We start from the raw sequence: 48,955 nt of genomic DNA on the forward strand, positions 1-48,955 counted from the left end.
TGCCCAGCGTTGTAAAAGATGCCCCAGGCAACCGATTCAGCGCACGCGGCGAGGTCTTCGGTATCGGCAAGAACGACCTGCGCGGACTTGCCGCCGAGTTCGAGGGCGACCTGCTTGCCGTTCGATTCGCCGGAGTAGGTGAGAAAGCCGCGCCCGACGGCGGGTGAACCGGTGAAGGTGATCTTGTCCACAAGCGGATGCCGCCCCAGTGCCTGCCCGGCCACAGGTCCGAGCCCGGGAACGACGTTGAAGACACCCGCGGGGATGCCTGCCTCGGCCGCTAGCTCGGCGAGCTTCAGCGCCGACAGGCTCGTCAGTTCGGCCGGTTTCAGTACTACCGAGTTGCCAGCTGCAAGCGCGGGCGCGATCTTCCAGGCTGTGATGATGAGGGGGTAGTTCCACGGAACCACTGCGCCGACAACGCCGAGCGGTTCGCGGGTCACGAGGGCGAGCGCCGACTGGGGCGTGGGTGCCACCTCGTCGTAGATCTTGTCGATGGCTTCTGCGTACCAACGCACTGTGCGGGCGGCCTGCGGCACGTCAACACGGCGGGCGTCCCCGATGGGATGCCCGGAATCGATGGATTCGAGCAGGGCGAGTTCGTCGAGGTTCTCGAGCATGAGGTCGCTGAGGCGGGTGAGCACCCGGGCCCGCTCGCGTCGGTCGGCACGGCTCCAGACGCCGCGCTCGAAGGCGCTGGCCGCTGCGCGAACCGCGTCGTCGACATCCGGAGCGCCTGCAGCGCTGACCGTGCAGAGCAGACGGCCGTCGCGCGGGGAGAAGTTGTCGAAGGTGGCGCCGTCGCGGGCCGGCCGAAAAGCGCCATCGATGAACAGCCGGGTCTCGGGCTTCAGGGCCGCGGCCCGGGAAATCCAGACAGATTCGCCCAAAACGGTGGTCATACGGTGTACCTCTTTACTGCGTCCCAGTCGATCTGCGCGCCGAGCCCGGGCAGGGATGGCACGACCAGTTCGCCGGACGCGTTGATGTCGAGCGGGGTCATGAAGAAGTCGCGGCGTTCGGGCGTCCAGCCGGGCGGGTCGTAGGGAAACTCCAGGTACGGCCCGGCATCCACTCCGGCGGCGACGTGCAGGTTTGCGAGCAGCCCCAGCCCGTTGCTCCAGGTGTGCGGCGTGAACATCCGGTGCCGCAGGTTGGCAGATTCGGCGACCTGCCTCGCCCGGTACATGCCCACCGAGAGGGCGACGTCGGGCTGGTAGATGTCGTAGGCATCCGCTTCAATGAGGGCGCTCATTTCGCCCATGCTGCGCACCATTTCGCCCGCGGCGATCTGAATGCCGGTTTCCGAGCGGATGCGCCGGGCACCGACAACGTCGGCCTGCGGCAGCGGTTCCTCCAGCCAGAGCACCCCGAGCTCCTGCAGCTCGGCGGCGATGCGACGTACCCGGGCCAGCGGCAGGGCGGCCTCGATGTCTCCGCTCATGCGCCACATCTGGTTGAGGTCGACCATGATGTCGAAGTCGGGGCCGACCGCTTCGCGCGTGGCGCGCACGGCGGCGATGCCCTCGGTGATGCTGTCGCGGGCAATGCGAATCTTCATCGCCTTGAAGCCGCGTTCCCGAGCGGCGAGCGCGGACTCGGCCCGCGCGGCCGCCGGTTTCAGCTCACCGCACGAGGCATACGCGGTGAGGCGGTCGCGCGCCCCGCCAAAGAGCACGCTGACCGGCAACCCGGCGACCTGCCCGATGATGTCCCACAGCGCCGCTTCGAGCGGCCAGTAACGGCCGCCGTGAAAGTTGATCGTCTCGATGCGGCGCACCTGGTTGAGGATCTGTAGCGGGTCGGTGCCGATGAAAAGGTCTTCGTAGGCTTCGAAACCGTCCATGGTGTCGCCGGAGCCGACGCCGATCAGACCGGCATCCGTTTCGACCTGCACCAGGGTGGCGGGAAAGTCGCGCCGCGGAACGGGGTCCCAGGCCGCCGAGAAGGGCGGATCGAGTGGCAGATTCAAGCGGATGAGACGGATCGCCGTGATCTTCATGTGGATGCTCCCGAGAGGGTTGGCGCCGGAGCCGCGGTGTTCGCGGGCGTGAAGAACGGGTTGGACGGGCTGTCGCGGGCTTGGATCACGGCGTCGGTGCTTGGCAGTCCGGCCGCACCGTTGACGAGGGCAGTGTGCACGGAGAGGCGGTTGTGGGCGTAGACGGCTTCGGCGTCGTCGGCGCCCGGGTTCACCCAAACGGCGGCAATGATCACGTGACTGTCAGCCTGTTCTCGCGAGATGGTGCCGTCAGCCAGGGCTTCGGCGACCCCGGCTGCGATGCCGGCCTGCGCCGGTCCCCAGATCAGCAGGCCGTGAGCATCCGTTGCCGGAGCGGCCTTGGTCACGAACAGGGTGAGCGGTTTGACCGGCAGGGAGGGGCGCAGCACGGTGACGAAGGGAACGTGACCCGCGCTCGGGGTGGCAAGGGCGGTCGCCCAGGCCACCCCCGCCGGACCTCCGCGGTGACCGAAGACCGTGTTGACGTGGGCGGCGTTCACTCCCTCGCCGATGAAGCTCTCGCCGATCTGGAGGGCTTGCGTCATCAGATCAGTCCCTGTTCGGTCAGCCATTCGTTGGCGATGTCTTCGGGGTCGTCTCCGTCAACATCGGCCAGCGCGTTGAGCTTCTGCATTTCTTCGGTCGTCAGCTTGTCACTCATCAGCGCCATGACCTCGGCGATGCCGGGGTATTCATCGAGTGTGGTCTGCTTGAGCGTGAACGCGCCCTGGTATACCGGGAAGAATTCCTTGTCGTCCTTCATTACCGTGAGGTCGAGGGCGGTGATGCGCCCATCCGTCTGGAAAACCTCACCGAAGTTGCAGTCGTCGCCCTTTTCGGTGGCCGTATAGATAACACCCGTGTCGAGCAAGGCCACATTGGAGTCGGGAACGTCGAGACCATACGCGGCCTTGAGACCCGGCCAACCATCATCGCGGGTCGAGAATTCACTCTCAATGCAGAAGGTCTGGTCGGCCACCGGCAGCTTGGCGATGTCGCTGAGCGAAGTGACGCCCAACTCCTTAGCCTTGTCGGAGCGAATCGCGAACGCATAGGTGTTGTTAAGCGGTGCTGGGTCGAGCCACGCGATACCGTTCGCGGCATCGGCCTCCTTGGTGGCGGCGAACTGCGCTTCCTCACCCTGTACCGGAGCGGTGTTGTTGTTGTAGGTGATCCAGGACGTACCGGTGTATTCCCAGTACCCCATGAAGTCGTCACTTTCGAGTGCGGCGCGAACATTGGCCGAGCCGACAACCTGCGTGTTGGCATCTGTCTTAGCGCCGTGAGCATTGAGGAGACCGCTCGTCAGGTAGGCGAGGATGTACTGCTCGGAGAAATCCTTGGCGCCGATCGTACCCGTGAGGCCGGTGACTTCGTCACCCTTGGACGCGGTCCCAGCCGAACTGCCCGACGAACAGCCGGTCAGGGCCAGGGCGCCGACGGCCGTGAGGGCAAGGATAGAAAGGACAGTGGCTTTTTTCATTGTTACTCCTTGGGTGTGGGGTTGGTTAGAGCTGCTGTGATCGAAGAAAAAATTGAGAGTTCAGGTACCACGGGGGCGGAGCACGTCTTCGGCTGTAGCGGCGATCCAGTCGATGAGAAGGGCGATACAGGCGACGAGTACGGCGCCGGTCACCAGGACTGGGTATCGCTGCAGTTTCAAGCCGTTGACGATCATGTCGCCCAGGCCACCGGCGTTGATGAAGGTGGCGATCGTCGCCACCCCCACGCAGAAGACCAGCGACGTGCGCAGCCCGGCGAGGATCACCGGCACGGCGAGGGGCAGCTCAATACGAAAGAGCACCTGGTTCTGGGTCATACCCATTCCGAAGGCCGATTCGCGCACATTCTCGTCGACCTGTTGCAGACCGATCATGGTGTTACGCAGCACCGGCAGAAACGAGTAAACGACAAGCCCGACGAGTGCCGTAAGGTAGCCGGTTTGCCAGAGGATGGCCAGCAGAATGATGACGCCGACCGCCGGCGTTGCCTGGCCCACGTTGGCGAGGCCCAGCACGATCGCCTTGATCAGGCGCGAGCGCGTGCGGCTGAGCAGGATTCCAGTCGGAATGGCTAAAAGGGCCACGAGTGCAGACGCAACTACTGTGAGCCCGAGGTGCTCGCGCACGCGGGCGATGATGTAGTCCGTGTTGAGGGTGCGGGACTCGATCGAGTCGAGCGTCAGGCTCGACAGCCAGAGAAAGAGCACGACGAGCACGAGTAGCACCGCGGCGGGGGTGAGGAACCGCTTGATCGACCAGATTTCATCGCTACGCCGGGCCGTGCGGCGCAGCACAGTCGGGGTCGCGCTGGTAGCCGTCGGGACGACCATGGTCAGGCCTCCGCAGTAGGGGCGAGAACGGGCACTTCGGCACCGAGCACTGCGGAGATTTGGTCAACGCTAATCGACCCAACCGTCTTGTTTAGCTCATCAACTACGGCCAGTGCCGGGAGTCCTGAAAGAACGAGGGAATCAAGGGCGTCACGCAAAGAATCCGTGGTGCGCACCGTGGTTCCTCCCCCAGTCGCGGCGTTTGCGGGGCCGAGGCGAGCTGCGGTCACAGGAATGAGGACGAGGCGTTTGATTGCAGTGCCCAAACCGATAAATGAAGAGACGTAATCGTTGGCAGGGTTCGAGAGAATATTCGCCGGGGTATCAAATTGTTCAATCTGGCTGCGGTTACTGAGCACGGCGATGCGGTCGCCGAGACGCACGGCCTCGTCGAAGTCGTGAGTGACGAAGATGATGGTCTTGCCGATCGATGCTTGAAGGCGCAGAAACTCGGCCTGTAGTTTCTCTCGGGTGATCGGGTCGGTCGCGCCGAACGGTTCGTCCATGAGCATCACCGGCGGGTCGGCGGCCAAGGCACGAGCAACACCTACGCGCTGTTGCTGTCCGCCGGAGAGTTGCTTGGGGTAGCGGTGCGCGAAGTCGCCGGGTTCGAGGCCCACCGTAGTGAGGAGTTCGTGCACCCGGTCGTTCGTTTTTGCTTTGCTCCAATTTAGGAGCTTGGGGACAACGCCGATGTTCTCGGCGATGGTCATGTGCGGAAACAGCCCGATCTGCTGGATGACATAGCCGATGTGGCGGCGAAGTTCACTAGGGTCGAGCGAGAGTACATCGCGGCCGTCGATCGAGATCGAGCCGCTGGTGGGCTCGATGATGCGATTGATCATCTTCATGGTGGTGGTTTTGCCGCATCCGCTCGGACCGACAAACATGATTAGCTCGCCGGGTTGCGCGGTCATCGAGAAGTTCTGAACCGCGGCGGCGGGCTGGTTGGCGTACTGCTTGGTTACGTTGTTGAGTTCGATGAGCGCACCACTCGTTTTGCCGGCGATCTGCAGCAGGGCGGTGTTTGGTTGCTTAGGCACGGAGTCCCCTTGAGGTGGTTGAACGGGTGATGCCCACGAAGGCGGCATCGACGACGAGTGCGAGAAGCACCACACCGAGCGTTCCGGTGAGGGCGAAGTTGAGGGCGTTCTTAGAACCGAGCGAGCTGAGACCCTGAAAGATGAACTGGCCAAGACCGGGGCCGGCTACATAGGCTGCAATCGCAGCGACGCCGATCGTAAGTTGGGCGGCCACGCGTACCCCAGTGAGAATGATTGGCCACGCCATTGGAAGCTGCACGCGGAGCAGCACCGTGAATGGCGTCATGCCCATACCAAGGGCGGATTCCATAATTGCTGGAGAAACCTCGCGAAGGCCCACGACCGTGTTGCGCACGATTGGCAGCAGCGAGTACATAACGAGGGCGATCACGGTCGGCGTCCAGCCCAGGCCAACTGCGGGAATCAGCAGGGCGAGCAGCGCAAGCGACGGGATGGTGAGGGCCACGCCTGCAGCAGTGATGACGGCGGACCGTGGAAGGGGCTTGTCCCACACCAACATCCCCACTCCGACACCGATCACCATGGCGATCGCCAGGGCGACGGCCACAACGGCGAGATGTTCGCCGAGCAACTCCAGGATGTCGTCCCACCGGCGGGCCCAGAACGTCAACAGTCCGTTCAGGTCTAAGGTCACGGGCGCGTCCTCCTTCACTCAACTCTGCGTGAACCGCGATTCAACTGAATAGCGGTGGAATACAGCGAGACTACGAGATCGTGCCCTTTTGCACAACCATGATTGTGCATATGGCAACATTCAACTATTCTGCAACCATGATGACCATGTTGAGCGGCTCGGATTCCGGAGCGGCCAAAGCAGTACCACGGCGAAACTCCGCTGGATTACGCCGGGATCTCGAGCTTCTAGAAATTCTCGGTTCTCCAGAAGCTGACTCCTCTGGTGGGCTTGGAGTCCTCCGTGTGGCCCAGTTGGCCGGACGCGACAAGGGCCTGGTGTCGCGCACTTTGGCGACTCTTGCCGAGGTCGGTTTGGTCTCCCGCGACGAAGTCACGCAAAACTACCGTCTGGGTTACCAGCTCTACGCCCTCGCAGCGCGCACGCTCGAATCTCGCCTCGTGCGCGCATCCGTGCCGTACCTTCGACGGATGGTCACGGCAACTCATGAGACCACCCACCTGTGTGTCTTGCGCGGGGGGAGCGTGCTGACGTTGGCGAGTGAACTCAGCGAGTATGCCTTTCGCGGGCTCGGCTGGGAGGGTGTTAGTACGGCCGCGTGGCGCACGTCGTCAGGACGAGTGCTCGTGAGCGATTGGGCCGAGGACGATCTTCGGCGCTGGTATGAAGCGCACGGACATGATGAACCGGTGTTGGGTCCAGTCACGCCGCTGCTCATGTATAGCGACACAGCCGAAACGACATCACGCGAATCACAGGGCGTACCCCTCGTCACCGATTTTGAGAGTCTGAAGCGCGAAGTGGCGCACATCCGTCAGCGTGGCTACGCCACCGTCGACGAGGAATTCGAGAAGGGCGTCGTGGGGGTCTCCGCACCGGTCTTCGATTTTCGACGCAACATCATCGCCGCTATCAACGTCAGCGCTCCCAAGACGAGACTGGGAACGCACCTCAACGAGGCTGGGGTACTGGCTGCCCGCGTCGCGGCGGAGCTCTCGGTGCAGCTCGGGGCGCCCGCCAAGATCTAATCGGAAGAACGACGACGGTGAGACGGCGAGCACCTCGTACGTCGTTGCCAAGCCAGAGTTGGTGCGCTCGGCGCGACGACGGGTGACTGCATCATCACGTGGTTTCGAATCTGTCGGCCACCATCTGGTGAGCTAGAGCATTAGACGGGGAACGACAGCTGATCGGGGCGCAAGGTAAGCGTGATTTTCGCCAGCCGCTGCGCGCCCTCGAGTGCGGCACGCGCTCGAGAGGCGTCAAGTTTCTGCGCCGCCTCTCTGGTACTGCACCTAGCGGCTTAGCACACGTAATGCCGTAGCGATCGCGGTACGCCGAGACCGTGCTCGCGTACTTTCGCCACACAGCGGACGCCGATCCTCGCGGCGGTACCCCGAGCGCTCGAGTCCACGACTCCCCTGCGAGCAACGCACGGTCGAGCACTGCGGCCGCTCGCGACTCGATCAGGTCGGCGCGCTCGACCAAGGCCTGATGCATGGCAGAATCCATCGGGCCGAGCGCCCGTGGCATGAGTCCAGGGACGAGACGCGGCGCACGGCGCGAGCGACCCGCTCCGCTATCCCGCGACACGACCGCCGCGACTCGGGCCCGCAGCACCGCCGCGATGTCCTGCGCGTCCTCGAGCCCGCGCGCCGCAACCACGCGCGGCAGCAGGCTCGCAACGTCGACGAAGTGGGCCTCGGCCCGCCGCAGCTCGGCGGTCAATGGTCACGGAAAGGATCAAAACTCAGGCTCGCGGCATCTTGCTGGATTCCGTCTAGAGAAAATACGTACTAGTAGTTCTAGTGAAATAACTCACTAAAAGGAATATGAGGATCACAGTGCCGGCTTCGGCGATTTCTGAGTCTGACGCAGTTGACGTGCTCATCGCGGCCGGTTTCGACGTGTCCGTGCGTTCCGACCAGCGTCGGGGCGTTGGCCTTCTCGTGAGCCGCGACGGCGAAACCGCTGCAGTGCAAGTGAAGGTGCGGCAAAAGACGATCTATGAATGGGACGCCCTGCATTTGCTTGAGAATGCCCAGGAGCGTGTCTTGGTCGTCGTGCCCGTCGCAAGCCGCGGCCTCATCGACGCCGCGAAGCGCGATCGGCGGTTGGGCGTTGTATCGCTCAGGGATCGACTCCTTGTCTGGGACCGCGAGGAGATACACTCGCCAGACGTGATCGTGGCGGCGCATGCGTCAGTGGCTGTGCCTGGCCGACGACGCAACCCGTGGGGTCGCTGGGCAATCATGCGTGCGTATTTCCTCGACGGGGAGCCTCGATCCCAAGTTGAGCTGGCGAAGGAAACCGGCGTGACGCAGTCTGCGGTGTCCAAGTCACACAGCGCGCTCGATGGCCTTATTGTGAGATCAGCTTCTGGTTGGAGGGCGACAGATCGCTTAGCGCTCTGGGAGATGTTGTAACGAGCACAGTGATGGAGAGCGCGTGATGACGTACAGCGTAATTCGAGTTCGCGCGACGCCTAGTGCCTCGCGCTCAGGGCACATGGGTGGCGTGGTCGTGGTTGCTGGTATCGCGGTGGCCGCGTGGATCTCTTTCGGCCGCCACCTCTTCGGGATCGGTGGCGACCTCACCATCATCTACGCGGCGACGCTGGGTGTGATTTTTGCCGCCTTGCTGGTGTTCACGGGGCTCGCGGTACGACGCACGGCACGTCGAGGGTTCGAAACTCGCGCGATAACATACGCGTTTTTCCTTGCATCAGGCGTTAGCGGACTCTTGTTGGGACTCACGCTTCCAGATTCAACACCTCGCGGTTTGCAGACAATCATCAGCGGACCCACACAGCCTGCGTTGGATATCGCTATTGGTATCGCGAACCCCCTGGGCGTTATCGGAATCGCGACCGCGATCATTGCGCTCGTGCTTTCGATTCGCGATTCGCGCGGGCTAATCACGCTTGTTGAGTCTTGGGGCGACGAGGATGACGGCGCCCTTGTCGACCCCGCGTAGCGGCAATTCGTTGCATCGACGCTGCTCTCGAAAGACCCACGTGCAGCACGTCAAGCCGGAAACACCGTCTAAGAGACAGCCCCCACCTAGGCTGAGCAGTATGACGGTCGAACAGGTTGAGCAAGGGCCGCGCCAAGTCGCGCGCACTGTTGAGGTGCCGGCTTCGGCCGAAGACGTCTTCGCGTTGGTGGCTGATCCGCACCGTCACGGTGAGCTGGACGGCTCGGGCACCGTCGGCGGTACGGTGTCGGGGCCGCGGCGACTCACCCAGGGCGCAAAATTCTCGGTAGCGATGAAGCAGTTCGGCGTCCCGTATCGCATCACCAGCACGGTGACGCGCATCGAAGACGGTCGGCTTGTAGAGTGGCGTCACCCCGCGGGACACCGGTGGCGCTGGGAACTCACGCCGCTCACGCCCACGTCTACGCGCGTTACTGAGACGTTTGACTACAGCACCGTCCCAGCCGTTCAGGGAAAGGTCTACGAGCTGCTCGGCTTTCCTCGGCAGAACGCCGCCGGCATCGAAGCCACCCTTCGCCAACTCACGTCGCTCTCCCCCCGCGCTTGACGTGTGGCCACCGAGCCGGAGTCGGTTACGCTGCCGTGATTACCAGCGCCACCGACTCGTCGGTCGTCCGGCTCAGGCGCCGGACCGCATGGTGGCGAAGTGCTCAGTGACTAGATCCCGCTTAGCGCATCCGCATCCGCATCCGCATCCGCATCCGCCGCAACATTCTTCTGCACGGCGAACTGGGTCCGGTGCAATTCCTCGTACCGCCCACCCACAGCCAGCAGTTCCTCGTGCGTACCGCGCTCCACGATCGAGCCGTCCTCAACCACGAGGATCAGGTCCGCGCTGCGGATGGTGGAGAGGCGGTGTGCGATCACCATCGCTGTCCGTCCCTCGAGCGCCTCGCTGAGCGCCGCCTGCACGGCGGCCTCAGACGTCGAGTCCAGCGCCGCCGTCGCCTCGTCGAGGATGACGACGCGCGGCTGGGCGAGCAGGAGCCTCGCGATGGTCATCCGCTGGCGCTCACCCCCGGACAATCGGTAGCCACGCTCGCCCACCATGGTGTTCAGCTGGTCGGGCAGGGACCGGATGAGCGGCTCGAGCCGCGCACGGCGGACGGCGTCCCACACCTCATCGTCGGACGCTTCCGGCCTCGCGAGGCGCAGATTGGAGAGGATGGTCTCGTGGAACAGGTGGCCGTCTTGCGTCACCATGCCCAGGGTATGGCGCATGGAGGCGAACGTGACATCGCGGACATCCGTCCCCGCGAGGCGCACGGCGCCGCTGTCGACGTCGTACAGGCGCGAGAGGAGCTGCGCAATCGTGGATTTGCCGGCACCGGACGAACCAACGAGGGCAACCGTCTGACCCGGCTCGATCCTGAAGGACACGCCGTGCAGCACCTCCTCGCCGCCGCGCGTGTCCAATGTGGAAACCTCCTCGAGAGAGGCGAGAGACACCTTGTCCGCGGACGGGTAGGCGAAGCGCACGTTGTCGAACTCGACGGACACCGGGCCTTCGGGCACGGCGATGGCGTCGGGCTTCTCCTTGATGAGCGGGTCGAGGTCGAGCACCTCGAAGACGCGCTCGAAGCTGACCACCGCGCTCATGATCTCCACCCGTGCGTTTGCGAGGCCGGTGAGCGGCGCGTAGAGGCGGGTGAGGAGAAGCGCCAGGGTGACCACGTCGCCGGTGTTCAGCTGGCCGGCTAGTGCGAGGGCGCCGCCGAGCCCGTACACGAGCGCGAGGGCGAGAGCGGAGACGAGCATCAGGGCGGTGTAGAACACGAACTGCAGCATTGCGGCGCGCACACCGATGTCGCGGACACGGGCGGCGCGGACGCGGAACTCCTCGGCCTCCTCGTCGGGCCGGCCGAACAGCTTGACGAGGGTGGCGCCGGGCGCTGAGAAGCGCTCGGTCATCTGCGTGCTCATGGCGGAATTGTGGTCGGCGGCCTCGCGGCGGAGCGCTGCGAGGCGGCTTCCCATGCGGCGGGCGGGTACCAGGAAGATGGGGAGCATGATCACGGCGAGAACCGTCACGAGCCAGGACGTGCTGAGCATGACGATCAGGGTGAGGATCAGTGCCACGACGTTCGTGACCACGCCGGAAAGCGTGCCGCTGAAGGCCTGCTGAGCGCCGATCACATCGTTGTTGAGGCGGCTCACGAGGGCGCCCGTTCGTGTGCGGGTGAAGAACGCGATCGGCATCTTCTGCACGTGGTTGAAGACCGCGGTGCGGAGGTCGAGGATCACGCCTTCACCGATCCGCGCCGAGTACCACCGCGTCACGAGTGACACGGCGGCGTCAGCCACTGCCACGAGGGCGATGACGACGGCGAGCCACACAATCGTGGTGACCGCGCCCTGGGCGACGATGACGTCGACCACCTGGCCGGCGAGTACCGGCGTCGCGACAGCGAGGAAAGCTCCCACGGTGGAAAGGGTGATGAAGATCAGCAGCTTGGACCGGTAGGGCACCGCGAACGTCATGATCCGTCGCACGGACTCACGGGAGAAGCCGTGTTTGCCGTCCCTGGCGCTCGAGATCTTGTGCAGCGAGCTCCAGGCCGCGCCTTCCATGCTCATGATGGTTCCTTCCGTTGGTACCCGGCCAAGTTTAGATGGCGAGTTGCCCGAGCTCGGGGTTCTCCCCAGCGGCGGCGAGCCGGGGCCTTTTTCATGAAACGGCACGGCCGGCAACGAACGTGTGGGCGGTGTTTGCAGCGCGGCTGCCGAGGTGACGCGTGGTGCGCCGGTCAGCGTCATGGACCGCGTCAGGGCCGCGGTCGTTCCACGACTGTGCGCCCGCCAAAAGCGGTTCACAAGGTCATCATTTACCCATCACATTCATCACTAAATGACCCAAAACGATGACGTACGATTGGCGGCAGCGAACCGCCCGGTTCCCTGCAAACACAAGGAAATCCGCGGGTTTTCGGGAACTTTCGGCAAGGACAGAATTTAGGCTAGAACCTGCAAGGGGTCGCAGGTTCGAATCCTGTCAGCCCACCAAAGGGCCGTTCGCGAAACTGTTCACGAAACGGCCCGGTCGAAACAAAAAGAAATCGCTCCTGAGGATTTTCAGGAGCGATTTCTGGTTTAAGCGGCGTCCCAGCGCACCGACTAACTGCGCTCATCAGGTCACTCGTCGCGACGCCTATCCCAGGGGTCTAGTAGCGGCACGCTGTGGCTACCTCTGGTGAAATAATCGAACGGCACTGAGATTCCGGTTCGATGGCCCTCATCCGGTGATGCCGGCGCACCCGGGACACATTGTTTTGGTGGCGATCGCAGACATAGACACAGTCGTCGTGCAGTGCCGGAGAACTCCCCGACGAGCACGACGCCGACATATCCATCATCAGACTACCGCTATCGACAACCCCACCTAAACTAGGACAACTCACCGTCAGGTTTTCAGGAAGCGCCACCATTCAATGGGACGTGATCCAGGAAAGGAACCATTCCATGATTTTCATCGTTGCCAAGTTCACAGTGAAACCAGATTGGAGTGATCGCTGGCTGGACCTCACACGAGGTTTCACAGAGGCCACTCGCCAGGAACCAGGCAACCTGTGGTTCGACTGGTCGCGCAGTGTTGACGATCCTCACGAGTTCGTCCTCGTCGAGGCATTCCACGATGACGCCGCGGGAGCTCACGTGAACAGCACTCACTTCTCGGCGGCTATGAAGGCTATGCCTCAAGCGCTCGTGAAGATTCCAGAGGTCATCAGCGAGCGTATCGATGCTGAAGGTTGGGGCCCATTGGGAGAAATGACGATGCCCGAGTAGCAAAAAAAATGGGTGATTGCTGAATTGATCGACGTGACCCCCGCTATCCATCTGATCACCCGAGCCGCCAAGAGGCGCACCCAGTGGTCCATGAACTCGAGGCACCGCGACGAACAGAGGTTATTTACCGCTAGCCCCGCGACGCCACCGAGCGAGACCAGCAACCGGTTATAGGAACAGGACTATGCACGATCTCAATGCTCTTACGGTTCGCAGCATCTCAGTGTCTGAGATGAGCAATAACGTGTACGTACTCACTTCGAAATCCAACGGCGCCCAGGTCCTGATCGACGCCGCGGACGATGCACCCGCCATCTTCACCCTGCTCGAAGATGCACAGAAAGACACCAGTGCCATCGCCAGGCTGGCCCTCATAATCACCACACACTCGCACTGGGATCATGTGCGGGCACTTGGCGAGGTCAGGGAACTAACGAAGGCACCAGCTTCGGCGGGGCTCGACGATATTGCGGACATTGCCGTTCCTACGGACATACCCTTGCACCACGGAGAAGTTAGGTCCATCGAAGGCATTGAACTCGAAGTAATCCACCTGCGCGGACACACCCCCGGGTCGGTTGCCGTGCTCTACCGCGACCCATCTGGTCCCGCCCATCTGTTCACTGGTGATTCGCTCTTCCCAGGCGGAGTTGGAAACACCGACGGTGATGCCACGCGTTTCGCATCGTTGTACAACGACATCGTCACCCGAATCTTCGACTACCTTCCGGACGACACACTGGTACACCCAGGCCATGGAGCAGGTACAACGATTGGAGCCGAGCGGAGCAAGCTCTCCGAGTGGAAACAACGCGGCTGGTGATCACGAAACCCGCCTTGTCGACGAGCACCTGAAGTGGGCGGATATTCCGCTGCACAATTGGCGATCACTTCGAATAGCGAATGGTCGAAGGCGCAGCTGACTGACGACCAGGACGGATGCTGAGGATTTGATCAGCTTTATTGAGTCTTTTCGTGTGCGAATGCGGCTTGTAGGGCTCGGGAGTAGTCGCGGAGGGCGGTCTCGACATACGGCAAGGGGGACGCTTGGCCCGAGTGGAGCCAGTTGCGAAAACCGACGAACATGGCGTGCCAGTAGCCATGGCCGAGAACTTCCGGCAGCGTGTCTTTGGGGTCGAGTCCCTCTCGATCAGCGATGAAGTGGGTGATGGCATCCCTCCAGGGTTGACCCTGCATATATGCGTAACTCTGTAACGCCGGAACCGCCTGGATGAGAGTGACTTCGGCGCGCATGATGGGCAGGGCAGCGGGATAGGTGTGTAGGCCGGACAGTACCGCTGCCACGACCGCGTCGGTGCTGACGATGTCGGCGGGAGCCCTCTCCAGAGCGTTGGTGAGGTCTTTGAGCTGCCGGTTGAATCGGTTCCAGACGATGTCGGCTTTGTTCGGAAAGTAGTTGAACAGCGTCTTGCGCCCGATGCTTGCGGCAGTGGCGATGTCGGTCATCGTTGTCTGGTCGAAGCCGTTTTTCAAAAACAGGCCGAGGCCGATCTCGGCGACGGCATCCACGGACACTGTCGGGGGACGTCCTCGCCCTCGACTCTCTCCGGTATCAGGGGTGGAAGCCATTGACTCGACCATACTCTCTGGCAATACTTGAATTAAGACACTCGGTGTAATAAATCGAGTGTCGTCGACGCATAAATCGGTGCGTCCGTTGATCATCCACAAGGAAGAGGAAGTTCAGCATGATTTTTGACTACATTATTGTCGGTGCCGGAGCGGCGGGATGTGTCCTGGCCAATCGGTTGAGTGAGGACCCCGCAAATCAAGTTTTGCTGCTTGAGGCCGGAGGCTCCGATCGTAGTCCGGTGATTCTCGTACCGAAGGGGTTCTATTTCACGATGACGGACCCGAAGTACACGAAGAAGTTCGCCACCGAACCGTTTGGAACCGGTTCCGTAGAACAGTGGTCCCGCGGTCGTATGATCGGCGGTTCCACCGGGGTGAACGGCATGGTCTGGAATCGCGGCTGGAAACCCGATTACGACTCGATCGAAGCGGCGGGAAATCCTGGTTGGGGATGGGACACCTTTGTGGGTGCCTACAAGAGCATTGAAGACCACGCACTTGGCGCGTCGAATACTCGAGGCGTCGGCGGTCCCGTTGGGATTTCCGTGGCTTCGCCGCCCGAGGAAGTCAGTGAGGCCTTCATGGACGCCGCAGGGAAGCTCGGTATGAACCGGGAAGACGACCTGAACGGGAGCGACAATGAGCGCGTCGGATACGTATCGTCGAACATCGCGAACGGCTTGCGTGTCAGCGCTGCGGAAGCCTATCTGCATCCGGTTCGGCAGCGCCCCAACTTGACGGTGCTAAGCCATTCGGAGGTTGGATATGTCCTCTTCGATGGGAAGCGTGCCACCGGCGTGCGCGTTGAGCGCAAGGGCGTGACGGTCGACTACTCCGCCCGTAAAGAAGTGCTCCTGGCCGGCGGTTCGCTCGACACTCCGCTTCTCCTCGAACGCTCCGGCATCGGAGATTTAGATCAGCTACGTTCCGCCGGGGTGAAAGTAGTCGTGGACAGCCCCAACGTCGGAGAACGGTTGCACGAGCATCACGGCACCAGCTTTCAATTCTCGATGCAGGGCGCCGACGGGTACAACAAGCAGCTCTCCAACGTCTCCCGGCAGATGCTCACCGGCACGAAGTATCTGATGCAACGTGACGGCGTCATGTCGTTCGGTGGTTACAACGTGCTGATGTACTACAAGTCGGATCCGAAATCCGAGCGGCCGGATACGCAGGGATTTTTCACACCCATCTCCACGGCGGCGGCATCGTTAACGTCGGGCAAAGTGAAGGTCGACAAGAACCCGGGAATGATGTTCCTGACGTATCCGCTGCGCCCGACGAGTACCGGATCCATCCACATCACCGGCAACTTGCCGTCGAACAAGCCGACGGTTACCGCGAATTTCCTCGAAACCGAGCACGACCGCCGCCTGGTCGTTCTCGGGGCAAGAAAGGGACGCGAAATCATGGCCCAGAGTCCGATCAGTCGACTGGTGCGCGAGGAGACCCTCCCTGGCACCGGCTACACCACGGATGAGCAGATACTCGAAAACGCGCTCAACCGCGGCGGAACCGGGTACCACACCCTGGGCACGTGCGCCATGGGACCCAATGACGACGACGTTGTCGACGCACGGCTTCGTGTTCGCGGGGTGGAGGGACTGCGAGTCGTTGACGCGTCCGTCTTCCCACACATGCCATCGGGGAACAACAATGCCCCGACTCAGGCTCTCGCCTGGCACGCGGCACAGCTCATCCTCGAAGACAACTCGTGAGCAACTCCCCGAGACGCTTCACCACACCGTGGTAACGGCCTAGTTCGATCAGGTTTTGCGGGTGACCCCGGCAGGTCTGCGGCTACCGGCTCACAGTCGTGTCGGCCAGTTATTGGAGACCCTCTCCGGTAACTGGCCGACTGTGCTACTAAGGGTCTTGCATGGCGGGCCCGTGTCAACGGCGCTGGTTTTCAGGCGCCGGCGATGCCGCTCTGTAGCGGCTCAGTGGCCGTGCGCCTCGGAGCCCTCGGTGAGCTGGCACGAGTAGGGAGGCGAGTGCATAGCTCAGACAAGCAACAAGGAGACACCACGATGACTGATTTTCAGGGAAAAGTGGCACTCGTCACGGGCGGCGGTTCCGGCATCGGGGCGGCCATCTCACGAAAGCTGGCCGCGGCAGGCGCATCGGTCGTGGTCAGTGACCTCAGGCTCGACGCCGCGCTGAAGGTAGCCGAAGACATCACGGCCGCCGGGCACTCCGCCGCAGCAGTCGAGCAGAACACGACCGTTCCGGCGCAAGCGGATGCTGCCGTACAGCTCGCGATCGACACCTACGGCGCACTTCACCTCGCGGTGAACAACGCGGGAATCGCCCCGGCCCCGGCCCCCGTCGGCGAACTCGACCTTTCCGATTGGGACAAGGTCATCAACGTCAATCTGAACGGCGTCCTCTACAGCCTTCGCTACGAAATCCCCGCCATCGAGAAATCGGGCGGTGGCTCCATCGTGAACGTGTCGTCCGTCCTCGGCACCAACGGTGAACTCAACGCCTCATCGTACGTCGCAGCAAAACATGCCGTAGTCGGACTGACGAAGGCGGCCGCCCTCGAGTACGCGACCAAGGGCATCCGCATCAACGCCGTTGGCCCCGGTTATATCGACACTCCACTGCTCAGCACCCTGCCCAAAGAAACGTACGACGGGCTGGTTGGCCTGCACCCAATCGGCCGACTGGGAACGGCGGATGAGGTCGCAGACCTGGTCATATTCCTGCTGTCAGAAAACGCTAGCTTCATCACCGGCAGCTACCATCTCGTCGATGGCGGGTACTCGGCGCGCTGACCACGCGGCCCCACCAGTGGGCGGGACGCGCCAACGCACGGTTGCGTCCCCTGAGTGGTGTAATTTCCGGGGTTTAATTCGTTGGATTATCAACGTAGTGCACTCATTGAAATTGCGCGGCCTGGACGGTGTTAAGCTCGTCATCTCCGACGCCCACAGCGGCCTAAAGAAGGCCATCAGCACCGTATTTGGGGTGCCTGTACTGAGTGGCCCAGGTGCGCACATTTCGAACAGACCTCGTCAGCGGTTTGCACTCAACATCGGCCCACTCATGACCTGACCCGCAACGGTCTCAAACGCCACGATTAAGAATCTACGGATACCTTAATAGAGAAAGTATCGGCGAAAATTGTAACCCGCGTAATTCCTTCACAATCCTGAGCGGACGTTTTCGTTTCATTATTGCGCAGACCCAAGCCGCGCCCGCAACGCGTCGGGGTCAGAATGGCCAGAGCCTTCGGATTCTGGCGCGCAGTTTCTGTCGTGCCATTTCAGATTTGCACGGCCCGTTAAAGATCGCGAAGTCGTCGAAGCGATGCGCGCCGGGACGGGTGGCCACCGTGCGGGTGGCAGTGACCACCGCTCGTAGCTGGTCGACGGTCATCGGGAGCGGCGCTTCGTGGGGATGGTAGGCGACGGTGCGTGCATAGTCGCGGCCCCGGCGGTTCGACATTTCGATGTGGGCTCCCATGACTCGACTCACTGGGTGGCGCTTTGAGAAGGCAAGGAGCCGGTCGACGCTGTCCTGGAATGCGGCGATGTCGTGCACGTAGAGCCGGCCGGGGTAGACCGTGTCACCCGTGAAGAGGAGCTCGGTGGTGGGGTCCCAGATCGCGATCGACGAGGCTTCGTGACCGGGGATGGCAAGGACCGCCAGCTGCCTCTCGCCGAGTTCGAAATGCACCTCCCCAGCGGGCCAGCCGACGAGCCCGAAGAACTCGGCGACGTCGCTCGGCGCGTGCCCAACTAGGACGGTACGTGGTCGATCTGCGAACTGCCCATCGGCGGCGATGTGGTCGCCATGGGAGTGACTGTGTGCAACCACTAGTTCGTAGTCATCGTGTGGATGCTGGGCAAGCCATTCATTGCACAGCCGGTCGACCAGCTCTCGGAGGGGGAACGACGCAGGGTCGGACGTCGCTCCTGTGTCGAGCAGTAGCGCGCGGGCCTCGCCGAACATCAGATAGAGGAAGGGGGCTTCGTAGTTGATGGCCAGGCTCTGCCTGAGGACGATGGTGTTCGCGTCAATCCAGTGGGTCTGGATGAGCGGGTCCGTGGAGCGCCGGAACGGCGGCGCCCCGTGGTTCCACCTGACGTCGAGATCCATCGGATTCGCTGGCACGGGTCAGAATGGCTGGTCTGTTGCGCACGATAGCTCCTGCGGCAGCCGCGACAGCAACGTGATCAGCTCATGTGTGACATCGAAAGGGTAAGCAATGCCGACCAGCGGATCGAAAACCCGTTGTAGATCCGGACCCAAACCGCATCGACGTCCGCTCGGGCCACGCGGTGTGTACATAGCCATGACAGGATCCGAATCTCGTCTGTGCCCACGTAAACGCCAAACCATACGCTTCGAAGGAGGAAGAACAGCGCCGGCGCAATGTACAACCAGGTGTCGAGCAATACCAAGGTACCGCACCCGCGCACGGTGAGTATTCCGACCACCCATCCACCCCAGGGAACACACGCGACCGCCCGGGCTACGGATCCGGACCCTTCGATCCGACTCCACCGGCGCCGACTAAAGCAGCGCGCTGGGAGTGTCGTGCGAACGATCGTTACCGAACATCACACGCTACAGACCTTGGCGTCGGACGAATTCACAAGCCACCTCGGCCGCACAACTTGAAATGTGCCGAGGTATCGGTTGGAGGAATCAGTTGCGGCTTGCGCGGCGGCGGGCGCGTCGCGTCGCGGCTCCGCTGCGCCCGTAGACGAGGTACATCGCCAGGCCCATGATGATCATCAGGAGCACGGTGTACACGAAAGTGATCGACATCGAATCCAGGTTGTTTTCGCCCTCGGTGCTGGCCTTGATGGCGATTCCCAATGGTTGGTATAGCGGGTGGTATAAGAACACGGCGGCATCGTAGTCGTCGAGCAGGCTGTTGAAGTTGAGCGCCGTGATCGCGGCTGCGGTCGGGATTACGAGGGGAAAGAGTACCTTGCGCAGGGTGAACATTGATCCCGCTCCGAGAATGCGCGCGGCGTCTTCCAGCGACTCTGGCACCGACGCGAATGCCGCTTTCAGCAGCCGTAGGGTGAAGGGGATCTTCACAATGATGTAGGCCAGCAAGAGGAGGCTGGTGGTGCCGGTGAGTACCTGGCCGCCGACGAGCGCTTGGGGCCGGTCAAACGTCATGACCAGCGCGAGCGCGATCAGGATCGTGGGCAAGATCCACGGGATATGGAGGAGGTATTCGAGCAACCCGGTGACTGGGTTGCGATATTTCTGTAGCACCCTTGCGACGAACAACATGCCCAGTACCACGATCGCCGAAGCCAGTGCGCTGTAGACGACGCTCACTATGAATGGGCGCAGTACCGACGGGGTGCCGAAAACGGTTGCGTAATTGTCGAAGGTCAATGCATCCCAGGTGATCATCCCGCGCAGGATGGCGGTCGAGTCGAGAAATGAGAACAGCACGATGAGCAGTACCGGCGTCGCGTAGACCACGAACAAGGCATAGGCAAGCACGTGCACGACGCCGTTGGTGACCCGATTGGGAATCTTCTGCTTTTGGAGCGGCGTGGCCACCTTGGCGACAGAAAAATACACCCCGGACTTCTCGGCCCGGTTCATCATGGCCAGCAGCACGATCGTGGCCAGGCCCAGGATGATGGCGAGCAGTGCGGCCAGATCCTGTGAGCTGCTGCTCTTCGAGAACGTCAGAATCATCGGGGCAACCGTCTGAAAGTCGGTACCGCCCAGCACGATCGGAGCGGTCAGCGCACCAAGTCCAGTGAGGAACGTGAGCACCGTCACGGCGAAGATCATCGGGCGCAGGGCCGGCAGCACGATCCGCCACAGAATGCGCAGGGTTCCCGCCCCCATATTCCGGGCCGCCTCGATCGTCTGGTAATCGATCTTGGCGAGTGACGAACCAAGAAAAAGCATGTGGTTGGTGGTCGTGGCGAGAGTCATCACGACCACGACGGCGAAATATCCGGAAAACCAGTCACGGTCGATGTCGGGAAACCAGTTGCCCACCGCGTTCGTGACGAAGCCGTAACGACCGTAGATGAAGTTGTACCCGGCGGCGAGCACGATGCCGCCGTAAATGAGGGTTGTCGCGTAGCCGAGCCACAGTATCCGGGCACCCCGAATGGCGAAATAATCGGTGACGAGCACGATGAAAATACCCACCACGTTCACCGTCACGGCGAGCGTGCCGGCCAGCAGAAAGCTGTGCCACAGGCTGTTCATGGCCCGCTCTGAGCTGACCAGTTTCTCGAACGCGCGAAAGCTGAGCTGGCCGTCGGGGAAGAACGTGCCGATCAGGAGGGTGGCGTTGGGAAAGATCAGGAACGTGGCGATGAACCACACCGTCACCAGGGCCACGATCAGCACGAGGGGCGACCGCAGCATGGAACGCCAAGAGGAGGTGCGCATGCTAATACTGCAGGATCGACGCGGGGTCAATGTGTAGCTCGGCTCGCGAACCGGGCGCAAGCGGCGCCGCGCCGCCCTCGGGTACGAGCGCGCGAATCATGCTGCCGGAACAGTCGATCGTGTAGGTGCTGTGCGCGCCGTGGTATGCGCGTTCAGCGACGATTCCCTCAAGACGGATGCTGCCGGCCACGTTTGCAGGAGGCTGCAGCGACACCTTCTCGAGCCTCAGGTATGACGCCTTGTTTGGGTGCAGAGCGGTACCGCCACCACGCTGCAGCCGCTGCACCAACTCGCCCGACAACTTATTCATGGCACCCACGAACGTGCACACAAACTCTGTGCTCGAGCGGTTGTAGATCTCCTCCGGAGTTCCCACCTGTTCCACCACGCCATGATTGAACACGGCGATGCGATCGCTCATCGTCAGGGCTTCCTCCTGGTCGTGGGTCACGTAGACCGTCGTGATGCCGAGCTCGCGCTGCAGGTTTTTGAGCTGTTCGCGCAGCTGCACCCGCAACTTGGCATCGAGGTTGGAGAGGGGTTCGTCGAGCAGCAGGATGCGCGGCTTGAGCACGAGCGCGCGCGCGATGGCCACGCGCTGCTGCTGGCCGCCGGAGAGTTCGGAGACGTTCTTGCTGAGCTGCTCCGATGTGAGCTCCACCTGCCCGGCTATTTCCGCGACGAGGGCACCCGTCTGCATCTTCTTTGTCTTGCGCACCTTCAGGCCGAAGGCGATGTTTTCCCACACGCTCATACTCGGGAACAGGGCGTAGTTCTGAAACACCATTCCCACGCTGCGCTTCTCGCTCGGAAGCTTCGTCGCGGCCTGGCCATCGATATAGATCTCGCCTTTCGTCGGTTCGATGAAGCCGGCGAGTGTGCGTAGCGCGGTGGTTTTCCCGCATCCGGACGGCCCGAGCAGGGTGAAGAACTCACCCTGCTTCACCTCCAAATTGAGATCGGGAATGGCGGTGTGTTCGCCGAAACGCACTTCGATGTGGTCAAATCTAATCATATGAACTCCCACCGGGTGCGGCTGTTGACGAAGCCGCACCCGGCGACTTGTGGCGGGTGATGGAGGTCGGCGCTCGTCGGCGCGGATGACCGTTAGGGAAGGTACTCGAGCTCGGTCTTCTCGACCCACTCGCCGATGTGCTCCCGGGTCAGTGCCCAGTCAATGTCTTGCTTGGGCAGTGATTCGATCAGCTCGACGACCGCGGGGAGCGCCTGAGCGCGGGCCTCGGTGTTCACGGGGTAAGCGGCGAATTTGGCCGCAAACTGGCCCTGCACGTCGGAGCTACCGAACCAGTCAATGAACTCTTCGGCCTGCTCCTGGCGCGGAGTGCCGTTAATTACGGCGATCTGCTCTGTGACGTACGGAACACCGTCTTCGGGGCTGATGACTCCGGTGACCGTGCCGTACTCGGTATCACGACTCGTGATACCGCTGCTCGGAATCACGCCGAAATCGACCTCACCGCGGATCAACCGGGCATACAGGTCGGTGCCCTCGACGGCAGGGGAACCGTGCCCGAAGTATGCCTGCACCTGGTCCCAGCCATCGTCGGATATACCCAGGTCGCCGTCCTCGTCCGCGTAGGGAGCGAGAAGGCCCGCGAGCACCAGCTGTGGTGTCGCCTGGCCGAGGGCAGTGTTCACTTCGTAGTTACCGGTGTACTGGTCGCCGTCCCAGAGGTCGGCGATCTCGGTGGGCGCATCGGCTGCGCTGACCGTGTTGGTGTCGTAGGCCATAACGATGGCCTGTTCAACCAACGGCCAGAATACGCCGTCCTCCGCGTCGCCGGCGGTGCTGTCGACTTCGCCGGACCAGGCCGGTGTGTACGCGGAGACAGCCTCCTCGGCCTTGAGCGTTTCGAAGAACATGTTGTTCAACCCGAAGACCACGTCACCCACGGGATTATTCTTCTCGGCCACGATCCGGTTGGCGAGGTCGGCGCCGCCGAGGCCTACGATCTCGATGTCCAGGCCGGCAGCGGCGGCCTGCTCCGTGATCCATTCGCCACGCCCATCAGAGTTGGAGTTCGTGTACACGATGAGCGTTCCAGTGGCGTCGCCGGAAGCGGCAGTATCGGTCGCGGCACTGCACGAGGTCAATACCACGATGCTCAACAGGGCGAGCGTGAAGGAGCTCGCGGTGATGGTGCGCTTATTCAATTGGTTGTCCTTTTCTGAGCCCGGTACAACCAAAAAAGTCGCCCCCGAGCCAAACCTGTGATTTCGACATTGACATCACCACGCTACGGCGGGGACTTACTCGACCCTATCGTTATGACACAAATTTGGCCTATTGTTCACTCGATGTGCACACACCGCAGCACGGTATGCAGCTATCGCCGTGCACCGCGCCGCAAGGCGGGCTGAACGCGCCGCCCAAGCAGCCCTGAATGGCTTTCCCGCTCGCGATGACTCCCGGCACCGTCCCTACGTGAGTGCCACGACCGACGACGTCTGGATCAACCTCGACCCGGTCGTCTCGATCGAGGAAACGCCTTCGCTGACGCTGTGCGAGAGGGAATCGCGCCGGGAGAGAACTATCCCTGTGTGGAGCTCACCACCTCGAACGGGAGCACACACCTAATCTCGCTCGGCGTGTACCCGAACCAGGCCGGCGGCTCTGCAAGGGGTTCAGATGCCAGCTTTGAGAAGTGAGGTTGCGCAGGCGGCATGTTTGTCGTGTTGAAACCGGTCAGAATCGTGGGCAAACTGTTCGCGCTTCCTGTTCACCATCGCACCTGCCGGCCATGAGGTTTCTGCCCATTGTGGGTATGGTTTCATCATGGACCGCATCAGAACTGTCAGCGCATTCGTCGGGCGTTGGTTCGCCGTTATTGTTTTGGCTGCGGGAGCGTTGGCGCTTGCTGTCCCCGACGCATTTTCCGGCCTGACCGTGGCGATCCCATGGCTACTTGCCGTGATCATGCTGGGAATGGGTATGACGCTGCGCCCGGTTGACTTCGCGATTATTGCCAGGCGGCCGTGGGCGCTTCTGCTGGGCGTTGCGGCCCAGTTCTTCGTGATGCCGTTGCTCGGCTTCGGGATTGCCGTCGCGCTGGGGCTTTCGCCCATGCTGACGGCCGGCATGATTTTGGTCGGTTCTGTGCCCGGAGGTACAGCGTCCAACGTGATGGTCTACCTCTCTAAGGGCGATACCGCGTTGTCTGTGGCGATGACGTCCGTTTCGACTTTGCTGGCCCCCGTGCTGACGCCGCTGCTCGTGCTGGTGCTCGTGGGAGAGTCCCTGCCCGTCAATGCTGGCGCTTTGTTCGTGTCGATTGTGCAGATCGTGCTGGTTCCGGTAGTGCTCGGGCTCGTGCTGCGCATGATCGTGCCGCGCCTGGTGGACCGTTTTCTCGATGTTTTGCCGCTGCTGTCGGTAGCCGGCATCACCGTCGTGGTTGCGGCCGTCATCGCCGCCAGTGCCTCCACGCTGTTGTCGATTGGCGTGCTCGTGGTCGTCGCCGTGATCCTGCACAACTCCCTCGGACTGACGCTTGGGTACTACATTGGGCGTCTGTTCGGGCTTCCGGTCGCCAGTCGCCGAGCTCTCAGCTTCGAGGTGGGCATGCAGAACTCCGGCCTGGCTGCCGCCCTAGCCGTGGCGCATTTCAACCCGGTAGCCGCGCTGCCAGCGGCAATTTTCTCGGTCTGGCATAACGTATCGGGTTCGGTGCTCGCCAGCTACTGGGCGCGCAAGGATCTACCGTCCGATGAGATTTCCGAATCCTTGCCGGTTACCGCCCGCGCCTAACCGGGGTCTGGCCAGTAATGGAACGGTGGTCGCAGCTTCACGCATTTGGCCAGATGTAAACCGAATCTACCGATAGGTACACAAGCTGGCGACGACGACAGCAATTGCGGTCGCAATGGCCGTTATCCAGGTCGGCACAAGATCATAAGGAACGCTGTCTCAGCGGAGATCCACGTGCTCACACGATAACCGGAGCGCACCGTGCTGGTGCGCCATCGATATTCAATTCCATGTGTCGAGGAGTGTATCCTGGCCCGCCGGGAGGCTGCTCGTCGCCACGTCACCCGCCCACCCGCCCGCCCGCGCGTCAGGATCCACGGTCAACCTCGCAGACTTCCGGCCGTCGCCGCCCCGGTCTCAGCATTAGCAAGTCGGTCACTCCCCCGGGGCTTTAGTACCTGCCGGACGAGGACCTACGCCGCGAACGGGGCCGGGCAGCTCCCAATTGCTCGATGGGCGACTGCGGCCGCCGCCAGGCGGCGCCGTGGTGGCCGCAACCCATAAGGAACGCATTGAAGTGGAGCTGGTGTGGGGCTGACCTGGCCGGCGCTGCCCTAGTTCATTACCAGGCCGCCGTCGACGACCAGGTTCTGCCCGGTGACCGACCGCGCCCAGGGGGAGGCAAAAAAGAGTACCGCATCCGCAAATTCGGCCGGGGTTGTCACTCTGCGTAGCGGGGTGGAGGCGGCGATGAAGTCGAACACGTCCTCGGGGGTAGCCGCGCTGGCATCCGTGGTGCGCAGCAGCCCGCCGGAGACCATGTTTACGGCGATGTTGTGCGGGCCGAGGTCTGAGGCGAGGGTGCGGGTTAGGGAGAGCAGGGCGGCCTTGGCGGCCGTGTAGTCGTGGTAGGGCACCACCGGGTTCTGAAACAGGTTGGTACCGATGTTGATGATGCGGCCAAACCCGACCTCGCGCATGCCTGCCAGCGCCTGCTGGGTTGTGTTCAGGGCACCGCGGACGCTGCCCGAGAATTGCGCCTGGAATTCGTCCCAGCTGATGTCGGCAGCGCCGGAGCGGGCGTCGCCGTTGAAGCTGAAATCGACCAACGCGTTATTGACCACCGTTGTCACGCTGGAGCCGAAATGTGCCTGCGCCTGCGTGAGCATTGCCGCGACCTGGGCCGGGTCGGTGACGTCGGCCTGTACGGCAAGAGCGTGTTCAGGCCCATAGCCGGAAGCCAAGGTTTCCGCCGCTGCGGCGCTGTTGCGATAGTTGATGACCACCCGGGCGCCCAGAGCCGCGAAAGCGTGCACGATGCTTTTACCCAGGCCGCGTGCGCCGCCAGTGACCAGGACAATCTGTTCTGCTATTTGCATGATTTTCTTCACCTTGGGTAAGGCGAAAGGACGAGATCCGGCACCAAAGCAGTGCACGTAATTCTCCGTGACATCCCTTCGCTAGTTCGAACTAGATCAGGTTCAACGGGTGTCATCTCAGCCGACCGTCATGCAGTCGGCACCCCGTGTCGCTGAAAACGAGTATACGCAACCGCCTGGTACCGGAAAATTCGCGTCCTGACAGTGAACGACGCTTTCTAGTCAGCGCTGATCTGGTGGCGGAAGCGATCGCGACGGCTGTGAAGGTTCCAGAGGTGCTCAGCGAGCACTGACGGGTCCTTCTCGGGATCGCCGGCGATGATGCGGCCGCCGATGATGAGCTGGGAGACCTGGATTCCTTCTTCTCCGAGGGCCTCGTTGAGCAGCTGTGCGTAGGCGGCCTGTCCAGCGAATGCGATTGATGTGCCGGTGACATTGCGGCCCGGGGTCACGGCGGATCCGCCGTTGACGAAGAGGATGGTGCCTCGGTTAGCGCCGAGGAAACGCATGCCGGGGAGGACCTGATGCACGGCGGTGACGGGTCCGTAGATGGAGAACTCGATTGGGCCAACGAGGTCGGCGGGAGTGGTCTCCAGAACCGGGCGCATGAAGTCCTTCTGCGGCAACGGGCTGTATTGCAGTACCTCGATCGGGCCGAGAGTTTCTGCGACCTGTTCGAGAGTGCGGGTGATGGAGGTCGGATCGCGCACGTCGGCGACGAAGCCGTGTGCTGAGATGCCCTCGGCCAGCAGTTCGGCGGCGAGGGCATCTACGCGTCCCTGGTGGCGGGCGATGAGCGCGACGGTGAAGCCTTCGGCCCCGAATCGCCGCGCGACGGCGGCCCCGAGTCCTGAGCCAGCTCCGATGATTGCGATAGTAGTCATAGCTGGTACAAGGGCCATGCTGTCCGAGAAATTCCGATACCCGCGCTGTGAGCTCCCGTGAGTGACGAGCCGTGGATTGGTAAGTCGCTCCGCTGCGTCCGGGCTTGGCCTGGCTGGTGGATACCGGGCCGGGAACGGGGCAGTTGGTGGTCAGCACCCAGCATTGACCGGATGCCGTGGACGCGACATCGAAGAGCGCCTGGTGGGTGAGGCCCAGTTTTTCACCGAGCACGAATGCTTCGCTGACGGCGATCATTGAGATGCCGAGGATCATGTTGTTGCAGATCTTTGCGGCTTGTCCGGCGCTCGGGTCGCCGCAGTGCACGATGCGCGCCCCCATCGTGGCAAGAATTGGTTCGGCGATCGCGAAGTCCGCCGCCGACGCCAGGCCGCGCGTCGAAGCAGTCCTCTCGCCGCTTGCAGCTCGGTCTCCATGTCGGCGAGGGTGAACAGTAGGGACTGTTGTTCGACGAGGAGCTAACCTTCATCGGGCACATAGAGACAGGATCGACAATCAGGTCCATGTAGTGCCAGAACTCGCGATGGTCGGCGTAAAACGATGTCGGGTGGGTAGACCGCGCTTACTGGTGCAGAGGAAGCCTTAACCCGAAAAATTATGTACTAGGTGATTCTCGCTGTGGCGGCCGACGCTCGCGACAACAAGTTATGGCCATCGTTGCGGTTCAGGATCAAGCAAACGCCCATCATGTACCCACCTGAATCGACCCGGAGCGATTTCTCGTTCAACCGGATGCTGTGTGAGCCTCTCCCCACCGTCTGACGCCGATGGGACGATACCACGCAGCGTTCCCGACCGCTCTCGCGAGCCCGGATCAGCCCGGGAACGCTGCGTCGTAGACCGCGCGAAGCTCGGCACTGTCAGCCCCGGTCACGCCGCATCCCGTGATCGTTCCATCGATTGCGCCGACGAGGTAGCTCTGGCCGACCTCGAAGGGCACGCCTGAGAAGTCGGAGGTCATCGTGTCGACCTGCGCCACCTCCACGCGGTCGGCGACGTCGCCGACAAAGCGCTCCGTGACCTCCAGCACAACGGTGTTGCCCTGGATCTGCAGCACCGTCGCGGCGAACGCCTGCTCCTGCGCCGCGACGGTCGCAGGCTCAAGCGGGAGGCAGCTGCCACTCGCCAGGCCTCCGCCCATGGGAGGCTGCAGCGACTCGACGGTGGGTTCCGGGCCACCGAGAACGAGAGGCGCGACGATTGCAGCGGCGATGGCGAGGCCGGCGGCGACGCCGACCACCGGCATCCACCGCCGGAACGCGCGTCGTGGCGTCTCGGGCGTGGCGGTCGTGGTGGGTGAGGATTGGTCGGTCATGATCTGCTCCATTCTGTGGTCGAGCCACGTCGGCGAGGCAGGGGGCAGCGCGCGGGCCGGATCGGCGGCGCGCAGCTGATCGCGCAGCGCACGGTCATCGTCGTGCATCTTCGCTCCCTTCGTCGTAAGTTATATGTCCGGTCGAGTGGCCGGATTTCAGTAGCTCCTGCTTGAGGCGCGCCTTCGCGCGGTGCAGCCGGATCGCCGCTGCGTTCGCGCTGATGCCGAGCACAACGGCAATCTGCGGGCTCGTCAACTCGTCCCACGCCCACAGCCGCAGGATCTCGGCATCGTTTCGACGCAAGCCGGCGAGGGCTGCGGTCACGCGGGCCGCCACGGCGGTGCCTTCATCGACGGTGGATGCTGCGGGGTTCTCGTCCGTAACGGCCGGCGGAGGGTCGATGGCGATGATGCGGCCGATGAGACGCGTGCGGCGACGCTCGGCGCGTTGGGCGTTGCTGAGGCACTGTCGAGCGACGACGATCGCCCAGGGGAGGGCATCGTCGGGAACCTCGTCGAGGCGGCGCCAGCACACGAGCAGGGTGTCGCCGATCACGTCGTCGGCCGTTGCGGCGTCGGTGCGGCGGTGCAGGTAGTGGCGCACAGGGTCGCCGACCAGCACGACCAGGTTGCGCATCCGCTTTTCGCGCTCGGTGTCGGTCACAACTCTCATACTGAGGCATGTCCGGCACGGGCGCGAGGATTTCATGCGAGGACGGACGTGGTCGACTCGCTGGATGGCAGTTTGGTCGCAGCGAACCTCATCTATTTCCGCAGGTGTGTAGTTCGAAAGTGATGCGAATCACTTTCGAACTACAGGTCTCGATTCGCATGAAATCGACCTTGTCCTTCGCTCAGCAAATCCGACCGGCTGCGGGAGGCACAATTCTTTAAGGCGTCACAAGTCGTCTGGGATGCAGACTCCGTCGTAGAGTTTCGCGGGAGTTGCGCCGCTGCGCGCCAGGCGGAACTCGCGCGCACTGGCCCAGATCCTGCGGGGCGCGCTGCGGCCATGCGAACAACCCTCAGGTCACCGGAAGGCGGGTCTTGCCCAGGTACATGAGCTCCCAGAGCGCCTTGGTCTCGGTGTATTCCTCGACCAGAACATCGTCGAGGTACCGGCGCAGAGCCAGGGTTCCGGTAAAACGCAGGTAGGCTGCGTCGAACCGCATCACGCGCGCGAGCAGCTTCGCGGCCGGCGGCACGACGTCGATGAATCGTGTGCGCAGCAGCGTCTCCTCCCGTTCGAAGGTGATGGTGAAGCGGTCGGGGCCGGCGCGGTAGTCGTAGGTGAGGATATCCGCTACCGGCTTACCAGTGGGAGCGTCGATGCCGATACGGTCGGTCGTGACCGCCACTTTGGTGCCGTCGTCGGCCACGACAACACCATCGCGGGCGAGATGCAGGGTGGTGAGCGGCTCGTAGCCGTAGGCCTTTTCGGCAGTGATGTGCGCGGCGATCAGGCTGTACGGCCCCACCTGCGCGCGTCCCCAATACCAGTTGTGCATGAGTTCACGCAGAGGCGCATCGCCCCAGTTGTGATCGTGGTAGCCAACCCCTGTGGTTTTGACGACCTGCCCGTCGACCGAGTACTCGGCGTCGACGCGCCCGTTCGGCACCGCCACAAACCAGGCGAACGTCTTCTCCACGCCGTTGCGCGCGAACATCTCGTAGCCGGTCGCCGGCCGCCAGGCCGGCACCGTGCCGCTGAGCGTCACGTTCACCGTGATGTTCTCGACGGATGCGCTCACCCGGTAGGTCTGTAGATCACCGCTGAAACGATTGTCGCCGATGCGCACATCGCAGCCGTCGGTGGAGGCACTGAACTGCTCGGGATCGGCCGCGAAAGTCCTCTCGAACGACCGTCCATCGGGCAGGTCGAGGTTTATGTTCACGAACGGAGCCAGGCGGGTGCCCGGCGTCGCGGGGTTCTTCGTATAGAAGCCCACGACGAGCTTGGCGCCATCGTCGAGACTCGCGTCGAAATACCACCACTCGTACGACCCACGGCGGTTCGGGTCGGTGCGCAGACCGTCTTCGAATTGCGCCGTGCTGAGCGGGTTGAGGCCGAGCCGAGCGAAATCAGCCGGGTCGGCGGCCAGGCGCACACGCTTCTGGCCAGCACTCGTAGTGGTCATGGCGCTCCTTCTATCGATGACCTAGGTATACATCAGACTCAATATGCGCATGCTGCCGAGCATGCACCAAGGACGGGCCTCACGCTGTGTGCGTGGGGCCCGCCTGGTCCCGTGAGGGAATTCGAGTGGGTTTACCGGTGCTTGTTAGCCTTTTTTGATGACGACGGTGGTGTTGTCGGTGTAGTAGTTGCGTTGGAAGTCGATCTTGGTGGTGGTTTTGGCGATCACGGCGCAGTTGGCGACCTTGGTGTCTTTGCCGAAGGTGTTGTCCTTGATGATGGTGCCTTGGAGGGGGCCATAGGCTTTTTCGGCAATGTTCACGGTGCAGGCCCCGCCATTGGCGAAGTTGTCGGCGAAGGTGAAGTTGGATACCGTTCCGCGGTCCTGAGTGATTTGTACGGCGGCGCTGTGCGAGTCGGTCAGGCGGTTGCCGGCGACCGTGATGTTATTGCCAGACTGAACCTGGATGGAGTCGTCGTGACTGGGCGAACCGCCCTGATTCGGGTCATTGCGGTAATGCATGTGGTCGTGGATCCAGGAGTCCTGCAGGCTCACATTGCTTCCCGTGATGTGAATGCCATCGATGACGTTATTGATGTTCACGCGCGTTGCCGTGAAGTTATAGCCGTAGATTCCGTTGGCATCGGGCGAAGCGGTGCTCGGGGACAGCTCGGTGTCGGTCACGACGAGGTTTCTGAAGCCGCCGAGGTTGTTGATGAGGGCGCCCGGGCCGTTCATGGTGCGACCACGAATGATGGAATTTTTGATGGTGACGTTGGCCGCGCTGATCTTGACCAGACCACGAATGTCGAGGCCGTCGAGAACTGTGCCGGCCGTCGTGACATTGATGTCGCCATGGTGCACGGTCAGTGTGGTTCCGGACGGAACACCCGTGTTGGAGGCACCAGGTATGCCACCCGGTGTCGGAGTCGGCTCGGGTGACGGTGTGGGAGCCGGAGTCGGCTCGGTTGACGGTGTGGGAGCCGGAGTCGGCGCGGGCTCCGGAGTCGGTGCGGGCGTGGGCTCCGTTGCGCCGCGTTCAAAACCGGCCAGTTCGAGGTTCAACCTGACGTCGGCGACGCTACTGGACAGGGTTACGGCGCCGTTTGTCTGCGTCGTCACGGGAACCGTGACCGTCTTGGTTGCACTGGTACCCACGGGTGCCGTGAACGAATACGTTTGCGTGTCCTCTGCGCCGACAGCAATTTTCACCTGACTTCTGGCCGTGACCTCGGACGTGAAGAACTTCACATCGACGGATTTCACGCCGGAGGGCACTGTGCCCAGCTGAGCGGTGATGCTCCGGCCAGCCGGGATATCGATCGAGGTGCTTGTCGAGTCGGCGCTTCCGCTTCCGTTCCCGGCAAAGGCCGGAACAGCGGTGAGGCCGGAAAGGGCGAACGCCGACACCGCGACGGCGGCCAGAATGACCAATCGTGGTTCCCGGCGTGGGCGGACGTCGGTGACAGGCCGAGTGGTTGTGCTTGAGTTGTGTTTAAGGATGGACGTGCGGATATTTCTCAATGTCATTAGTTGGTTACGTATATTCTTTGTCGCGCACAAGTCCGGGAACGTGCGGGTGATCAGCCGTAGAGGGCCACAATGTACTCAATGAGCTTTGCCCACTTAGGGTTCGCATGCAAATCGAGTGACCTCATCTTCGCTGGCGCGACGGGCATTCGGCGCCCAAAAAAGCGGCCGGACCTGCGCTAACAGGACCGGCCGCTTGGATTCCGCGAATTTAGCGTTTACGCTTCTCGCGCACCCGCATGCTGAGGTTGATCGGGCTTCCCTCGAAGCCGTAGATCTCGCGCAGGCGACGCTGGATGTAGCGACGGTAGCCCGGGTCGAGGAACCCAGTGGTGAACACCACGAATGTCGGCGGGCGGCTCGAAGCCTGGGTGCCGAATAGGATGCGCGGCTGTTTGCCACTGCGCACGGGGTGCGGGTGGGCTGCGGCGAGCTCGGCCAGGAAGGCGTTGAACTTGCCGGTGGCGATGCGGGTGTCCCACGACTCGAGCGCGAGCTCGAGGGCCGGAACCAGCTTCTCCATGTGGCGACCGGTCTTGGCCGAGATGTTCACGCGCGGGGCCCAGGCCACGTGGGCCAGGTCCTGCTCGATCTCACGCTCGAGGTAGCGGCGACGGTCGTCGTCGATCTGGTCCCACTTGTTGAACGCGAGCACGAGTGCGCGGCCCGACTCGATCACGAGGTCGATGACGCGAATGTCCTGCTCGCTGATGACCTCGGTCACGTCGAGCAGCACAACGGCGACCTCGGCCTTTTCAAGGGCAGCGCTGGTGCGCAGCGAGGCGTAGAAGTCAGCACCCTGCGAGAGGTGCACACGACGGCGGATGCCGGCGGTATCGACGAAACGCCAGACCTTGCCGCCGAGTTCGACCTGCTCGTCGACCGGGTCGCGGGTCGTGCCGGCGAGTTCGTTGACAACAACGCGCTCCTCGCCCACGACCTTGTTGAGCAGGCTGGACTTGCCGACGTTCGGGCGGCCGAGAATGGCGACGCGGCGCGGGCCGCCGACCTCTTGCTTGGCGACGTTGGAGATTTCGGGCAGCACGAGCAGAATCGCGTCGAGCAGGTCGGCTACACCACGACCGTGCAGGGCGGAGACCGGCCATGGCTGGCCGAGGCCGAGCGACCACAGGCTGGCCGCTTCGGGCTCCTGGCGCACGTCGTCGACCTTGTTGGCGATCAGGAAGACCGGCTTGCCGGACTTCCGCAGCATGCGCACGACGGCCTCGTCGGTCGAGGTTGGGCCCACGTTGGAGTCGACGACGAACATGACCAGGTCGGAGAGGTCGATGGCGATCTCGGCCTGGGCTGCGACGGAGGCGTCGATTCCCTTGGCGTCGGGCTCCCACCCGCCGGTGTCGACGAGGCTGAACTTGCGCTCGTGCCATTCGCCCTTGTAGGCCACGCGGTCCCGCGTGACGCCGGGGGTGTCCTCGACGACGGCCTCACGGCGGCCGAGGATGCGGTTGACCAGCGCCGACTTGCCCACGTTCGGGCGGCCGACGATGGCGATCACCGGCACGGCCGGCAGGTACTGGATCGCGTCGGGGTCGTCGGTGACGGCCTGCAGTACGTCGAGGTCTTCCTCGTCGAGGTCGTAGTTGTCGAGGTCCGTGCGCAGCGCGGCGGAACGCCGCGTGGCGAGTTCCTCATCGAGGTTGGCGAGTCGTTCGGCCAGCTCGGTGTCGAGCGCAGTGCTCGTGTCGTCGTATTCGTTACTCATTCAAAGCCCGCTTCGTGCGTGTGTGGTAGACGTCGATGACCGCGTCAATGGTCTGCTCGAAGTCGAGATGGGTGGAGTCGACGGTTATCACACCGTCTGCAGCGCTCATGAAATCGACAACCTGTGAGTCAGCGCGATCACGTGATCGCAGCTGTTCTGCCACGGTTTGGGCCGATTGGGTCGTTATTTCCGCAGAGCGTCTAGCCATTCTAGCCTCCTCGGATGCCGTGAGTAGAATGCGTACCTCGGCCTTGGGGGCGACGATGGTCGTGATGTCGCGCCCTTCGACCACCACGCCGGGCCGATCGACGTTCGCGGCGAGGCTCCGAAACAGTTCGGTGAGGGCCTCACGCACCGCGGGAACCCGGGCTACAGCGCTGACGGCGGCGCTGACTTCGGGCGAGCGGATGGCGTCGGTCACGTCGGTCTGCCCTACCGTGACGAAGTATTCGTCCGGGTCGGTACCGATCGAATAGTCGAAGTCTTTGAGCAGCGCGGTGACGGCATCCGCTTGGGTCTGATCGGTCTTGCGGTCGAGCGCCAGCCAGGCCAGCGCGCGGTAGGCGGCGCCGGTGTCGAGGTAGGCGAAACCGAGGCGACGTGCGACCGCTCGGCTCACGCTCGACTTGCCGCTTCCGGCCGGCCCATCGATGGCGACGAGGGTGGGGAGGGTGTGACGGGCCATGAAAGTCAACCAGCAATCCGCCAGCCGCGGGCGGCCAGCTCTTCGGTGAGGCAAATGACGGCCTCGGGCAGGACGGAGATTTCGGCGAGACCGATCTGGGCGCCCGGCGAGTGTTCCAAGCGTAAGTCTTCAAGGTTGACGCCGAGCTCACCGATGTCGTTGAGCAGCCGGGCAATCTGGCCGGGCCGGTCGTTGACCATGACGACCATCGATGAGAACCGGCGGTCCTGGCCGTGTTTACCGGGCAGGCGGGCCACCCCGGCATTGCCGCCGGCGAGTTCCTCGGCGACCTTGCGCTGCGAACCTGGTGCGGCAGGGTCTTCGAGGGCATCGATGAACCGGTCGAGGTCGTCGCGGTAAGCCAGCAAGACGTCCCGCACCGGGCCGGCGTTGGCTCCGAGGATCTGTACCCACAGGTCGGGGTCGCTCGCCGCGACGCGGGTCACGTCGCGCAGGCCCTGGCCGGCCAGGTTGAGCGAGGAGTGTGCGGCCCCGGTGAGGCGGCGGGCCATCAGGGTGGAGATGACCTGCGGTACGTGCGAGACCAGGGCGACGCCGAGGTCGTGTTCCTCGGGCGTCATTTCGACCAGGATAGCGCCGAGGTCGAGGATGAGGTCGTCGATCGCGCCGGCCTGCTGGTAGCTGATCGCGTCGTGCGCGGCGACCACCCAGGGTCGGCCGATGAACAGGTCGGCGCGGCCGGACAGCGGGCCGCCCTTCTCCCGACCGGCGAGCGGATGCGACCCGATGTACCGGCTGATGTCCGCGCCGCGCTCGCGCAGCTCGGCGAGAGGGGCCAGCTTGACGCTCGCGACATCCGTCACGATCGCTCCCGGGTACGCCTCGAGTTCGCGGGCGACGATCTCGGCGGTCACGTCGGGCGGCACGCAGACCACGATCAGCTGCGGCAGGTCGCCGTCCTTCGCGGCGCGGCCGGCACCGTAGTCGATCGCGATGGCGAGGTTCGTCGGTGACGCGTCGGCGAGGATCGTCTCGATCTTGCGGCCCCGCAGTCCGAGGCCGATGCTGGTTCCGAGCAGACCGACGCCGACGATGCGCACCGGGCCGACGAGGCGGCTTTCCCCCATATGCGTCAGTCCTTAGTTAGCTTCGGGCCGCGCGCTCGGCGCCTGCCGGGAGACGGTGAGCAGCTGGCCGAGTTCTTCGCGGGTGAGTTCGCGTACGGCACCCTGCTGCAGGGTTCCGAGGTTCAACGGTCCGAATTGGCGACGTACCAGGTCGACCACGGGGTGACCGACGGCGTCGAGCATCCGTCGTACGATGCGGTTTCGACCGGAGTGCAGGGTGAGTTCGACCATGCTGTAGCCGCCGCCGGGAGGGCTCGTGAGAATGCGCGCCTTGTCGGCGTGGATGGGGCCGTCGTCGAGTTCGATGCCGCTCTGCAGCTGCCCGATGGTCTGCGGTGAGACGCGGCCCTCGACCTTGGCGATGTAGGTCTTGGAGACGCCGAAGGAGGGGTGGGCGAGCACGTGGGCGAGGTCACCGTCGTTGGTGAGAATCAGCAGGCCGCTGGTCTGGGCGTCGAGGCGCCCAACGTTGAACAGTCGTTCGTCGAACTGGTCGGTGAATTCGCGCAGGTCGGGACGTCCGCTCTCGTCCTGCATCGAGGAAACAACGCCGACCGGCTTGTTGAGCATGAGGTAGCGGCGGGTGGTGTCGAGCTGCACGGCCACGTTGTCGACGGCGACCTGGTCGGTTTCGGGGTGTACCCGGCGGCCAAGCTCGGTGACGACCTTGCCGTTCACCCGCACACGGCCGGAGGTGATGAGGTCTTCGGAGACGCGGCGGCTGGCGACGCCGGCTGAGGCGAGCACCTTCTGCAGGCGCACGCCGTCGGCTGCGGCCTCCGGGTTGAAGTTGGGGTCGCGCGGGGCTTGGTCCTGGGGGGTGTTGTCGGTCAAAGTAGATCCTCGAATCCGTCGGTGCCGCCGTCGAGCAACGGCGAAAGGTGGGGTAACTCGTCGAGCGAGTTGATTCCGAGCTGGGTGAGCAGCAAGTCTGTGGTGGCGTAGTTGATCGCGCCGGTTTCACTGTCGGTGAAGGCCTCGGTGACGAGGCCGCGACCGAGCAGGGTGCGCACGACGGAGTCGACGTTGACGGCGCGAATGCTGGCGACCTGGCCGCGACTGATCGGCTGCTTGTAGGCGATCACAGCGAGGGTTTCGAGCGCCGCCTGGCTGAGCCGGCTGGGATTCTGGGTCAGCACGAAGTCGGTCACGAGCTCATCGTGCGTTGCACGCACGTAGATGCGCCAGCCACCGGCGACCTCGCGCAGCTCAAAACCGCGGCGCACCGCTTTCCTACCGTCGGGGCTGCTGATGCCGTCGAAATCGGCCACCAGCCGCGCAACGGATGCCGCTACCTCAGCGACCGGCCGCCCCACGGCGGTCGCGAGGTGCACGAGGCCCTGCGGTTCGTCGGCGACCATGAACACGGCTTCGAGCTGGCGGTCGAGGTCGCTGGCCGCTGGCGAAACGGATGCTGCGGCATCCGTTTGCGGGGCGCGCGATCGCGTGTCGGTGGTCGGGTTTCTAATTGTCATAGTCGGCTCCGAGGGATGCCAGGTTTTCATCGGACCAAGAGTCGCTGCTCCAGCGCAGGGTGAGCTCGCCGAGGGGCTCGATCTGATCGAAGGAGAGGGCGCCATGACGGTACAGCTCGAGCACCGCGAGAAAGCGAGCGATGATGACGCCCTTCAGGTCGGCCCCGGCGATGAGCTGCCGAAACGAGACCGGCTCCCCCGGCTGCAGCATGGCGACGATGTAGGCGGCCTGTTCGCGGATGCTGACCAGCGGCGCGTGCAGGTGGTCGAGGCCCACAACGGGCAGCTCGCGCGGTGCGAGGGCCACGGCGGCCAGGGCGGCGAAATCGGCGAGGGAGAGTGTCCAGACCAGCTCGGGAGTCTTCTGACGGTACTTCTCCTCCAGCCGCACCGACCGCACGTGCCGGCGGGTCTCCACGTCGAGCTGACCGGTGAACCAGCCCGCGGCTTCCTTGAAGGCGCGGTATTGCAGCAAGCGGGCGAACAGCAGGTCGCGGGCTTCGAGCAGCGCCACGTCTTCGGCGTCGACAAGTTCACCCTGCGGCAACAGTCCGGCCACCTTGAGGTCGAGCAGTGTGGCGGCGACGACGAGAAACTCGGTGGCCTGGTCGAGTTCTTCGTTGGCATCTAGGCCGCGCAGGTAGGAGATGAACTCGTCGGTGACCTGGCTGAGCGAGATCTCGGTGATGTCGAGTTCGTGCCGCGTGATCAGTTTCAACAGCAGGTCGAACGGGCCTTCGAAGTTGCCGAGGGCGACCGAAAACGCGGGCTTCTCGGCCGCGCTAGGCGACTGCGCCACGGTGGATCAGTTCGCGGGCCACCTGTAGGTAGGCCTTAGCGGCCGCGTGCTCGGGCGCGAAGTCGGTGATGGGAACCCCGGCGACGCTCGCGTCGGGAAATTTCACGGTGCGGCCGATGACGGTTTCGAGCACGCTGTGGCCGAAGGCGTCGACGACGCGCTCGAGTACCTCGCGGGAGTGCAGGGTGCGGGAGTCGTACATGGTGGCGAGGATTCCGTCGAGTTCGATGGCCGGGTTGAGTCGGTCGCGCACCTTGTCGATGGTTTCGATGAGCAGGGCGACGCCGCGCAGGGCGAAGAATTCGCACTCGAGCGGGATCAGCACGCCGTGGCTCGCGGTGAGGGCGTTCACGGTGAGGATGCCGAGCGAGGGCTGGCAGTCGATCAGGATGACGTCGTAGTCGGCCGACACCTTGCGCAGCACGCGGGCCAGGATCTGCTCGCGAGCGACCTCATTGACCAGGTGCACCTCGGCGGCGGAGAGGTCGATGTTGGCCGGGATAACGTCGAGTCCCTCGACCGAGGTCTGCTGGATCGCGTCTTTCGGGTCGACCTTGCCGTTCAGCAGCAGGTCGTAGATGGTGGTGACATCGTGGGTGGGTACGCCGAGGCCGGCCGAGAGGGCGCCTTGCGGGTCGAAGTCGACGGCCAGCACGCGGCGGCCGTAACTGGCCAGGGCGGCACCGAGGTTGATGGTCGTCGTGGTCTTGCCGACGCCACCCTTCTGGTTGCAGAGGGAGATGATGCGGGCCGGACCGTGGCTTTTCAGCGGCTCCGGTTCGGCGAATTCGTGTTTTTCTCGTCCGGTCGGACCGACCGGCATATCGTCGAAACCGGGTAGCGAAATTCGCTCGCTCAACTTACGCGTCACTGGCCCGTCCTTGATTTGTCCTGCACCCATCACTTGGTCGATTGTAGCGAGTGTTCGGCCCGTCGCCGCAAGGATCGCCGCTGTGCCCCCTGATCAACGCGCTCGGGGGTGGGCGAGGGTGTACATGTCGCGGAGGGTGTCCACCGTGACCAGCGTGTAGATCTGGGTGGTCGCGACCGAGGAATGGCCGAGGAGTTCCTGCACCACGCGCACGTCGGCCCCTCCGGCGAGCAGGTGTGTCGCAAAGGAATGTCGCAGGGTGTGCGGCGAGACGGGCACGGTGAGCCCGGCGCGTTCGGCGGCAGCGCGAATGATCAGCCAGGCGTTTTGCCGGCTCACCCGCTGCCCGCGCAGCCCGAGAAACAGGGCCGGCGTCGAGCGTCCGCGAGCCGACAGCATCGGCCGAGCTCGCACCAGGTAATCGGAGACGGCGGCGCGCGCGAAACTGCCGACCGGCACGATGCGCTGTTTGTCGCCCTTGCCGGTCAGGCGCACCGAGTCGAACTCCTCCACGAGCACGTCGTCGACGTTGAGGTTGACTACCTCGCTCACCCGGGCGCCGGTAGCGTAGAGCAGTTCGAGCAGGGCTTTGTCGCGCAGGCGCTGCAGATCGTCGCCGTCGGTGGCCGCGAGCAGCGCGCTGACCTGGTCGATCGAGATCGCCTTGGGCAGGCGCAGGGCCAGTTTGGGCGGTTTGGTGTCGTGCGCAACATCCGTTTCGACGAGGCCCTCACCCTGCAGAAACCGGTGAAACCCGCGCACGGTCGAGAGAACGCGGGCGATGGAAGCCGCCGTCAGCGGCGATTCCGGGCGCAGTCCGAGGTACTGCACGAAGGCCGAGATGTGCGCACGGGTGACGTCGCGCAGGTCGGTGATCGGCCGCGGCGCACCCTCAGCCGAATCTGCCCCAAGCCAGGCCGTGTACAGCCCGAGATCACGGCGGTAGGCGGCGACGGTGTTCGCCGCGAGACCGCGCTCGACCGACACGTGCCGCAGATACCCATCCACCGCCGTGGCGATCGACATGTTCAGGCGGCGGTGTGACTGCTGCGCGAATGAATGCTGAGCGGATGCCGCGGCCACGGCAGGTCGGCCGCCGCCAGCGTGCTCCACCCGCGTGAACGCGCCACCTGCGCGGCCAGAACAGCCACGATCAGGATCGGGTTGGAGATGCGACGGGCCAGCACGGCGTCGACGCACTCGTCCAGCGGAACCCAGCGCAGTTCGATATCGGCTTCTTCGTGGGTACGGGCGAACGCGGCAACCGCCGAGATGCCCCGGGCGAGGTAGACCCGAATCGCTTCGTTGCTGCCGCCGGGCGAGGTATAGAACTCGGTGAGCAGCGCCCACTCGGAAGCGACGACATCCGCTTCTTCGGCCAGCTCGCGCTTCGCGCCGACGACGGCGTTCTCGCCGCTCACGTCGAGCAGTCCGGCCGGCAGTTCCCAACCGCGCAGGCCGGTCGGGTGCCGGTACTGCTTGATCAGCAGCACCCGGTCCTGCTGGTCGAGGGCGAGTACGGCGACCGCGCCGGGGTGGTCGAGGTACTCGCGGGTGATGCTCGCGCCGTTGTAGTCGAAGCTATCGCGACGCACGTTCCAGATGGCGCCGTCATAGACGATGTCGCTCGCGGTCACGTCGACCGGCGCGACGTCATCCTCTAGTTCAGGCACTGAGTTCTTCTTTCACCTCGAACAGGCGGCTGGCCTGCTGGCGGTCGAGCGCGGCCTTGATCAGGCCGCGAAACAGCGGATGCGCGTGGTTCGGTCGTGACCGCAGCTCGGGGTGGGCCTGCGTGCCCACGTAGAACGGGTGTTCCTCGCGCTTGAGCTCGACGTATTCGACCAGGTGGCGGTCGGGGCTGGTTCCGGAGAACCACAGGCCGGCCAGGGCGATCTGGTCGCGGAAGGCGTTGTTGACCTCGTAGCGGTGACGGTGACGTTCGGACGCCGAGTTTTCGCCGTACAGTTCGGCGACGAGGGACCCCTCGGCGAGGGTGGCCGGGTAGAGGCCGAGGCGCATGGTGCCGCCGAGGTCGCCTCCGGCGATGATCTCGACCTGCTCTTCCATGGTCGCGATGACCGGAAACTCGGTTTCCGGGTCGAACTCGCTCGAGGATGCTCCAGGCAGGTTGGCCTTGTTGCGGGCGTATTCGATGACCATGCACTGCAGGCCGAGGCACAGGCCGAGCACCGGGATGCCGTTTTCGCGGGCGAACTTGAGGGCGCCGAGCTTGCCCTCGATGCCGCGGATGCCGAAGCCGCCCGGCACGCAGATGCCGTCGAGTTCGCCGAGCAGGCGGGCCGCTCCCTCGTCGGTTTCGCAATCGTCGGAGCCGATCCAGACGATCTTGACCTTGCTCTGGTTGGCGAATCCGCCGGCTCGCAGCGCCTCGGTAACCGAGAGGTAGGCATCCGGGAGGTCGATGTACTTGCCGACCAGACCGATCGTGACCTCGTGCTTGGGGTGGCGTACGGCTTCGAGCAGGTTCTCCCAGCCGGACCAGTCGACGACGTCGGCCACGAGGCCGAGGGCGTTGACGATGTACTTGTCGAGACCCTGGTCGTGCAGCATGGTCGGGATCTCGTAAATCGACGCAACGTCGACGGCGTTGACGACGGCGTCTTCGTCGACGTCGCACATGAGAGCGATCTTGCGCTTGTTTGACTCAGAGACCGGCCGGTCGCTGCGCAGTACGAGGGCGTCGGGCTGAATACCGATCGAGCGGAGCGTCGCGACGGAGTGCTGAGTGGGCTTGGTCTTCTGCTCGCCGGCCGCGCCGAGGAACGGCACGAGCGAAACGTGCACGAAGAAAACGTTGCCGCGGCCGAGTTCGTGGCGCACCTGGCGGGCGGCCTCGAGGAACGGCTGGCTTTCGATGTCACCGACGGTGCCGCCGACCTCGGTGATGATCACGTCGGGGCGCACATCGTCACTGGCCTGCAGGCGCATGCGACGCTTGATCTCGTCGGTGATGTGCGGGATGACCTGCACGGTGTCGCCGAGATATTCGCCGCGGCGTTCCTTGGCGATGACCTGCGAGTAGATCTGCCCGGTCGTCACGTTGGCCGACTGGCCGAGGTTGATGTCGAGAAAACGTTCGTAGTGGCCGATGTCGAGGTCGGTCTCCGCCCCGTCGTCGGTCACGAAGACCTCGCCGTGCTGGAACGGGTTCATCGTTCCCGGGTCGACGTTGAGATAGGGGTCAAGCTTCTGCATGACGACCCGCAGGCCGCGTGCAGTGAGAAGGTTTCCGAGGCTGGCCGCCGTCAAGCCCTTACCGAGCGAGGAGACCACACCCCCGGTCACGAAGATGTGCTTGGTCGTGCCGTCTGATCTATCCGTAAGTATATTTTCCACCACGGGCTTCAATGCTATCACCTGAATTTCGCCGATCACTTTGGCTTCGCGAGGTCGAGAAGTTCGCGGGCATGTTCGAGGCCGCTCTTCGAGTCGGGCAGCCCCGAGAGCAGGCGCGCCATTTCGGCGGCCCGGTCGTCGCCGCGCAGCTGGCGCACGCTCGAGGCGGTGACGGATCCGTCACTGTCCTTGACCACACTGAGGTGATTACCGGCGAACGCTGCGACCTGGGCGAGGTGGGTGACCACGATCACCTGGGCGGTTTCGGCCAGTCGGGCCAGCCGGCGTCCGATTTCAATGGCGGCGGCCCCGCCCACGCCGGCATCGATCTCGTCGAAGACGAAGGTGGGTACCGGGTCGGTCGCGTTGATGACAACCTCGATGGCGAGCATGACCCGCGACAATTCGCCACCGGATGCCCCGCGCGCCAACGCCCGGGGTTCGGCGCCCGCGTGCGGCTGCAGCAGCAGGCGTACGAGGTCGCTGCCGGTGATCGTGAACTCGGGGCCGGGTTCCACCTCCACGAGTAGCACGGCGTCCGGCATCGCCAGCGCGCCGAGTTCTGCGCTCACCCGGGCGCCGAGCTGCACGGCTGCCGCCAGGCGCAACGCGGTGAGGGCGGCGGCGAGATCGGTGACCAGCGTGTGGTCGGCATCCGCTTCGGCGCTGAGCTCATCGATTCTCTCGGAGTCGGAGTCGAGCTCGAGCAGCCGCGTGCTTCCGGTGTCCAGAAATTCGATGGCTTCCTCGAGACCGCCTTGGTACTTGCGGGCGAGGATTCCCAGTTCGCCGCGGCGTTCCTGCACGATTTCGAGTTCGCGGGCACCGTCGGCGTCGAGGCCGTCGAGATAGCTGGCCAGTTCGGCGGCGATGTCGGCGACGACGAAACCGACGTTGGCGATCGCCGCGACCAACGACGGCAGGGCGACGTCGTGCGGCGCGACCCGGTCGAGGGCGCGCCTGGCGGTTTCGAGCAGGGCAACGACGTCGGGCAGGTCGTCGGGGTTGTCTTCGGCGGAGATGAGCTGACGGGCCTGCTCGCCGGCCAGGCGCAGCTCTTCGAGGTTGCCGAGGCGTTCAGCACGCTCGGCCAGCTCGGCGTCCTCTCCGCGCTGCGGGGCGACCGTTTCGATCTCGGCCAGTGCAGCGCGCAGGTCGTCGGCCTCGCGAGCACGCAGGTCGCGCTCCGTGACCAGCCGATCGAGATCCTGTTGATTGGCCTGCCAGCGGTGGAAGGCGTGCTGGTAGTCGCCGAGAACGGCGGCGAGATCGAGCCCGGCGAAGCGGTCGAGGGCGTCGCGCTGGGCGGCGGCGGAGCGCAGGCGCACCTGATCACTCTGGCCGTGCACCACGACGAGGTCGTTGCGCAGGTCACCGAGTACGCTCGCCGGAGCGCCACGGCCGCCGACCATCGCGCGACTGCGCCCTTCGCTCGAGACCGATCGCCCGAGGATCAGTTCCGGCCCGTCGAGGTCTCCCCCGGCGTCGCGCACCCGGTCGGCCACGGCGCTGGCCGGGTCGATGACCCAGCGGCCCTGCACGAAACTTTGCGGCTGCCCCTGACGCACGGTGCCGGCATCCGCTCGATCGCCGAGCAGCAGCCCGAGGGCGGTGACCACCATGGTCTTGCCGGCGCCGGTTTCGCCGGTGACGGCGGTGAAGCCGGGGCCGAGCGGCAGCGTGGCCTCAGCGATGACGCCGAGGTCGCGGATGAACAGCTCGTCGATCACTCGCGGCCGACCGGGCCGCGCCAGCCGGTGACCGGCAGGTCGAACTTGTTGACCAGGCGGTCGGTGAATGGCCCGATGTGCAGGCGGGCCAGCCGCACCGGAACAGTGGAGCGGCGCACGATCACGCGGGCGCCGGTTGGGAGGTCCTGCGTGCGGCGTCCGTCGGCGCAGAGCACGGCGCGGGCGCCGGTACGGGAGAGTACTTCAACGGCGAGGGACGACTCCGGGCCGACCACGAGCGGCCGCGCGAACAGGGCGTGGGCGCTGAGCGGCACCAGCAGCAGCGCTTCGACGCCGGGCCAGACGATCGGGCCGCCGGCCGAGAACGAGTAGGCGGTCGAGCCGGTCGGGGTCGAGAGCACGACGCCGTCGCAGCCGAACGACGACAGCGGACGACCGTCAACCTCGACGACGACCTCGATCATGCGTTCGCGGCTGGCTTTTTCGACGGTGACCTCGTTGAGCGCCCAGGTTTCGTAGACGACCTCGTCGGCGACCTTGACCCGCACCGAGAGGGCGAGGCGTTCTTCGACCTCGTAGTCGCCCTTGAGTGCTCGACGCACGGCCTCGCCGAGGTCGTCACGCTCGCTCTCGGCGAGAAAACCCACGTGGCCAAGGTTGATACCGAGCAGCGGTGCCGAGCAGCCGCGCACGAGTTCGGCCGATCGCAGGATGGTGCCGTCGCCGCCGAGCACGATGACCAGCTCGAGTTCGGCGGTTTTTACGGTTTCCCCGAGAATGGCAATGTGGCCGTTCAGTTCGGGCGATGAAGCGAGCAGGTCGGCCCGCTCATCGAGCGCGAGCACGGGCACGGCGCCGGCAGCGATGAGCTGCTCGCAGACCGTCGCGGCGGCCTCGAGCGAGTCGGCCCGGCCGGTGTGCGCCACAATCAGAAAATACCGCGGGGTGTCACTCATCTCGTCACGCTCCCACCACGGAATCGACCCGGTCCATCCATTCTGTCGGATTTGTGCCGGCCGTGGCGCTCATCCAGCACAGATACTCGTGATTTCCGGCCGCCCCAATGATGGGTGAGGCGATGACGCCGCAGGTCTTCAGGCCCAGGTCCCAGCCGGCCCAGAGCACGCCGGCCACCGAGTCGCTGCGCAGGCCCCTATCGTGCACGATGCCCTCGCGAATGCCGCCGCGACCCACCTCGAACTGCGGCTTGATCAGCAGCACGAAGTCGGCGCCGGGTGCGGCCGTGGCCACGAGGGCCGGCAACACGGTGGTCAGTGAGATGAACGACAGGTCGGCCACGACGAGGTCGGGACGGGTCGCGATTCCGGATGCCACGGCGAGCGTTTCCGGGGTCGCATAGCGGATGTTGTACCCCTCGACCAGCAACAGCTGCGGCTCGGTCTTCAGTTGCGCTGCCAGCTGGCCGTGGCCGACATCGGCGGCGATCACCTGAGCGGCGCCGCGTTCGAGCAGCACCTGGCTGAACCCGCCGGTGCTCGCTCCGGCGTCGAGAGCCGTGCGGCCGCTGACGTCGAGGTTGAAGGCGTCGAGCGCTGCATTGAGTTTGTGGGCGCCCCGGCTGACGTAGTGGTCGGTCGCGGCCACCTCGAGAACGGCGTCCGCGTCTACTTTGGTGCTGGCCTTCACGACCGGCACTCCGTTGACCGTGACGAGGCCGTCGGCGATGAGTTTGGCAGCGACCGTTCGGGACCGAACCAGGCCACGATCGGCGAGGGCAGCGTCGAGGCGGGAGGCGGGCATCCGTTCTGGCGGGCCGTCAAGCGGGGCGGTATCGGTCGGGTCAGCGTCGTTCACGTGCTCGGGCATAAATGGGTCTGTTTCATGGTCTCGGCGAAAATTCGGCACGGAGGCGTCGGTCACGCCTGGCCCGCCTGGTCGGTGTCGGCGTTCTCGAGTTGTTCGCGCAGCTGCTCGTGCAGCTGCCCAAAGGCCTCAGCGCGCGCTTCGAGCGGCTGGGTCTCGATGTCGACGAGTTGCGCCGCGAGATCGACCGATTCTGGTTCGGGGTTCACAGCTCTAGGCTACTGCTCGAGATACAGTCGCTCCGGAACGTTGAGGCCGTAAATCGCCCGCCCGGATCGGTAAATCGCGGCGCAGGCCGCGCGCAGCAGGTTGACCCCGCCGTCGCCTGCCTTGAGAATTTGCACGTCGTTGCCATGCACCCGCACGCTGGCCCCGTTCACCGTCGCGGTCGAACCGTCCTTGGAGAACACCGTTTCCGGGTACGGCTCGTGCAGTTGCTGCAGGTTTTCGATGATGAACGCCGGCCGCGACTCCTTGTCGGCGGCGAGGGCTTGTTTGGCCCGGTCGATGCCGGTGAGCACGAGTACGGCGGGGATGCCGGCCCGGTTGGCACCGAGAATGTCGGTGTCGAGCCGGTCGCCGATGAAGAGCGCGTTCTTCGCGTTGAACCGCCGAGTCGCCTCCAGAAAGATGGCCGCTTCGGGTTTGCCTGCCACGAGCGGCAGCCGGCCCACAGCCGTGTGCACGGCGGAAACAAGCGTTCCGTTGCCGGGAGCGATGCCGCGGGCCACCGGAATGGTCCAGTCGGTGTTGGTCGCGATCCACGGAATTCCGGTGCCCACGCCGTCGGCATTCAATGCGAACGCCGCTTCGGCCAGGTGCACCCAGCCGACGTCGGGTGAGAAACCCTGGATGACGGCGGCCGGCTTGTCGTCGGCCGAGCGCGTCACGACGAAACCGCCCTTGACCACCTCATCGACCAGACCGTCGCCACCCACCACGAGGATGCTCGAGCCGGGTGCCACCTGCTCAGCGAGCAGCCGCACGGCTGCCTGGGGAGAGGTGACGACATCCGCTGCGGCCACGCTCAGCCCGAGTTGGGTGAGGTGGTCGGCAACCGACTGGTCGGTACGCGAGGCATTGTTGGTGATGTAGCCCACGCGCATCGTGTCAGCGGCACGGTTCAGGCTTTCAACGGCGAACGGAATCGCCGCCGGACCCGCATAAACCACACCGTCCAGATCGGCCAGCAGCACGTCAACGCCATCGAGTGGCGTCGCCGACTCAGGCTTTCGGCGATGCAGCATCCGGCTCCGTTTCGTCATCCTGCGAAACGGATGCCGCAGCGTCGTCCTCGGCGTTCGTCTGGTCGTCGGCGTCGTCAACCTCAACGGCAGACGCTGGATCAACGGCCGTCGCCGGAGCATCGCCGAGGCCGGCCGCGGCAACTGCACGAGCAGCCTCGCCGGCGTCGACCGATTCGTCATCGTCGTCATCATCGCCGGCGTCAGCCGCAAAGTCGGCGAGGGCGTCATCGTCGTCCTCTTCCATCTCTTCGATTTCGATGGTTTCGTCATCGTCACCGGAGGCACCGAGGGCGGCATCAGCGCGAGAGGCCCGTTCGAGCCACTCGTCAGCTTCGTCCTCGCGGCCGAGTTCGCTCAGAACCTCTGCGTACGCGGCGAACAGCTCGGGGCTGTAGGAGAAGGCCGTGTTGGGGTTGAGCTGGGGAATTTCGAGTTCAACGAGCGCGGCATCCGTTTCACCGAGGTCGAGGCGTGCCCCCGACATGGCGATGGCCAGACCAACCTGTACGGACGGGGACAGCGTGCTGCGGTCGACCGAGCGACCAAGCTCGAGAGCCCGGTCGGGACGGCCCACGCCACGTTCGCTGTCGACCATGAGGGGCAGCTGGTCGTTCGAGCCGGAAATGCGACGGTAGGTGCGCAGTTCGCGCAGGGCCAGAGCGAAGTCGCCGGTGGCATAAGCGGTGATCGCGAGGCTCTCGCGCACAACTCCAATTCGGCCGGCCCGGCGGGCGGCGCTCATCACGTGCTGGTGGGCGAGCTGCGGGTTCTCCTCGATGACGCGTGCCGCCATGGCCAGGTGGCGGCCAACGGTCTCGGCGTTCTCCTTGGTCAGGGTCTTCAGCTCGTTCCGCGCAATGCGGTCGAGGTCGTTGGCCGTGATGTCGTCGGGAAGCTCGGGGTCATCGTGACGGGGACGCACCGAACGCAGCTCACGCTGCATGCGCTGCTCTTCGGTCATCTCCTCTTCGACGACGCGGGCATCGCGGTCGTTACGGGCCGGAGCGCCGTCGCGGGTCCACAGCTTCTTGCCGGCGTCGACGCGCGGGGCACCGGCACGGTTCGGTGAACCGCCGCGCTGGGTCCACGGCTTGCTGTCGTTGTCGCTGCGCGGTCGGTCGTTGCTCGGCCGATCGCTGCGGTCGGGCCGTGCGCCATCCTTGGCCCACGGCTTACGGTCCCCGCCCTGGGCAGGGCGATCAGAGTTGCCCCGGTATGGAGCGCGATCGTTGGAGCCGGACGGACGATCAGAGTTGCCACGGTACGAAGGACGCTCACCCTGCGCCGGGCGGTCAGAGCTACCCCGATACGGAGGACGCTCACCCTGCGCCGGGCGGTCAGAGCTACCCCGATACGGAGGACGCTCGCCCTGCGCCGGGCGGTCAGAGCTACCCCGATACGGAGGACGCTCGCCCTGCGCCGGGCGGTCAGAGTTGCCCCGATACGGAGGACGCTCGCCCTGCGCCTGGCGGTCAGAGTTGCCACGGTAGGGAGCACGATCGTTGCCGCCGGACGGTCGGTCAGAGTTGCCACGGTACGGGGCACGGTCACCCTGGGCAGGACGATCAGAGTTTCCCCGGTACGGAGGACGCTCGCCCTGGGCCGGACGATCCGAATTGCCACGGTACGGAGCCCGGTCATTGCCACCGGAGGGGCGGTCAGAGTTGCCACGGTATGGAGCACGCTCGCCCTGGGCCGGACGATCCGAGTTACCACGGTACGGAGCCCGGTCATTGCCGCCATAGGCGGGCCGATCAGAGTTACCGCGATACGGCGGCCGTTCTCCACCCTGCTGGGGGCGGTCGGAGTTGCCACGGTAGGGAGGCTTGGCACCATCACGGCCACCGGAAGGTCGCCCGTTCGAGGGTCGGCCACTCTGGTTCGAACGACGGTCATCCTGACCGTTGTTACGGGAATCGCCGTCGCGGGGTCCTGAAGGGCTCACTTGTATCTCCTGTGTAATTAGTCCGGCATTTCGACAGACAGACCAAGCCTAATCCCTAGCGCAAAACCCCGCTGAGAACCTACCTATCAAGATGCAACGCCATTCCGCCAGACGCCCGCTCTTACCGCGGCTGCAGCACGTCGCAGCTCGCACAGCGTCCACGTTGTAGGCGGGGTGTCGGGGTATTCGCGGGGTGTTCGCGGGGTGCCGAGTTCGAGTGTTTGAGCTGAGCAGCGGATGCGCCGTCACCCCGCAGGCGTACGGCCGGGGTCTTGAGAACGCTACTGAACGCGGTCGCCGGAGAGCGGCTTAACGAAAACAGGGCCACCCGTGGGTGGCCTGTTAACGCAGGAAAGCCATCCCCGGAGGGATGGCTTTTCTGGTGTTTCTAAGTTAAGTCCGGCGGTGTCCTACTCTCCCACAGGGTCCCCCCTGCAGTACCATCGGCGCTGAGAGTCTTAGCTTCCGGGTT

General features: G+C 64.1%; 44 protein-coding genes, 3 pseudogenes and 1 riboswitch (1 of these 48 running past the window's edge). Of the genes and pseudogenes, 10 read left to right on the plus strand and 37 right to left on the minus strand.

Features of this window, described 5'->3' with window-relative positions; all coding sequences use genetic code 11:
• The 7 genes in view from E3T29_RS19240 to E3T29_RS19270 are tightly spaced (at most 60 nt apart) and all read right to left on the minus strand, a layout consistent with a single transcriptional unit that may run on beyond the window.
• On the minus strand, positions 1–902 hold the 5' portion of the coding sequence (locus E3T29_RS19240; RefSeq protein ID WP_134347080.1) for an aldehyde dehydrogenase. The gene continues 622 nt to the left of window position 1, outside the view; the window shows 902 of its 1,524 coding nt (coding positions 1–902); the start codon lies at positions 900–902; its stop codon lies off the left edge, out of view.
• Positions 899–2,002 carry a mandelate racemase/muconate lactonizing enzyme family protein gene (locus E3T29_RS19245; RefSeq protein ID WP_104088380.1) on the minus strand — a complete coding sequence of 368 codons (1,104 nt, stop codon included), beginning with the start codon at positions 2,000–2,002 and terminating at the stop codon, positions 899–901. The genes E3T29_RS19240 and E3T29_RS19245 overlap by 4 nt, the downstream gene beginning before the upstream one ends.
• Positions 1,999–2,547 carry a formaldehyde-activating enzyme gene (gene fae, locus E3T29_RS19250; RefSeq protein ID WP_134347081.1) on the minus strand — a complete coding sequence of 183 codons (549 nt, stop codon included), beginning with the start codon at positions 2,545–2,547 and terminating at the stop codon, positions 1,999–2,001. The genes E3T29_RS19245 and fae overlap by 4 nt, the downstream gene beginning before the upstream one ends.
• Complete coding sequence (locus tag E3T29_RS19255) at positions 2,547–3,485, minus strand: glycine betaine ABC transporter substrate-binding protein (RefSeq protein ID WP_134347082.1); 939 nt, start codon at positions 3,483–3,485, stop codon at positions 2,547–2,549. Before E3T29_RS19255 ends, fae begins: the two co-directional genes overlap by 1 nt.
• A 60-nt stretch (positions 3,486–3,545) precedes the next feature.
• On the minus strand, positions 3,546–4,334 hold the full coding sequence (locus E3T29_RS19260) for an ABC transporter permease (protein ID WP_134347083.1): 789 nt from the start codon (positions 4,332–4,334) through the stop codon (positions 3,546–3,548).
• A 2-nt stretch (positions 4,335–4,336) separates the two neighbouring features.
• Positions 4,337–5,377 (minus strand): ABC transporter ATP-binding protein, encoded by a 1,041-nt coding sequence (locus tag E3T29_RS19265; RefSeq protein ID WP_370449212.1) that lies wholly within the window; start codon positions 5,375–5,377, stop codon positions 4,337–4,339.
• Positions 5,370–6,032: an ABC transporter permease gene (locus tag E3T29_RS19270; RefSeq protein WP_369827252.1), complete on the minus strand. Its 663-nt coding sequence runs from the start codon at positions 6,030–6,032 to the stop codon at positions 5,370–5,372. Before E3T29_RS19270 ends, E3T29_RS19265 begins: the two co-directional genes overlap by 8 nt.
• Before the next feature lie 284 nt (positions 6,033–6,316).
• Between E3T29_RS19270 and E3T29_RS19275 the strand changes: the two genes are divergently transcribed.
• From E3T29_RS19275 to E3T29_RS19290, 4 genes are all read left to right on the plus strand, one after another.
• On the plus strand, positions 6,317–7,060 hold the full coding sequence (locus E3T29_RS19275) for an IclR family transcriptional regulator (RefSeq protein ID WP_241987920.1): 744 nt from the start codon (positions 6,317–6,319) through the stop codon (positions 7,058–7,060).
• Positions 7,061–7,864: 804 nt separating this feature from the next.
• Entirely contained in the window at positions 7,865–8,458 is a 594-nt protein-coding gene (locus tag E3T29_RS19280; RefSeq protein WP_134347085.1) for a hypothetical protein, read from the plus strand.
• A gap of 25 nt (positions 8,459–8,483) precedes the next feature.
• Positions 8,484–9,008 carry a hypothetical protein gene (locus tag E3T29_RS19285; protein WP_134347117.1) on the plus strand — a complete coding sequence of 175 codons (525 nt, stop codon included), beginning with the start codon at positions 8,484–8,486 and terminating at the stop codon, positions 9,006–9,008.
• A gap of 100 nt (positions 9,009–9,108) precedes the next feature.
• Positions 9,109–9,576 carry an SRPBCC family protein gene (locus E3T29_RS19290; protein ID WP_134347086.1) on the plus strand — a complete coding sequence of 156 codons (468 nt, stop codon included), beginning with the start codon at positions 9,109–9,111 and terminating at the stop codon, positions 9,574–9,576.
• Positions 9,577–9,686: 110 nt separating this feature from the next.
• Here E3T29_RS19290 and E3T29_RS19295 read toward each other — a convergent pair whose 3' ends face one another.
• Positions 9,687–11,606 (minus strand): ABC transporter ATP-binding protein, encoded by a 1,920-nt coding sequence (locus E3T29_RS19295; protein ID WP_134347087.1) that lies wholly within the window; start codon positions 11,604–11,606, stop codon positions 9,687–9,689.
• An 882-nt stretch (positions 11,607–12,488) separates the two neighbouring features.
• Between E3T29_RS19295 and E3T29_RS19305 the strand changes: the two genes are divergently transcribed.
• Positions 12,489–12,812 (plus strand): putative quinol monooxygenase, encoded by a 324-nt coding sequence (locus tag E3T29_RS19305; protein WP_134347088.1) that lies wholly within the window; start codon positions 12,489–12,491, stop codon positions 12,810–12,812.
• Positions 12,813–12,996: 184 nt separating this feature from the next.
• A complete protein-coding gene (locus tag E3T29_RS19310) occupies positions 12,997–13,635 on the plus strand; it encodes an MBL fold metallo-hydrolase (protein ID WP_104088399.1) in 639 nt (212 codons plus the stop codon).
• A gap of 137 nt (positions 13,636–13,772) precedes the next feature.
• Here E3T29_RS19310 and E3T29_RS19315 read toward each other — a convergent pair whose 3' ends face one another.
• Positions 13,773–14,402, minus strand: a complete 630-nt coding sequence (locus tag E3T29_RS19315; protein ID WP_166792476.1) for a TetR family transcriptional regulator — start codon at positions 14,400–14,402, stop codon at positions 13,773–13,775.
• Between the two features lie 119 nt (positions 14,403–14,521).
• On the opposite strand from E3T29_RS19315, the gene E3T29_RS19320 reads away from it, so the two are divergent.
• From E3T29_RS19320 to E3T29_RS19330, 3 genes and pseudogenes are all read left to right on the plus strand, one after another.
• Positions 14,522–16,123, plus strand: coding sequence for a GMC family oxidoreductase (locus E3T29_RS19320; RefSeq protein ID WP_134347090.1), 1,602 nt, complete (start codon positions 14,522–14,524; stop codon positions 16,121–16,123).
• 312 nt (positions 16,124–16,435) lie between these two features.
• On the plus strand, positions 16,436–17,185 hold the full coding sequence (locus tag E3T29_RS19325; RefSeq protein ID WP_134347091.1) for an SDR family NAD(P)-dependent oxidoreductase: 750 nt from the start codon (positions 16,436–16,438) through the stop codon (positions 17,183–17,185).
• A gap of 103 nt (positions 17,186–17,288) precedes the next feature.
• Positions 17,289–17,375: pseudogene (locus tag E3T29_RS19330) on the plus strand (transposase); the annotation flags it as partial.
• A gap of 249 nt (positions 17,376–17,624) precedes the next feature.
• Here E3T29_RS19330 and E3T29_RS19335 read toward each other — a convergent pair.
• From E3T29_RS19335 to E3T29_RS19350, 4 genes are all read right to left on the minus strand, one after another.
• On the minus strand, positions 17,625–18,512 hold the full coding sequence (locus E3T29_RS19335) for an MBL fold metallo-hydrolase (protein ID WP_134347092.1): 888 nt from the start codon (positions 18,510–18,512) through the stop codon (positions 17,625–17,627).
• A gap of 552 nt (positions 18,513–19,064) precedes the next feature.
• Positions 19,065–20,801, minus strand: a complete 1,737-nt coding sequence (locus tag E3T29_RS19340) for an iron ABC transporter permease (protein WP_104088410.1) — start codon at positions 20,799–20,801, stop codon at positions 19,065–19,067.
• Between the two features lies 1 nt (position 20,802).
• Positions 20,803–21,816 (minus strand): ABC transporter ATP-binding protein, encoded by a 1,014-nt coding sequence (locus tag E3T29_RS19345; protein ID WP_134347093.1) that lies wholly within the window; start codon positions 21,814–21,816, stop codon positions 20,803–20,805.
• A 92-nt stretch (positions 21,817–21,908) separates the two neighbouring features.
• A complete protein-coding gene (locus E3T29_RS19350; RefSeq protein ID WP_134347094.1) occupies positions 21,909–22,976 on the minus strand; it encodes an extracellular solute-binding protein in 1,068 nt (355 codons plus the stop codon).
• Positions 22,977–23,598: 622 nt separating this feature from the next.
• Here E3T29_RS19350 and E3T29_RS19355 point away from each other — a divergent pair.
• A complete protein-coding gene (locus E3T29_RS19355) occupies positions 23,599–24,570 on the plus strand; it encodes a bile acid:sodium symporter family protein (protein ID WP_134347095.1) in 972 nt (323 codons plus the stop codon).
• A 554-nt stretch (positions 24,571–25,124) separates the two neighbouring features.
• On the opposite strand, the gene E3T29_RS19360 is transcribed toward E3T29_RS19355, so the two are convergent.
• From E3T29_RS19360 to E3T29_RS19470, 24 genes and pseudogenes are all read right to left on the minus strand, one after another.
• Complete coding sequence (locus E3T29_RS19360; RefSeq protein WP_104088416.1) at positions 25,125–25,889, minus strand: 3-oxoacyl-ACP reductase; 765 nt, start codon at positions 25,887–25,889, stop codon at positions 25,125–25,127.
• A gap of 56 nt (positions 25,890–25,945) precedes the next feature.
• Positions 25,946–26,046: riboswitch (TPP riboswitch) on the minus strand.
• Between the two features lie 61 nt (positions 26,047–26,107).
• Positions 26,108–26,773 carry an SDR family NAD(P)-dependent oxidoreductase gene (locus tag E3T29_RS19365; protein ID WP_134347096.1) on the minus strand — a complete coding sequence of 222 codons (666 nt, stop codon included), beginning with the start codon at positions 26,771–26,773 and terminating at the stop codon, positions 26,108–26,110.
• A gap of 85 nt (positions 26,774–26,858) precedes the next feature.
• Positions 26,859–27,146 (minus strand): annotated as a pseudogene (locus E3T29_RS19370) (NAD-binding protein); the annotation flags it as partial.
• Positions 27,140–27,208: pseudogene (locus tag E3T29_RS20810) on the minus strand (hypothetical protein); the annotation flags it as partial. The pseudogenes E3T29_RS19370 and E3T29_RS20810, both read right to left, overlap by 7 nt.
• Before the next feature lie 398 nt (positions 27,209–27,606).
• Positions 27,607–28,107: a hypothetical protein gene (locus E3T29_RS19380; RefSeq protein ID WP_134347097.1), complete on the minus strand. Its 501-nt coding sequence runs from the start codon at positions 28,105–28,107 to the stop codon at positions 27,607–27,609.
• A gap of 94 nt (positions 28,108–28,201) precedes the next feature.
• Positions 28,202–28,771 (minus strand): RNA polymerase sigma factor, encoded by a 570-nt coding sequence (locus E3T29_RS19385; RefSeq protein WP_134347098.1) that lies wholly within the window; start codon positions 28,769–28,771, stop codon positions 28,202–28,204.
• Positions 28,772–29,132: 361 nt separating this feature from the next.
• Positions 29,133–30,245, minus strand: coding sequence for a lipocalin-like domain-containing protein (locus E3T29_RS19390; protein ID WP_134347099.1), 1,113 nt, complete (start codon positions 30,243–30,245; stop codon positions 29,133–29,135).
• 144 nt (positions 30,246–30,389) lie between these two features.
• Positions 30,390–31,679 carry a hypothetical protein gene (locus tag E3T29_RS19395; RefSeq protein ID WP_134347100.1) on the minus strand — a complete coding sequence of 430 codons (1,290 nt, stop codon included), beginning with the start codon at positions 31,677–31,679 and terminating at the stop codon, positions 30,390–30,392.
• A 307-nt stretch (positions 31,680–31,986) separates the two neighbouring features.
• On the minus strand, positions 31,987–33,498 hold the full coding sequence (der, locus tag E3T29_RS19400) for a ribosome biogenesis GTPase Der (RefSeq protein ID WP_092339537.1): 1,512 nt from the start codon (positions 33,496–33,498) through the stop codon (positions 31,987–31,989).
• On the minus strand, positions 33,491–34,183 hold the full coding sequence (cmk, locus tag E3T29_RS19405; RefSeq protein ID WP_134347101.1) for a (d)CMP kinase: 693 nt from the start codon (positions 34,181–34,183) through the stop codon (positions 33,491–33,493). The genes der and cmk overlap by 8 nt, the downstream gene beginning before the upstream one ends.
• Positions 34,184–34,188: 5 nt before the next feature.
• On the minus strand, positions 34,189–35,271 hold the full coding sequence (locus E3T29_RS19410) for a prephenate dehydrogenase (RefSeq protein ID WP_134347102.1): 1,083 nt from the start codon (positions 35,269–35,271) through the stop codon (positions 34,189–34,191).
• A gap of 12 nt (positions 35,272–35,283) precedes the next feature.
• Complete coding sequence (locus E3T29_RS19415; RefSeq protein ID WP_241987923.1) at positions 35,284–36,033, minus strand: pseudouridine synthase; 750 nt, start codon at positions 36,031–36,033, stop codon at positions 35,284–35,286.
• A gap of 68 nt (positions 36,034–36,101) precedes the next feature.
• Positions 36,102–36,746, minus strand: a complete 645-nt coding sequence (locus E3T29_RS19420) for an SMC-Scp complex subunit ScpB (protein ID WP_134347104.1) — start codon at positions 36,744–36,746, stop codon at positions 36,102–36,104.
• Positions 36,736–37,545, minus strand: coding sequence for a ScpA family protein (locus E3T29_RS19425; protein ID WP_134347105.1), 810 nt, complete (start codon positions 37,543–37,545; stop codon positions 36,736–36,738). Before E3T29_RS19425 ends, E3T29_RS19420 begins: the two co-directional genes overlap by 11 nt.
• Positions 37,529–38,368 carry a ParA family protein gene (locus E3T29_RS19430; RefSeq protein WP_241987924.1) on the minus strand — a complete coding sequence of 280 codons (840 nt, stop codon included), beginning with the start codon at positions 38,366–38,368 and terminating at the stop codon, positions 37,529–37,531. Before E3T29_RS19430 ends, E3T29_RS19425 begins: the two co-directional genes overlap by 17 nt.
• Before the next feature lie 141 nt (positions 38,369–38,509).
• Positions 38,510–39,442 (minus strand): site-specific tyrosine recombinase XerD, encoded by a 933-nt coding sequence (gene xerD, locus E3T29_RS19435; protein WP_134347106.1) that lies wholly within the window; start codon positions 39,440–39,442, stop codon positions 38,510–38,512.
• Between the two features lie 2 nt (positions 39,443–39,444).
• On the minus strand, positions 39,445–40,089 hold the full coding sequence (locus E3T29_RS19440; protein ID WP_134347107.1) for an NUDIX hydrolase: 645 nt from the start codon (positions 40,087–40,089) through the stop codon (positions 39,445–39,447).
• Positions 40,082–41,776, minus strand: coding sequence for a CTP synthase (locus E3T29_RS19445; protein ID WP_233197486.1), 1,695 nt, complete (start codon positions 41,774–41,776; stop codon positions 40,082–40,084). The genes E3T29_RS19440 and E3T29_RS19445 overlap by 8 nt, the downstream gene beginning before the upstream one ends.
• A 35-nt stretch (positions 41,777–41,811) precedes the next feature.
• Positions 41,812–43,506, minus strand: a complete 1,695-nt coding sequence (recN, locus tag E3T29_RS19450) for a DNA repair protein RecN (RefSeq protein WP_134347108.1) — start codon at positions 43,504–43,506, stop codon at positions 41,812–41,814.
• Entirely contained in the window at positions 43,503–44,423 is a 921-nt protein-coding gene (locus E3T29_RS19455) for an NAD kinase (protein ID WP_134347109.1), read from the minus strand. Before E3T29_RS19455 ends, recN begins: the two co-directional genes overlap by 4 nt.
• 4 nt (positions 44,424–44,427) lie before the next feature.
• On the minus strand, positions 44,428–45,228 hold the full coding sequence (locus E3T29_RS19460) for a TlyA family RNA methyltransferase (RefSeq protein WP_134347120.1): 801 nt from the start codon (positions 45,226–45,228) through the stop codon (positions 44,428–44,430).
• Between the two features lie 116 nt (positions 45,229–45,344).
• Positions 45,345–45,500, minus strand: a complete 156-nt coding sequence (locus tag E3T29_RS19875; RefSeq protein WP_166789869.1) for a hypothetical protein — start codon at positions 45,498–45,500, stop codon at positions 45,345–45,347.
• 9 nt (positions 45,501–45,509) lie between these two features.
• On the minus strand, positions 45,510–46,538 hold the full coding sequence (locus E3T29_RS19465; protein WP_134347110.1) for an HAD-IIA family hydrolase: 1,029 nt from the start codon (positions 46,536–46,538) through the stop codon (positions 45,510–45,512).
• The gene (locus E3T29_RS19470; RefSeq protein ID WP_241987921.1) at positions 46,516–47,499 is read right to left on the minus strand and encodes a hypothetical protein; all 984 of its coding nucleotides are present in this window, start codon (positions 47,497–47,499) and stop codon (positions 46,516–46,518) included. The genes E3T29_RS19465 and E3T29_RS19470 overlap by 23 nt, the downstream gene beginning before the upstream one ends.
• Between the last annotated feature and the right edge of the window lie 1,456 nt (positions 47,500–48,955).

It is taken from the genome of Cryobacterium sp. TMT1-66-1, assembly GCF_004403435.1.
Taxonomy (GTDB): domain Bacteria; phylum Actinomycetota; class Actinomycetes; order Actinomycetales; family Microbacteriaceae; genus Cryobacterium; species Cryobacterium flavum.

Bases quoted from the DNA above. Each gene is read 5' to 3' on its own strand.
- E3T29_RS19245 (WP_104088380.1), bottom strand. From the start codon at position 2,002: ATGAAGATCACGGCGATCCGTCTCATCCGCTTGAATCTGCCACTCGAT.
- fae (WP_134347081.1), bottom strand. From the start codon at position 2,547: ATGACGCAAGCCCTCCAGATCGGCGAGAGCTTCATCGGCGAGGGAGTG.
- E3T29_RS19255 (WP_134347082.1), bottom strand. From the start codon at position 3,485: ATGAAAAAAGCCACTGTCCTTTCTATCCTTGCCCTCACGGCCGTCGGC.
- E3T29_RS19260 (WP_134347083.1), bottom strand. From the start codon at position 4,334: ATGGTCGTCCCGACGGCTACCAGCGCGACCCCGACTGTGCTGCGCCGC.
- E3T29_RS19280 (WP_134347085.1), top strand. From the start codon at position 7,865: ATGAGGATCACAGTGCCGGCTTCGGCGATTTCTGAGTCTGACGCAGTT.
- E3T29_RS19285 (WP_134347117.1), top strand. From the start codon at position 8,484: ATGACGTACAGCGTAATTCGAGTTCGCGCGACGCCTAGTGCCTCGCGC.
- E3T29_RS19290 (WP_134347086.1), top strand. From the start codon at position 9,109: ATGACGGTCGAACAGGTTGAGCAAGGGCCGCGCCAAGTCGCGCGCACT.
- E3T29_RS19295 (WP_134347087.1), bottom strand. From the start codon at position 11,606: ATGAGCATGGAAGGCGCGGCCTGGAGCTCGCTGCACAAGATCTCGAGC.
- E3T29_RS19305 (WP_134347088.1), top strand. From the start codon at position 12,489: ATGATTTTCATCGTTGCCAAGTTCACAGTGAAACCAGATTGGAGTGAT.
- E3T29_RS19310 (WP_104088399.1), top strand. From the start codon at position 12,997: ATGCACGATCTCAATGCTCTTACGGTTCGCAGCATCTCAGTGTCTGAG.
- E3T29_RS19315 (WP_166792476.1), bottom strand. From the start codon at position 14,402: ATGGCTTCCACCCCTGATACCGGAGAGAGTCGAGGGCGAGGACGTCCC.
- E3T29_RS19320 (WP_134347090.1), top strand. From the start codon at position 14,522: ATGATTTTTGACTACATTATTGTCGGTGCCGGAGCGGCGGGATGTGTC.
- E3T29_RS19325 (WP_134347091.1), top strand. From the start codon at position 16,436: ATGACTGATTTTCAGGGAAAAGTGGCACTCGTCACGGGCGGCGGTTCC.
- E3T29_RS19335 (WP_134347092.1), bottom strand. From the start codon at position 18,512: ATGGATCTCGACGTCAGGTGGAACCACGGGGCGCCGCCGTTCCGGCGC.
- E3T29_RS19340 (WP_104088410.1), bottom strand. From the start codon at position 20,801: ATGCGCACCTCCTCTTGGCGTTCCATGCTGCGGTCGCCCCTCGTGCTG.
- E3T29_RS19345 (WP_134347093.1), bottom strand. From the start codon at position 21,816: ATGATTAGATTTGACCACATCGAAGTGCGTTTCGGCGAACACACCGCC.
- E3T29_RS19355 (WP_134347095.1), top strand. From the start codon at position 23,599: ATGGACCGCATCAGAACTGTCAGCGCATTCGTCGGGCGTTGGTTCGCC.
- E3T29_RS19360 (WP_104088416.1), bottom strand. From the start codon at position 25,889: ATGCAAATAGCAGAACAGATTGTCCTGGTCACTGGCGGCGCACGCGGC.
- E3T29_RS19365 (WP_134347096.1), bottom strand. From the start codon at position 26,773: ATGACTACTATCGCAATCATCGGAGCTGGCTCAGGACTCGGGGCCGCC.
- E3T29_RS19380 (WP_134347097.1), bottom strand. From the start codon at position 28,107: ATGACCGACCAATCCTCACCCACCACGACCGCCACGCCCGAGACGCCA.
- E3T29_RS19390 (WP_134347099.1), bottom strand. From the start codon at position 30,245: ATGACCACTACGAGTGCTGGCCAGAAGCGTGTGCGCCTGGCCGCCGAC.
- der (WP_092339537.1), bottom strand. From the start codon at position 33,498: ATGAGTAACGAATACGACGACACGAGCACTGCGCTCGACACCGAGCTG.
- cmk (WP_134347101.1), bottom strand. From the start codon at position 34,183: ATGGCCCGTCACACCCTCCCCACCCTCGTCGCCATCGATGGGCCGGCC.
- E3T29_RS19410 (WP_134347102.1), bottom strand. From the start codon at position 35,271: ATGGGGGAAAGCCGCCTCGTCGGCCCGGTGCGCATCGTCGGCGTCGGT.
- E3T29_RS19420 (WP_134347104.1), bottom strand. From the start codon at position 36,746: ATGACAATTAGAAACCCGACCACCGACACGCGATCGCGCGCCCCGCAA.
- E3T29_RS19430 (WP_241987924.1), bottom strand. From the start codon at position 38,368: ATGCCGGTCGGTCCGACCGGACGAGAAAAACACGAATTCGCCGAACCG.
- xerD (WP_134347106.1), bottom strand. From the start codon at position 39,442: ATGTCGATCGCCACGGCGGTGGATGGGTATCTGCGGCACGTGTCGGTC.
- E3T29_RS19455 (WP_134347109.1), bottom strand. From the start codon at position 44,423: ATGAGTGACACCCCGCGGTATTTTCTGATTGTGGCGCACACCGGCCGG.
- E3T29_RS19460 (WP_134347120.1), bottom strand. From the start codon at position 45,228: ATGCCCGCCTCCCGCCTCGACGCTGCCCTCGCCGATCGTGGCCTGGTT.
- E3T29_RS19465 (WP_134347110.1), bottom strand. From the start codon at position 46,538: ATGCTGCATCGCCGAAAGCCTGAGTCGGCGACGCCACTCGATGGCGTT.
- E3T29_RS19470 (WP_241987921.1), bottom strand. From the start codon at position 47,499: ATGACCGAAGAGCAGCGCATGCAGCGTGAGCTGCGTTCGGTGCGTCCC.